We start from the raw sequence: 57,671 nt of genomic DNA, 5'->3' as shown, positions 1-57,671 counted from the left end.
CTTTATTTCGTTTGGTATTCCTTGAGGATGAGTTATTAATCAAGATGAAAAAACTTGACCTAATTTTCAATGATTAAATGGATTTATGAGTGCTAATATTTATAGTTTTTATAATGATGCTTTTTGGTCTGAAAACTCAAAAGGTAAATGTTATTTACCTTTTGAAATATTTAGAGAACAAGGCAATGATAAAGTTGGTGCTATTTTTGGAGCAAATGCCACTAGCTTCGGGTTTACTACTTTATTAACTGATAAATTAGTAAGTACTGTTTTAACTAAGGATGGTAAACCAACAAACAATATAGTTTATTCAACATATAATCTAAAACAATTAAACGAAAAAACTAACCGAGTTTATTTAATTAATGAACTTACAACAGCAGTTGATGCTCAAACACCAGTTAGTGATGGTGAAGAAGATAATGATTGTGAATTCTTACAAACACCAGATGGGACAAATTGTAGTTATATAATTGATATGTTTTCAATACAAGCTTTATATAAAGGTAATTTTGAAATTATCTTTTATGCTGATAACCCATATACAAATAATGAAGAAGATTATTTAAGATTATCAGTATGGAGTTTTCGTGGAAAAACAAAAAGTGTATTAAATAATTATTTACGCGATATGACAACTAATTATAAAACTAGTTTCTTATTACCACATGACTATGAAATACCAACATTTAATTACCCACAATATGTCTTGCCACCAGTTCCATATAACTATAAAACTTATACCAAAGATATCTGAGGTGCTAATACAGCAAAACCATTAAAAACTAAAATTACAGCACCACCACAATGCAAAAAAATATGCAGTCGTTTAGTTAATTTATTTTCTGATGAATTTAATTATGGTTATTATGAAACTGAAATTGATTTAAAACAAATTGACCCAACTATTCAAAGTATAAGTAAATTCCAAGATGCTTATAAAACGATTGAAATAAGTAATCTTAATAGTTTACAAGTTGAATGTGGAAAACCAAAGATAGAGAATTTTATTCCTAATAGAAATGTTAATATATTTGGTGGTGCCAATGATTGTAGCAATAATTTATTTTCATTAGCAAATATAACCTTACAACAAGAGGGTTTATCACAAACAGATAAAGTTAATTTTGATAATACAATAACTTTATATACTAAAAATATAAAAATAAATGATACTGAAACAAAATATGCTACTGGTCTTGCTAATGGAATACCAAGTGAAAATTATCTTAATGTATATAATACATTGGATAACATTTTCGGTGTAAGATTTTTTTTACAAATAACAAAATTAGTTTTTACTGATAAAGATAAAATTAAAGAAACATATTTACAAGCATATTATACTAATAATGTAAAATTAAAAATTAGATTTACAAAAGTACTATTACCTATTTTGCAAAGTTTTTATGTTGATTTTTATGCAAAACCAAAATATTGGGGAAATATCAAAGATATAACAATATATATTTCTAACCCAAATTTCTTGGGAATTAAAAATAAAAGTATTAACCCAGTTAAAATTACAATTAAACCAAGATAAAAATAGAAAAAAAGATATTTATATCTCTTTTTTGTTATTAATCTTTAATTTTGTCGAAAACTCTTGATAAAGTCAAAAACCCTTATAAAATATAGATATTTGCAAGAAATACATTTTATCAAAAACCTAATAAAATCAGGGTTTTGTTAAAATATCAAGAGTTTTCGACAAAATTAAAGTTATTAATTAACTTTTACATTACCATTTTCATTTAAAATTAAATTAGGCTCTGTCGTATCTAAATTTCAACGATAAACTGATTTAAAATAATTATCATTTTTATTTTTTCAATAGTGAAAATAAGACTCTTTTCCTTCAAAATTATTTTTTTTACTATGTATTCCAAAATAACCATTAACTCTATACATTAAACTATAATCATCTTTATAACCTCTAATAATTATTGTATCGTATGTATTATTATTAAATTTAGTTAAATACCAACTATCATTTTTATCGCCACGCCATACTACATAATAATATTTGTTATCAACCGTATTAAATGGTTTTTCTTGTGGTGTTATTCATTCTAAATTGTTTTTAATATTTTCATCTTTTGTATCTATTTTATTTTCTTCTTTTAACTTTGCTAATTCATCTTCGCTATATTGTGGTGTATTACAAGCAAATAAACTTGTTGTACTTGTTCCAATTAAAGTGATTGATCATAAAATATTTAGTATTTTTTTCATATAATATCTTTTCTATTTTTTATAAAGTTTGTTATTTAATTAAAAATGGAAATAAAATTTGTTTGCACAGTTTCAGATAACTGAGAATTTTAATTAAAAAATGCTTTCATTTCATATTGAAGTGGTGGCATTTTTAAATTTAAAATTTTTCTTTTTTCATTATAATGAATTATATAATTATCTACAATATTTTTTACTTCTAAAATATTTTTACAGTGTGATAATTCTGAGTTCTCGGTTTTAAGAATTGAAAATCAATTTTCAATCGGTGAATTATCTAAACAATTGCCTCTTCTTGACATACTTATATTTATACCGTGTTTTTTTAATAATTTTTCATAAGCTTTTGAAGTGAAATGAATACCTTGATCAGAATTAATAGTTAATTCACCTTTGATTAGTTTTCTTTTAATAATTGCTTCTTTGATACAATTATTTACTCAATTTACTGTTGGAGTTGTTGTTAAAGAATAATTTACTATTAAATTACTAAATAAATCCTTGATTGCAAATAAATATACTCATTCTGTGATTGTTTTAACATACGTAATATCAATTGATCACTTTTGATTAGTTTTTTCAGCTTTAAAATTACGTTTTAATAGATATTTATGTCGAATATGTTCATTTGTCATTTTTAAGAAATGATTAATTTTTTTTCTTGTTTTAATTCTTACACTAGAAATTCTATTAGCTAATTTCATATAACGATAAACTGTTGAATTCGACACATTAATTTTTTGCTCTTCCAAAGATAATTTAATTTGTCTGTGTCCTTTAATACTATTTTCTCTATGAATTGCTTTAATTATTTCATATATTGAATAATCAATATTTGGTTGATATTCATCACAATTTTTTGAATATTTATTTCAAGTATCATATGAAATTCTTAATTCTTTTAAATATCATGATAAAGTAATTTTTGAAACTTGCAATTCTGATTTAATAAAAGCAATTTGTTTTATAATGTTTGTTTTTGTTTTTATCTTTGGAAGAGCTTCAAGCTTTTTTAAAACTTCATTCTCAGCTTTTATTCTTTCATTTTCTTTTTTTAATAAATAGTTTTCACGTTCTAAGGGGTTTTTAAACTTATTTAATTCAAAATCTTTTCGCTTTTTTCGTTCTTTTAGAATTTCTTTATTTTGTTGAAATTGATTTACTCATTTTGAAATAGTTGCTAAACTAATATGATATTCTTTTGCTATTTCACTATAAGATTTATTGTTAATTGAGTATTCATTAACAATTTTTTCTTTAAATTCAAAAGAATGATCTTTAGACCCTTTTATTTTACCTTTAGCCATATAAAAATGTTTCTCCTAACTTTATATATTAATAATAATCTAGAAAAATTTTTATTTATATATCTCAGTTAAAAGAAACATTGCAAAATAAAATTTGTTTATTTTCATTTATTTATAGTTTAATAAATTTTTTTAATTTACTTATTACTATTAAATTAATTATTTCTAATATCAATATTAATTTTTGATACATACAAATTTTGTGTTTTTTCAATATTTTTTATTGTTCTATCCATATTTTTTAAAAATTGATCCTGATCTAATGAAACATACTTCATAGAAATTTTTTTAAATTCATTTTTATAATTTTCTAATTCCGTTTTAAGTTTAGTGATTTCATTTTGTTTTTCATTTAAATCTTTTTTTAAATTATTTATGTTTTCATTATAAAAATCAAAATATTCATATATTTTCCCATCTACTGTACCAAAATATAACTTATTATTAAGTTCAATACCATTAGATATAAAACCAACATTTTCATTGTTCATAATAATTTTTTGATATCCTGATATAGGATCATACTCATAAACGTTGCCACCAGTTGAAGCGAAGTATACTTTATTATTAAATGTTAATCCTCTTAAATGAGATTCACCTTTCATATTTATAACTGTTTTTTTAGAATTTGCTATTGGATCTATTTCGTGAACTTTACTATCAGATACAAAATATAATTTATTATTTAATACAGCACCATCAGATCATATACTATTCGTATTTCCTATTTTAACAACAAGTCTATTATGTTCTGTTTGTGGATTATATTCATATATAGTGCCTTCATTATTTGAACAAAAATATATTTTATTATTTAACACCAGTCCAGAAGTGCGGATTTTATCTAAATTTTGAATTATTTTTTGTTGTTGTGTAGTGGGATTATATTCATATACTTTACTATCATGAGATACAAAATAAAGTTTATTATTTAAAGTCACGCCAGAAGTACGAAAAGTACTATTTGCGTTTATAGTTATTTTTTGTTGTTCTGTAACAGGATCATATTCATAAACATTATGATCTCCTGAACCAAAATATAATTTATTGTTAAATAAAAGTCCTTGTGAATGAGAAATATTAGTCATATTTATAACTGCTTTTTTATAATTTTTTGATGGATCTACTTCATAAACTTTTTGATTATTTAATGATTTTGCTCCTGATGCAATATATATCTTATTATTAAAAATGATACCAGTAGACCAATGTTCTACACCACCCATGTCTACAACAAATCTATTTTTTTCTGTTTGGGGGTCATATTCATACATTTTTCCATTTATTGTAGTAAAGTATATCTTATTATTTAATACAAGAAGGGACCTAATTTGAGATTTATCATCTATATCATTTAAATCAACAATTATTTTTTTATAATTAATTTTTTCTCTTTTACTTCTTTTTAAATTTTCTAAATTATTTGCAAGTAAATGGTTAATAATATTTAATTTTTCTTCTTTTTCGTAACTACTACAAGCAATTGTTGTTGGTAAAGCACTTCCTCCAATTGTTAACACACTTAATAAACTAAGTAATTTTTTCACACTTGTTTTTCTCCATTTCTTAATCTTGAAACTTTTTATCAAGATCTATCCTCATTGTATATATATATATATATATATAATCAAAATTAGTAATTATTTTAAAAACTTTTATCTTGTTAAAAAGCTATTATTAAGCGTTTTAAGGGGTAAATTAGCAATTAAATATATTAAGTTTATTTTATTTACATAAAGTGTTGTATTAGTAAAATAATAGTATATAATGAAGGCATAGGTTTAATCTTTTTCCGTAAAAAAGAGTTATGCTGACTTGTTAATCGGACAAGGATAAAAAAAGAGGAGTTTATAAAATGGCACTTACAAAAGAACAATTAATCGAACAAGGTTTAAGTGAAGAAATTGCAGAAAATATCTTAAATCAGTTTAATAATGAAGCAAAACAAATTAGAGAAAGTGTGCAAAAACGCGAAGATGTTATATCAAAAGAAGACTTTATTAAATTATCTAATGAATTAGATGAATTAAAAGCCTTTAAAGATGTTCCATCTACTAAAATTGAAGATATTAAAACTAATTTAGATAAAGTTAGTGGTACTTCTTTGACTGAAAAAATGCAAACTTTAAAAGAATTAAAACCTGATTTGTTTATACAATAACAACCATCAGTTTCACCAGCTAATTTAATTAAAGATATGATTGAAAATTCGGTTGAAAATAAAAATGATGAAATTGAAACTATTAAAGAAAAAGGAGCATATACTCCAGAAGAAATTAAGAAATTAACTGATTATACACTTAAAAAACTTAGATAATAAGGGAGTGAATATTATGGCAACAATTAATTTGCCACAAGTACCTTTTACATTACAAGGTAATACAACAGGTCAAAAAGCCTATGTTGATATGGTTAACGCTATGTTAAGAGGACCATTAATGAATGAGCATGCAAGTATTATGCAATATGCAACTGCAACTGCTGAACAAGTTGCTTGATTACCTAATTCAGGACAAGCATTATATAATTTAACTCATCGTGTGGTATGACAAGATGATTATTCATTACCAAATGGTGGGGCAACTCAAACAATGGGATTAACAAGAATTCCGGTGCCTATTAATAAAAGATTTAATTTAAAATTAATGAATGAAGCATTTGACTTAGCAATGATAGAACAAAATATTAAAAATGGTGTTATTGCTGATGCTATTGCTAGTGTTGTACAGAATAAATTTGTTAATTTAGAATGTGAATTAATTCAGGCTATTTATGATTATTGTTTAGCAGATGGTCAATATTAAGTAATTCCATTTCGTAGTTATACAGCCGATAGTGCCGATGAAGCAAATAAAGCATTCTTTACATTAAATGAAACTTTGATTGAATTAACAAATCAAATTAGTAGTTTATATTTTGGATTGCCAACCGATAAAATGTTTATGGTTTTAGGACGAAGATCCTATTTAGGATTAACACCGGCTTATTTAAAAGTAATTGGTTCACAAGCTCAATTAAAAGCAATGGTTAACGGTGAATTATATGAAAATACCGCAATGGGTATTCCGGTATCAAAAAGTTTTCATTTAGAAAAAACATATACAAAAGGACAAGTTAACCGAGATAATGGTTATAATTTTACTAATGTAAATGGTTTACTTATTAATAAACAAGTATGAGCATATCCAATTAATATGGATACTATTCAACAAGTTTTAGATAATGATACTGCTAACCCTAAATGAATTGGTAAAGTGCAATATGCAACACCAACTATTTTATATCCAAAAACATGTAAGATTATTTTAGAAGTTGCACCAACTCAACAAGAAATTGATCAAGCAACTGCTAATTTAAATAAATCATTCCGTGTTCCTGTTGATTATGTTATTGGAAAACCTGCTTTATCAACAATTATTACTACACCCAATTTAGGAGCAATTACTATGGCTGGAACAGAACCAAATACTACTGAATTAGAAACAGCAATTAAAGCAAAAAATAATAAATATGTAAATGGAAATGCAACATTTAGTTCTATTACAGCTACTGGTGCATTAGCAACCGCTAACCCTAATAAATATAGTGAAACCGTTAATTTAACTTATTCAAAATAAGTAATATGTAATTATGAATTTACTAATATTACGAGTTTTAACTTTATTAGCAGAAAACTTAGGTAATGAACACATAATAAGTAAGTTTGTTAATTTAATTAATAAAGTTAATAAATTTGCGTCATATTATGCTAATCCTTTTCAAAAGATTACAAATAAAATTGAAGATATTTATCAGTGATTAAATACTTATACTTATTTAAATTTAATTAAAAAAGGTCATAAAAAAGAAATTCAACAAATATTAATTAAATTAGAAAAAGATAACAATATTAAAAATAGAGAACAATTTAAAAAAGAAAATTATCTAAACACTAATTGACAACCTTTAAATAGTAGTTGGCTTAATAGTGGTATGTTTAATATAACAAATAAGTTAACTTTAACAGGTAATTTAACTATTTTAATATATGCCAAATTGTAAAGTTAAGTGCAACTAAATTATTTTTCTAACCAAATATTCGATTGGCGAAAGATAATTTAGTATTTTTCTTGGTCTTTGGTTTAAAGACAATATAAATTTATGAACTGCATTTTTAGTAGTATTTGAAAAATTAAATTTTTTAGGAAATTTTTCTCTAATTAAACCATTAGTATTTTCATTAGTACCTCTTTGTCAGGGTGAATATGCATTAGCAAAATAAATTTTCACATTTAAATTTTTTTCAAGTTGTTGTCAATTAGCAAATTCTTTACCACGATCAAATGTTATAGTCTTAACAAGATTATTTGGAAGAATTGATAAATAATGGCTAATATTTTCGTTAATAACTTTAGTAGTTCTATTTTCAACTAATATTGCTAAAGTAAATCTTGATGTTCTTTCAACTAAAGTTATTAAACATGATTTACTTTTACCTCGTGATGATACTACGGTATCACCTTCTCAATGACCAAGAGTTACGCGATTATTAACATTAGCATTTCGTTCTTTAATTGATTTACCATTAAATTTACCCCGATTTTCTTGATATTTTCGTTTCTTACCTTTTCTTCTTAAATTTTTATTAGTAACTTTTTCAAGTAATCCAGAATAAATTCAATTGTAAATTGTTTTAAAACTAATAATTCATTCTTTATGAAAATTTTTAATTCTGCCATAAATTTGTTCGGGTGATCAACCTAATAATAATTTTTGTTGTACATATTTTACTAATTCTCTATTTTTAAACTTATGAAAATAAATATGTGATTGTTTTCTATTTTCTGCTTTATTTTGTGCAATTAATGAAAAATAATGATTATTATCTTTATTTCTATTAACTTCTCGAATAATAGTACTAATACTTCGATTAAGATTTTTAGCTATTTCACTAATTTTTATTTTAAACTTCAATTGATTCTCAATATAAATTCTTTCATCTATGCCAAGATGTTTATATCCCATATAAAAACTCCTTGCTTTATTTTTTCTAAAATAAACTTAGCATCATAAAATTTTTATATGATATTTTTTGCAATTTTATTTACTTGCACTTACAAGTATAATTCAGCATATACAAAAACATCAAAACACCCGAAGTTTTATGGTCCATATGTTTATCCTAGTGTTCCATTTGAAATTTGAAAATTATTAAGTAATGCTGTATCTAATGCTGGAATTTTATTTTGGCGTTATTGATTAAGAAAATGATTACCTAGTCATTTAAGAGATTATATTAAAAAACGATTACCAAAAGAATTAAAAGAAAAATACCCAAAAGGAAATATTAAATTAACATTACCACATATTCAAAAATTACAACAAATTAAAACGTTTATTAATAATTTAAAGATTGGTCATTTTAATTTTAATTTTGCTGGTGAAATTAATAACAAAAAATGATATCGAGAGCGAAAAAGTGATGTTAAAAATATTAAGAATTTATATAAAACACCAGTTAAAAGTATGTTTTATAAAACTAATCAAACTATTAAAACAATTAATAAAACACAAAGAAATGTTAATAGTTATAAACCATCTAATTTAAGAAATAAATATCGTAATCAATTAAGGGGTGTATTATATGGAAAGTAATTTAAATAATTTATTATTTATAACAGTTGAAGATGTTAAAGAAAGTAAACTTTGACAACCTATTAATGACCGTAAGCAATCTGCTTATAATGATAATTTAATTTATAATGCTATTTTAAAAACTAGTTTATGAATGGATAGATTATCAGGTGGCACAATTTCAGATAAAATAAATAAAAAAGATTTATTTCCATGAGTTAAAAAAGATAATACTGGTTTAATTGAATATGATAAATGATTAAGTTATATTCAATCTGCTTGTTTATTAGCAGTTATGAATTGATATTTACCAAAAGGAGTTAATGATTTAACTGGTAGTGCTTCATTTTCACAAGGTGGTGTGGCATATTCACAAACAAATGACCCCGAAGCAAATGAAAATATTACTCGTGATGTTAAAAATGCTTTAAAATTAGCTGGTGAAATAATTGATATTATATCTAGTAAAACGGTTGATAGACCATATAATTATCATTTAGGGAATTATGCTCATCCTTGAGAAGAAGAATATAAATATATTACGAAAAAAACATTTTATGACAGTTTATTATTTTATTTAAAAGAACGCGTTCAAACTGATAACACTATTAATATTACTCATCCAACAATTATCGATTATAGTAAAATTGATTATAATGAATATATTAAACTTGTTGTTCCGTTTGATAATGATACGATTTATTATGATAATGGGGTTTGAAAAACAAATATTTCAGATTGAGAAATTGTTGACACTAGTGATTTAGATAATACAAGGTTTGATTATGAAATACAAAATTGAGATAAAGAAAATTATAAATACAATATTTGAATTAAAACAAGTAATCAAAATCATTATTATTTATCAACATACAAAAATTTTAAGGGAAAAATAACTGTTGGATCATTTGATTTAGAAAATAAATTTTCTCATCGTGTAGAATTAGAAGATGATGGAATTATTGCTATACGTACTGGTGGGACAGATGGAACAATTACTGATTTACACATTGAAAAAAAAGTAAGTTAGAAAGGGGTTTAATTAATGAAGCAAGATAAAACAACTTGATTAAAGGGTGCATTACCTTGAAATTGATTTAAAAAAGACCCTATTCCAACTTATAATTGAACCCATAAAGATATTATAGAATGAGAAAGAAAATATAAAATTAGGAGTTGAGTAGTTAGTTTTTATACTTTAATGTTTTTAGCATTAAATTTTTGATTGGAATACGGGATGATTAATAGTATTAAGGATCAAATTAATTGATACAATTATGGTCAATATTGAGGCAATGGTATTGCCATTTTATTAACACCTTTATTTACACATGGAATTCAGGGTATATTTGTTGCTAGTAGTAAACCAAAAGTAGATATGAAAATTGATATTCCACGATTAAAAGTTTCTAAAATGGGATTAGTATTTACAATTTTACCTTTAATTACTTTAATAATTTCTTTAATTATTATTTTAATTGATAAATTAAAATGAAAAAAAAGACCATTTAAGACATTGTTTAGATTGTCGGATTAATTCTCGTGTTATTCAACCAAGAATAGCAAAACAATGAAATAATTTAGATGGTATAACAGAAGAAATATTTAAAAATATACAAAACGAAAATATTAAAAAACAAAAACAAGAAGAAAATAACAAAAAATTAAATATAAATAATAATTATGAAACTAATAATTAAATTTTATTAAAATAGACTATATATAGGGGTGGTAGATATTTTGGGTGGTTATATAGCTTAATTTATAAATTATTTTGTTCTGAAAGAATGGATGGCTACTGTTTGAGTAAGGATAAGAAAGGAAACAAAAACATGAATGAAACATTAATGATTGCTTTACTTGTGTTAGCTGGTGCTGGTGGAATGGGTAGTCTTGGTATTCTTGGATTATCTGATAAAAAAATTAAAAAATATAAAGCATAACTTAGAGAATTAAGAACGGCTGTTATTGCCCACGAAAAACATTTACGAGGACCTTTGATTATGCAACAGAATTAGCCCTTAAAACAGGTCAAATTAAAAATGTTAAAAAACAAGTTAAAGTAAACGACAAAAAACAAGCACAAAAAGATGCTATTAGAAAACTAACAAATAGTATTTAAAAAAATAACCAATTAAGGTTTGCGCAGTTTCAGATAACTGAGAATTTTAATTAAAAAATGCTTTCATTTCATATTGAAGTGGTGGCATTTTTAAATTTAAAATTTTTCTTTTTTCATTATAATGAATTATATAATTATCTACAATATTTTTTACTTCTAAAATATTTTTACAGTGTGATAATTCTGAGTTCTCGGTTTTAAGAATTGAAAATCAATTTTCAATCGGTGAATTATCTAAACAATTGCCTCTTCTTGACATACTTATATTTATACCGTGTTTTTTTAATAATTTTTCATAAGCTTTTGAAGTGAAATGAATACCTTGATCAGAATTAATAGTTAATTCACCTTTGATTATTTTTCTTTTAATAATTGCTTCTTTGATACAATTATTTACTCAATTTACTGTTGGAGTTGTTGTTAAAGAATAATTTACTATTAAATTACTAAATAAATCCTTGATTGCAAATAAATATACTCATTCTGTGATTGTTTTAACATACGTAATATCAATTGATCACTTTTGATTAGTTTTTTCAGCTTTAAAATTACGTTTTAATAGATATTTATGTCTAATATGTTCATTTGTCATTTTTAAGAAATGATTAATTTTTTTTCTTGTTTTAATTCTTACACTAGAAATTCTATTAGCTAATTTCATATAACGATAAACTGTTGAATTCGACACATTAATTTTTTGCTCTTCCAAAGATAATTTAATTTGTCTGTGTCCTTTAATACTATTTTCTCTATGAATTGCTTTAATTATTTCATATATTGAATAATCAATATTTGGTTGATATTCATCACAATTTTTTGAATATTTATTTCAAGTATCATATGAAATTCTTAATTCTTTTAAATATCATGATAAAGTAATTTTTGAAACTTGCAATTCTGATTTAATAAAAGCAATTTGTTTTCTAATGTTTGTTTTTGTTTTTATCTTTGGAAGAGCTTCAAACTTTTTTAAAACTTCATTCTCAGCTTTTATTCTTTCATTTTCTTTTTTTAATAAATAGTTTTCACGTTCTAAGGGGTTTTTAAACTTATTTAATTCAAAATCTTTTCGCTTTTTTCGTTCTTTTAGAATTTCTTTATTTTGTTGAAATTGATTTACTCATTTTGAAATAGTTGCTAAACTAATATGATATTCTTTTGCTATTTCACTATAAGATTTATTGTTAATTGAGTATTCATTAACAATTTTTTCTTTAAATTCAAAAGAATGATCTTTAGACCCTTTTATTTTACCTTTAGCCATATAAAAATGTTTCTCCTAACTTTATATATTAATAATAATCTAGAAAAATTTTTATTTATATATCTCAGTTAAAAGAAACATTGCAATAATATCGCAATATGTAAATTAAATTTATATAACGAATATATTAAAAAATATCAAAAAGTTAAAGTATGTGTTCAAGTTTTAGCAAATGAGCCAAATTTATTAACAGTAAATATTATTAATTATGCACTTATCTTAAAATTAAAGGAGCAAAATAACCATGAATAATACTTTCCCTAGTTTACCAAACTTAAGTGATATTAATAGTGTTTTAAAATTTTATAATTATGATTGAACAATTAATTTAGCAAATATTATTGCTCGTCATCAAATGCGATTAATAAATGGTAAAGATATTTTATTTAAGTCTCATCGTAAAGATATTTTAGAAAAATTAAATTGATGATATGAAACTTATAAAATAAAAGAAAAATTAGATAAAAATGAATTAACAGCAAGTTTAATGGGTAAAACTATTTTTGGTTTATTAGAAACTAGTGATGGTAATATTGATTTATGAATTAACCCTTTTAACTTTACATCACGTGTAAGTAAAATAAATGAAATTGAACAAGGGGCCGACATTTGATTAAATTATCATCAATCAGATAGTGGTTTTATTTTAAATTTAATTTGTACCAAAGATAAAATAGTTATTAAAGGTTGACCAAAAAATAATGAGGTAGTTGTTGGACAAAGTAAAACACAAATTAAAGATGATGTTAGACCTTTTTTGGTGCAAGAATTTAAAAATAAATTAGGAATAGTACCTTTTTGAGAAATGATAAATGAGCCTAATCCGTTGTTCTTATCAACTTAAACTACATTAAATCCATGACCTACGATGGCAAATTGTTATAAATTACAATTTGATTTAGAAGATAGTTTTAATATTAAATCAAAAGAACGATGAGCTAATCGTACGCACTGATATGGGGTATTAGATGATGGTTTAATGAATGCTTACAATATGGGAAATAAAAAAGCATTACAAGATGTATTTGATGATATTTTTATTCAATCAGGTCAAACGGCAGCAGATGGGACATCATCACAATCTTTACAAGTAGTACAAGGTGCACCAACATTATAAACATATACCGAAGATCAAAAATCAATTATTGAACAAGTATATTTAGCATGTCATTTTTCTAGTCCTTTTGGTGATAAATCAGATAATGACCAGAATAAAACACAGTCATTATTAACTAAAACAAAAGACTTAGAAAAACAAGCATATTTACAAGCATATCGTAAGCAATATTATACTAAAATGTTTGATACTGTTTTAAAATATTATGGTTTATGAGATGGTATTGGTGAACGGCCTTATGGTTTTGATTTTATTAGTGCTAGTTTAGTTGACCAAATGCGACAAAATGAATTAATTACTGCTAGATTAGATAATGGCACAATGGAACCAGTAAGAGCCATAACTGAATATGATAATATTGATGAATTAGAAGCAACAAAATATTTTGAAAAAGTAGAAGCATGACAAGATAAAATGAAAACCAAAGAAATAGAACATAATAATAAATTACTAGAATATGATGAAACTGGTAATAATCAAAATGCCCTACAAGGTAGAACAGAAATAAAGGAGAATTAAAAAATGAGTAGAATTAACCCTGGGGTTATCGAAGAATTAATAAGACAAGCCCACGATACTTTAATAGATATCAGAGAAAATATAAAAGATAATAGACATTGAATGGTATTTCCTTTTAATGTTTATAGTTCATATATTCCTGATACTGAAACAGGTTGAAAACCCAATAACGCAAAGCCTAGTGATTATGGTAGTTATTCAAGAATATTTGATAATATGGAAAGTACGATTGCTCAATGACAATATAGTTTAAAAATAGTCCAAAAATATAAAGGTGAAGAAACTAAGATATTAACGATTGATGATTTTAATAACCAATCAATTAATTCAACTATATGAGCAAATAATGAAACACCTTTCGCTATAAAATTAAAAGATGAAAATAATAATGTTTATTGAAAATTAATTGATGGGGAAAATATTTATGATATTAATAGAATGTTAGAATACTTAAAGCAATATAAATTAAGTTATTTTACTAATAATGATAATGAAGCAGATAACTTTTATACAAAAGAAGTTAAAGTTGGTAAATATTGAGATGCTTATATGATTGATGATAGAAGTTCAATTCAATTTGGAGAAGCTAAATTTGAACAAGTATTTACCCAACAATCAACTGAAAGACAATATACTTTATTAATTTTAGATGAAGATGCAGATAAATTAAATATTAATGATTATTATAATTTTTATACGGTTTTTAATGACCATGGATTAAATATTGGTGGAGGTAATATAAATATCGCTCCCCAAGATAGACAATGATTATATCCATCAAATGTTATTAATTATTATTCACCATATGATGGTAGTTTTTTATGACAAGAAATTACCTTTTCAAGTATTAATGACAAAATTAGTAATAGTGGTTTATCAGTACGACAATTTATTCAAACATCAGCACCAGGCGAGGGTTATTGTTTTCCTAAAATAACTTATAATGAGAAAATAAATACATCAACTATTGAATTAGATTATATGTTATTAAAAGACCCCGGTGTTAGAGCAATGGCAGTTAAATTTTATGGTAATCCGATCTTTTTTGATATGCCTGTTATTGGTCGACCAATTATTAAAGGTCAGTTTAATAAAAAAGTAATGAATTCACGAGATTTATTAATGTATAACATGTATCCGTGTTCACCTGACAAAGTTAATACTTATGCATCACCTGAAGTAAGTTGATATAACATTCAAGGGATTCAACCAACAATGATAACTGGTTATGAAAACTGAAAAAAAGATATGGAAAGTAGATATGATTTTTGAAAACAAAAAAATAGTGAAGGTATTGTTATAACTGACCAAGAAAAGTCGACAGCAACTAATCCTACGGTTGGCACAACCATTAATGAAGAAAATAAGGACTCTAAATTTTATTGATCAAAAGATTGAAAAATAACACCACCAAGTAAAATAGAGGTAAAAGGTGGTATAGTTAATAATATTATTAGTACTCAAGCATCATCTTATTTTAGAAGAAAAGATGAATTTGGCAATACTGTAGGGCAAGTTCAAATTGAATATAATAAAATGGGTGCATGTAATGTTTGAGATATTTTAAATATGAATAATTTTATTAACCGTCAAATAACAGTATTACCTTTAAACTATACACAAAAATTAGTGTTTAATCCTTTTACAATACCGGGTGGTGTTGGTAAATTCTTAAACTTTATTTCATTTGGTATTCCATGAGGCTGAGTTATTAATCAAGATGAAAAAACTTGACCTAATTTTCAATGACTTAATGGCTTTATGAGTGCTAATATTTATAGTTTTTATAATGATGCTTTTTGGTCTGAAAACTCAAAAGGTAAATGTTATTTACCTTTTGAAATATTTAGAGAACAAGGCAATGATAAAGTTGGTGCTATTTTTGGAGCAAATGCCACTAGTTTCGGGTTTACTACTTTATTAACTGATAAATTAGTAGGTACTGTTTTAACTAAGGGTGGTAAACCAACAAATAATATAGTTTATTCAACATATAATCTAAAACAATTAAATCAAAAAACTAACCGAATTTATTTAATTAATGAACTTACAACAGCAGTAGATGCTCAAACACCAGTTAGTGACGGTGAAGAAGATAATGATTGTGAATTCTTACAAACACCAGATGGGACAAATTGTAGTTATATTATTGATATGTTTTCAATACAAGCATTATATAAAGGTAATTTTGAAATTATCTTTTATGCTGATAACCCATATACCAATAATGAAGAAGATTATTTACGTTTATCAGTATGGAGTTTCAGAGGTAAAACAAAAAGTACCTTAAATAATTATTTACGCGATATGACAACTAATTATAAAACTAGTTTCTTATTACCACATGATTATGAAATACCAACATTTAATTACCCCGAATATGTATTACCATCAGTACCATATAATTATAAAGTTTATACAAAAGATATTATTCCTGCCAATGCAAAATTACCTATTAATTTTAATTTTAAAGTACATCCTCAGTGCAAGAGTACTTTAAATACTGTGGTTAATTTATTTGATGACTTAAATGAATATAAAGGATATTATGAAATAGAAATTGACTTAAAACAAATTGACCCAACAATTCAAAGTATAAATAAGTTTATAGATACTTATGAAACTATTGAAATAAATAATATAGGTAATTTTTCTATTACTAATATTGCAACTAAAATTGAAAATTATGATTATAGTAATACAGAATTATTTGCAGGAGGAGAAATTTGCAGTATCAGTTTAGACAAATTATCTGAACTTATTGTTAAAGAAGATGGAAAACAACAAATATCAAATGCTAATTTTCCTCAAAATAAAATTATTAAAACAAATGAAATTTCAACAGAAATTAAACAATTTATTACAAGTTATGCAGATGATTTAATAGAAGAAAATTATCGTACACGATATAGTGTCAAAGGCAAAAGCCAATTATCAATATTATTTTTAATGCAAATATCATCAATTAATAATATAAAACCTAATAATGTTAAAAATGTATATTTAGAATTATATTATACTAATAATGTAAAATTAAAAATTAGATTTTCAAAAGTTATATGACCAAAAATTATAGGTACTTATTATCCTTACTATAAAAAATTTGGAAATAATAATAATTTAAATTTTTCAAATAATTCTAATAATTTAAATTTTAGCAATAATAGTAATAATCCTGTAAAAATTACAATTAAACCAAGATAAAAAAACAAAAAAGAGATATTAATCTCTTTTTCTATTCTCCATCAACTTTTACAGTACCTTTATCATCAATAATTAAACAAGGTAGATTATTATCTTCTAAGTTTCAACGATAAACTGATTTAAAGTAAGTTCCATTATTTTTTTTTCATGTGGAACCTAAATTGTTATTAATAAATAAAACAATATATGAATAACCCACGCCAGTATAAACACTAATAAAAAGTTCATTATTATTTTGCTTATTTAGTATTCTTGTATTTTCTTTATCAATTTTTTTATAATTTTTAAATTTAATAATTTTTCAATCTTTTTTTGTACTTCCACGCCATACAACAAAATATCATTTATTATCCACTTTATTAAATGGTTTTTCTTGTGGTGCTATTCATTCTAAATTATTTTTAATATTTTCATCATTTGTATCTATTTTGTTTTTTTCTTTTAATTGTGTTAATTCTTCTTCTGTATATTGTGTATTACAAGCAAACAAACTTGTTGTACTTGTTCCAATTAAAATGATTGATCATAAAATAGTTAGTATTTTTTTCATTTTAAAATATTTCTATATTCTTATATAATTTTGTTTGTTAATTTAATTTAAAATGAAAATAACCTAGGTTATTTTCATTTTAAAATATTTTAAAAACTATTTATATCAATTTAATTATACTGATGATTTTATAAATTTTCCTAATTCAATCAATGAAAAACCAAAAGCTTTTGTAGATTTATAACCTTGTTCTATTATTAAAGAAACATTTTTTATTTCTTCACCTAAATCTTCAATATTTTGTCCTAAATCTTCAATATTTTGATTAGATATTTGATTATTATATTTTTGAATATTTTCTACTTTAGCGCCTATTTTTTTTAATTTATTACCTAAAACATATCCATTCAATTCATTTGTTAATCATGGTTTTAAAATATTTCTATAATCTGGTAATCCCGGTAATACGTCTGGATAATATTTAAGTTTCTCATCTATTGTTAATTTTATACCTATAGTATTAATGTTTTGACCAATAATATTAATATTTTCTTTTATTTTAGATATATTAACACCATCAGTAGTTAAATTTTCATTTTGATATAAATAAATAATTTCACCTAATTTTTCTAAAATTTCTCCTTGAGAAATAGAACCATTACCTAAATCTTCTACATTTATTAAACTTTTAATTAAACCATTAGTTATTTGTTTTACTAATTCTCCAACTGCTTTCATTTTTATTCCAAAAGTTTTTACATTTTGTCCTAAATTTTGAATACTTTGTTTTATATTATTTTTATTTATAGTAATACTTTTAATATTTTTTGATAAATCTTCTTTAAGATAATTTCCTAATTCTTGTAATTTTAGCGTTAAATCACGTTCAAGTAATATCATTAATTGACATTCTTCAATAACTTTTTCACCCATATCTTTTACTTTTTCAGATAGGTTATTTTTGATATCTATTAAATTATTTAATTTTTGTGAATTAATACCTCTTTTTATAATATTTAATTTATTGTTCCCTTTTTGATAAGGATTAGCGGCAATTGTTGTTGGTATAGCAGTTCCACTAATTGTTAATAAGCTTAATAAACTAAGTAATTTTTTCATACTTGTTTTTCTCCTTTTCTTAATCTTGAAACTTTTTATTGAAACTTTTTATCAAGATCTACTCCCAGTATATATATATATATATATATATACAAGCAAAATTAGTAATTATTTTAAAAACTTTTATCTTGTTAAAAAGCTATTAATACACGTTTTAAGGGGTAAATTAGCAATGAAATATATTAAGTTTAGTATTTTTATGTATAAAAAGTATTGTAATTATAAACTATTAGTATATAATTAATCTGTAGGTTTAATCTTTTTCCGTAAAAAAGAGTTACGCTGACTTGTTAATCGGACAAGGATAAAAAAAGAGGAGTTTATAAAATGGCACTTATAAAAGAACAATTAATCGAACAAGGTTTAAGTGAAGAAATTGCAGAAAATATCTTAAATCAGTTTAATAATGAAGCAAAACAAATTAGAGAAAGTGTGCAAAAACGCGAAGATGTTATATCAAAAGAAGACTTTATTAAATTATCTAATGAATTAGATGAATTAAAAGCCTTTAAAGATGTTCCATCTACTAAAATTGAAGATATTAAAACTAATTTAGAAAAAGTTAGTGGTAGTTATTTATTTGAAAAAATGCAAACTTTAAAAGAATCAAAACCTGATTTGTTTATACAAGAACAACCATCAGTTTCACCAGCTAATTTAATTAAAGATATGATTGAAAATTCGGTTGAAAATAAAAATGATGAAATTGAAACTATTAAAGAAAAAGGAGCATATACTCCAGAAGAAATTAAGAAATTAACTGATTATACACTTAAAAACCTTAGATAATAAGGGAGTGAATATTATGGCAACAATTAATTTGCCGCAAGTACATTTTACATTACAAGGTAATACAACAGGTCAAAAAGCCTATGTTGATATGGTTAACGCTATGCTAAGAGGACCATTAATGAATGAGCATGCAAGTATTATGCAATATGCAACTGCAACTGCTGAACAAGTTGCTTGATTACCTAATGCAGGACAAGCGTTATATAATTTAACTCATCGTGTGGTATGACAAGATGATTATGCATTACCAAATGGTGGGGCAACTCAAACTATGGGATTAACAAGAATTCCGGTGCCTATTAATAAAAGATTTAATTTAAAATTAATGAATGAAGCATTTGATTTAGCAATGATAGAACAAAATATTAAAAATGGTGTTATTGCTAACGCTATTGCTAGTATTGTACAGAATAAATTTGTTAACTTAGAATGTGAATTAATTCAGGGGATTTATGATTATTGTTTAGCAGATGGTCAATATGAAGTAATTCCATTTCGTAGTTATACAGCCGATAGTGCCGATGAAGCAAATAAAGCATTCTTTACATTAAATGAAACTTTGATTGAATTAACTAATCAAATTAGTAATTTATATTTTGGTTTACCAACCGATAAAATGTTTATGGTTTTAGGTCGAAGATCCTATTTAGGATTAACACCTGCTTATTTAAAAGTAATTGGTTCACAAGCTCAATTAAAAGCAATGGTTAATGTTGAATTATATGAAAATACCGCAATGGGTATTCCGGTATCGAAAAGTTTTCATTTAGAAAAAACATATACAAAAGGACAAGTTAACCGAGATAAGGTTTATAATTTTACTAATGTAAATGGTTTACTTATTAATAAACAAGTATGAGCATATCCAATTAATATGGATACTATTCAACAAGTTTTAGATAATGATACTGCTAACCCTAAATGAATTGGTAAAGTACAATATGCAACACCAACAATTTTATATCCAAAAACATGTAAGATTATTTTAGAAAAACAACCAACACAAGAAGAAATAAATACTGCTAAAAGTAATTTAAATAAAACATTTAGAGTGCCGGTTGATTATGAAATTTCTACACCAATAAATACAACAAAATCTAATGTAATTTTAACACCAGATGTTGCTAAAATAGATATTAGTAAAATAAATAAATTAGATAAACCAATCATTAATTTACCAGATCCCAAAGATTTTAGTGATGGATTATTAAAACCACAATTTAAAGATGTTGTTTTAAAAGCAGTTAAAACTGTAGATAGTTCTTTAACTGAAAATGATTTTGATTATTCTATTAATCCTAAAGGTGAAGACTGACCAATTGATATTACAAATGATAAAATTGTTCAAGTTTTAATTGAAGGTAAAAACAAAGCAACTGGTAAAACAAAGTCAATTGAAGTAGTAATTAAAAATTCTTAATAAACAATGAATTTATTAGCTGAATTATACTTGTAAGTGCAAGTAAATAAAATTGCAAAAAATCTCATATAAAAATTTTATGATGCTAAGTTTATTTTAGAAAAAATAAAGCAAGGAGTTTTTATATGGGATATAAACATCTTGGCATAGATGAAAGAATTTATATTGAGAATCAATTGAAGTTTAAAATAAAAATTAGTGAAATAGCTAAAAATATTAATCGAAGTATTAGTACTATTATTCGAGAAGTTAATAGAAATAAAGATAATAATCATTATTTTTCATTAATTGCACAAAATAAAGCAGAAAATAGAAAACAATCACATATTTATTTTCATAAGTTTAAAAATAGAGAATTAGTAAAATATGTACAACAAAAATTATTATTAGGTTGATCACCCGAACAAATTTATGGCAAAATTAAAAATTTTCATAAAGAATGAATTATTAGTTTTAAAACAATTTACAATTGAATTTATTCTGGATTACTTGAAAAAGTTACTAATAAAAATTTAAGAAGAAAAGGTAAGAAACGAAAATATCAAGAAAATCGGGGTAAATTTAATGGTAAATCAATTAAAGAACGAAATGCTAATGTTAATAATCGCGTAACTCTTGGTCATTGAGAAGGTGATACCGTAGTATCATCACGAGGTAAAAGTAAATCATGTTTAATAACTTTAGTTGAAAGAACATCAAGATTTACTTTAGCAATATTAGTTGAAAATAGAACTACTAAAGTTATTAACGAAAATATTAGCCATTATTTATCAATTCTTCCAAATAATCTTGTTAAGACTATAACATTTGATCGTGGTAAAGAATTTGCTAATTGACAACAACTTGAAAAAAATTTAAATGTGAAAATTTATTTTGCTAATGCATATTCACCCTGACAAAGAGGTACTAATGAAAATACTAATGGTTTAATTAGAGAAAAATTTCCTAAAAAATTTAATTTTTCAAATACTACTAAAAATGCAGTTCATAAATTTATATTGTCTTTAAACCAAAGACCAAGAAAAATACTAAATTATCTTTCGCCAATCGAATATTTGGTTAGAAAAATAATTTAGTTGCACTTAACTTTACAATTTGGCATTAATATTACGAATTTTAACTTTATTAACAGAAAATTTAGGAAATAAAACTTTAATAAATAAGTTTGTTAATTTAATTAATAAGGTTAATAAGTTTGCTTCATATTATGCTAATCCTTTTCAAAAGATTACAAATAAAATTGAAGATATTTATCAGTGATTAGATCCTTATACTTATTTAAATTTAATTAAAAAAGGTCATAAAAAAGAAATTCAACAAATATTAAGTAAATTAGAAAAAGATAACAATATTAAAAATAGAGAACAATTTAAAAAAGAAAATTATCTAAACACTAATTGACAACCTTTAAATAGTAGTTGGCTTAATAGTGGTATGTTTAATATAACAAATAAGTTAACTTTAACAGGTAATTTAACTATTTTAATATATACAAAAACAGCAAAACACCCGAAGTTTTATGGTCCATATGTTTATCCTAGTGTTCCAGTTGAAATTTGAAAATTATTAAGTAATGCTGTGTCTAATGCAGGAACTTTATTTTGACGTTATTGATTAAGAAAATGATTACCTAGTCATTTAAGAGATTATATTAAAAAAAGATTACCAAAAGAATTAAAAGAAAAATACCCAAAAGGAAATATTAAATTAACATTACCACATATTCAAAAATTACAACAAATTAAAACGTTTATTAATAATTTAAAGATTAGACACTTTAATTTCAATTTTGATGGTGAAATTAATAATAAAAAATGGTATCGAGAGCGAAAAAGTGATGTTAAAAATATTAAGAATTTATATAAAACACCAGTTAAAAGTATGTTTTATAAAACTAATCAAACTATTTGAAAAATTAAAAAAGTACAAAGAAAAGTTAATAGTTATAAACCATCTAATTTAAGAAATAAATATCGTAATCAATTAAGGGGTGTATTATATGGAAAATAATTTAAATAATTTGTTATTTATAACAGTTGAAGATGTTAAAAAAAGTAAACTTTGACAACCTATTAATGATCGTAAGCAATCTGCTTATAATGATAATTTAATTTATAATGCTATCTTAAAAACTAGTTTATGAATGGATAGATTATCAGGTGGGACAATTTCAGATAAGATTAATAAAAAAGATTTATTTCCATGAGTAAAAAAAGATAATACAGGTTTAATTGAATATGATAAATGATTAAGTTATATTCAATCTGCTTGTTTATTAGCAGTTATGAATTGATATTTGCCAAAAGGAGTTAATGATTTAACTGGTAGTGCTTCATTTTCACAAGGTGGTGTGGCATATTCACAAACAAATGACCCCGAAGCAAATGAAAATATTACTAGAGATGTTAAAAATGCTTTAAAATTAGCTGGTGAAATAATTGATATTATATCTAGTAAAACAGTTACGAGACCATATAATTATCATTTAGGAAATTATGATCATCCTTGAGAAGAAGAATATAAATATATTACTAAAAAAACATTTTATGAAACTTTATTATTTTATTTAAAAGAACGAGTACAAACTGATAATTCAATAAGTATAACTTATCCAACTATTAATGATTTTTCTAAAATTGATTATAACGAATATATTAAAATTAATATAAATGATTGAGAAATTGTTGACACTAGTGATTTAGATAATACAAGGTTTGATTATGAAATACAAAATTGAGATAAAGAAAATTATAAATACAATATTTGAATTAAAACAAGTAATCAAAATCATTATTATTTATCAACATACAAAAATTTTAGGGGAAAAATAACTGTTGGATCATTTGAATTAGAAAACGTTTTTTCTCATCGTGTAGAATTGGAAGATGACGGAATTATTGCTATATATACCGGACAAAAAGATGGAACACTTTCTGATTTACACATTGAAAGAAAAAAAGTAAGTTAGAAAGGAATTTAATTAGTGAAACAAGATAAAACAACTTGGTTAAAGGGTGCCTTACCTTGAAATTGATTTAAAAAAGACCCTATTCCGACTTATAATTGAAATCATAAAGATATTAGAGAATGAGAAAGAAAATATAAAATTCGTAGTTTAGTAGTTAGTTTTTATACATTAATATTTTTAGCATTAAATTGTTGGTTAGAATATGGAATGATTGATGCAATTAAAGTAAAAATTGATTGATATAATTATGGTCAATATTGAGGTAATGGCATCGCTATTTTATTAACACCTTTATTTACCCATGGAATTCAGGGTATATTTGTTGCTAGTAGTAAACCAAAAGTAGATATGAAAATTGATATTCCACGATTAAAAGTTTCTAAAATGGGATTAGTATTTACAATTTTACCTTTAATTACTTTAATAATTTCTTTAATTATTATTTTAATTGATAAATCAAAATGAAAAAAAGACCATTTAAGACATTGTTTAGATTGTCGGATTAATTCTCGTGTTATTCAACCAAGAATAGCAAAACAATGAAATAATTTAGATGGTATAACAGAAGAAATATTTAAAAATATACAAAACGAAAATATTAAAAAACAAAAACAAGAAGAAAATAACAAAAAATTAAATATAAATAATAATTATGAAACTAATAAGTAAATTTTATTAAAATAGACTATATATAGGGGTGGTAGATATTTTGGGTGGTTATATAGCTTAATTTATAAATTATTTTGTTCTGAAAGAATGGATGGCCACTGTTTGAGTAAGGATAAGAAAGGAAGCAAAAATATGAATGAAACATTAATGATTGCTTTACTTGTGTTAGCTGGTGCTGGTGGAATGGGTAGTCTTGGTATTCTTGGATTATCTGATAAAAAAGTTAAAAAATATAAAGCAGAAATTAGAGAATTAAGAACGGCTGTTATTGCCCATGAAAAACATTTACGAGGGCCTGATTATGCAACAGAATTAGCCCTTAAAAAAGGTCAAATTAAAAATGTTAAAAAACAAGTTAAAGTAAACGATAAAAAACAAGCACAAAAAGATGCTATTAGAAAACTAACAAATAGTATTTAAAAAAATAACCAATTAAGGTTGCAATGTTTCTCCTAACTTTATATATTAATAATAATCTAGAAAAATTTTTATTTATATATCTCAGTTAAAAGAAACATTGCACTAAAGAATTGTTTTTTGCCGCTTCATCGTACAGGACGCCTTATTATAGTTATATCGCGTTTAACATTAATATTCAATCATTTTAATTTTGTCGAAAACTCTTGATACTTTAATAAAACCTTTATTTTATTAGGTTTTTGATAAAATGTATTTTTTTCAAATATCCATATTTTATAATGGTTTTTGACTTTATCAAGAATTTTCGACAAAATTAAAATTCAATCAGGGTTTTAATTGGATATGAAACTAAACCTTTTTTTCCATTTAAATATGTTAAATCAATCACAAACGCTAATCCAACGACGATTGCTTTTTCTTGCGTTACAAGTTGGTACATTGCACGAGCTGTTCCTCCTGATGCTAAAACATCATCGACAATTAACACGCGGTCATTGGGTTGTAAATCACCCGCATGAATTTCTAATTGATTAGCCGAATATTCATAACTATATTTCACATTAATAACTTGTCGTGGTAACTTCCCGGCCTTTCGAACAGGAATAAAACGCAAGTTAATAGCATAGCTAACAGCGGGACCAAAGAGAAAGCCACGCGCCTCAGGGGCAATAATAACAGTTGCTTTTTGAGCCAACGCATAGGCTGCTAATTGATCAATCACTGTTTTAAAAGCAGCCGCATTATTTAACAACGGCGTAATATCACGAAAAATGACACCTGGTTCGGGATAATTAGGAATATCAACAATAAATTTTTTTAGGTCCATTTTTAAAAATTCCTTTCTTGGTTAATTAATCATTAATGCCAATGACAATTTGTTCATCAACTTCAACACGTTGTGAATCTAAGTAATTTTTAACACGGATTTTATTTAAAGCACGATATTTTTCTAATGCTAGTCAAATTGGAATTGCAACAAATAATGTTGCGAACATTCCCATAATTAAGCCAATTAAAACAACAACATTAAAGCCAAATCATGTTCCTGAAAAAGCCGCTAAGATAATTAATAAGACTGCAAACATAATTCCTAAAGTTAGACAATGTTGTAACATTTGTTTAATTGTAACATTGGCAACTTTTTGTAAAAAGTTATGTTCATAATTATAAATTCGAAACTCTTTGCGAATTTCTCGAATTATTTTATTATTTTTACTTTTAATATCTTTTGCTATCATTTGAATACGGTGCAATTGATCATGATATTTTTTTTTCAATTCTTTTAATTTTAAATCAGGATGTTTTAATGCTAATTTTTTTAATTTCTCTTGATAATAAACTTTATGCGCACGACGTAATCGCTTCATTTGGGCACGATGTTCTGACATATAGGCAAAAAATGTTTCATACTCTCGAATATTAATTGCTTTTTTATTTTGTTTCGCACGGACCATCACCATTGTCCCAAAGGCAATGGCAAAACCAAATATTGTTAAAAAAGCAATTGACATTTCAAAGGTAATTAAAATATGCGTAATAATGGCAATAGCAATTGTAACAATTAAGGTAAAGACAGCAGCTAACACCATCCCAACAAATTGAGCTCAATCTAAACGGAATAAAGTATAAACAAAAATACATGCTAAGCCAATTGCTAAACTAATGGCCGCCACTTTTAAAATATAACCCTCCATAACTGGATTCGTTTGTTGTAAGGACAACGTCGTGTCCTCCGGGCTTGCGCTATAGAATGTTGCAATAATTGCTTTTAATTCTCGTTCATAAGTTCCTTTGGTAATATTTGTACTAACAACTAAAATACGACTACTTGCACCACTTTCTTGTTTCTTAATAATATAAATATTAAAACTAAAACTATAATTTTTGGTTTGACGGAAATTATCTATATGAGTTTTTAACTTTTCAATAGCTATTTCATCGGGAACTCGTTCAGATTCATTAGTTCCTCATAATTCCTCACTAATCATAATATTAATCCCTGGTTTAATTGAATTAGCAATATTAGCTTTTTCTGCAAAACCAATTGCCAAGGCAACGATTAATAAAATAATTCCAATAATTGAGGTTCATTTTGTAATATTATAAAATGTTCATTTACCATGCTTTACCTTTTTATTTTTTTTACCTTCTGTTATTAAGATTGGTTCTATTGTTTCAACAGTTGGTGTCGGCTCTCCTTCTGAACTAGGAGCCATTGTTTCATTTAAAGCCGTTATTTTCGATGGCAAGGCGGCTGCTGGGGTTGCACGTTTTTTCAATAGGAATGTTCATAATGAAAAGCGTGAAACATCTAATCAATGATATTTCTCTTGTCAATGTAACTTAATTACAATTCAGTACATTAAACGGGCAACAGCAAAGACCATAATAATAGCAATAATTAAGCCCACTAATAAAATTGTGGCAAAAGATTTAATATTATTAGTTCCTGTTCAAAATAGAGATAATCCTAAAATCATTAAAACAACTAAAGCATCAACAAACACCGCGATTGTTTGTTTATTGGCAATTTTCATCGCCGGTTCAAACGGAATATTATTCTCATAACGTTCCCGTTTATAACGAGAGAAGAAGAGTAAGTTTCCTTCTAATGATAAACCAAAGGCAATAATTAAGGCCGCAATACTTTCTGGGGAAATTTCGACCTTTAATAACGATGAGAAATACAAGGTTGCAATAATTGTAAATAATAACGTTAAAACAGCAATTAAACCAAATAAACGATAATAAATTAATAAAACAGTAAAGATAGCTAAGACTAATACGCCTAAAATAATCATTGAAATTTTAAAAATATTGCCTGACACAGCAGGTGGAACAAAACGGTATCCATGAATAACAAATTCTAAACCACTTAATCCACCATTAATTAAATTACTAATTTGGCGGGCTTCTGTTTCAGTTGATGTTAAAATTTGGTTTGAATTTTCAGCTGCCCCTGTGCCACTTTTAATTGAAGTTCAATTAATAATGTGTTGTTTATATGTTTCAGTTAAAGTCTTATCATACCCAATAATTGTTTGTAATTGTAGGCGTAACGGGTCAATGTACTCATTTGTTGTTGCCGCTTTATCATTTGGGTCAATTAATAATTGACTTTGGAGTACTGTGGTAAAGCGAAAACGAGCATCTTCCATTCATTCTCTAATTTGTAAAATTGGTACACCAAACTTATCTAATAAGTTTCCTGATTGCATTTGAGCAGAACTTTGATCATAATATTCCATATCAAAAATTTTATTAATTTTTGTTCAATCACTTGAAGAAACACTACTTTTAATCTCACTATTAAATAAGGTTTGAATTGATGACATATTATCAATATCATGGCGTAAATCATCAATCATTTGGTCAATATCAGTTCAAATATATAATGGCTGTGATTGACCCCCTCGTTCTGACGGTTTTAAACCATTAATAATACTATCTCATTTTTGTTGATCTTTAATTTGTAAAGTAATAATTGGTCGACGGGTTTGGTCAACTCCTGTTGTTGAACTAGAAATAACATCACTTAATGGTGTTCGTTCTTTTGTACCATTATTATCACTAACTAATAAGTCATTTCCTTTACTATCAGCAAAATAAATTGCTCCTAAGCGTTGAATTGCTTTGCTCAAGTCATTGTAAGATTTAAACATATCTTTTCCAACAACAACTTCGACTGAATTGCGGCCTAATGTTTGCAAATACAAGTTTTGGTTTGATAATGGATCTAATTTATTTCGTAATAATTCTAATCCCTTCTTACTGTCACCATTGGGCATATCAGGATCAGGAACATAATTAGAAGCTCTTTTATCAAAAACATTAACTTGAACTTGATAACCTCCTGAATAAGCAATCCCTGCTCGATATGAATAATGAAAACCATCCGCTGAAAAAAGAACCCCAACAATCATTGCCACAACTAAAACAATTAATATTCCAATCCGAATAATTAATCGAGAAATTGCTTTTCTATCTTTTGGTTCTCTAATTTTTTTAACTTGTTCTTTTTTTCCCACTTTTGACACCACTATTCTACTTTTCAACGTTCCTTCATATATTGTACACTATTTAATATCTAATATAATATTATTATTCCTTTAATTTTGTATAAAAATCTTGATAAAGCTTTAATAAAGCTTTAATTTTGTCGAAAACTCTTGATAAAGTCAAAAAAATCATCAATATGACAATTTGAAAACGAATTTGGTGGAAGATTATTATTGTTCTTTAACTTTTTTAGATGTTAAAATATAATACCGTTGCTTGTTGGTTTGGTGTTAAACCTTTGTGTTGGTATTTTCAATTTTCAGAGATTTAAATAATTTTGAATGTTAGTAAAACCTAAAACATGTAGAAACCACATACATTTTGTTACATTTTTAAAAATTTTATTTTATTAATATTTTAAATAAGGAGTTGAAATTATGCAAACGGAGCAATATTTAATTTTGCGGTCGTTAGTTAAAAGTAGGGTAAAGATATTGTTATTAATACTGTCAATAAGATTGCAAATGATATTGAAATTAAAAAGTAAAAGAATAAATTATTTCGCGTAATTTATTAGCGGATAATTTATTCAATAGATTTCTTGCGATACCTGATTATTTATGCTTAAAAAGCAATTAAAATTTTTAAAAATGCTTATTTTAAAGTTTAATTGCTTTTTAAGCATAAATAATCAGGTATCGCAAGAAGTCTAATAAAGTATCCCAAATATATTTACAATTCAGGTTTTTTAAACTTGACCTAATCCTTCTTCTTTTCAAATTTTTATCACAGCGTCTTTGCCTTTAGTATCTAAAATATCTTTATATTTTAAATAACGGTCTTGACATTCTTTAATTTCTTTTAAAGCTTGGTCTAAGCCACTTCAACCGTTAATTTTAATTTCTTTTTTTTGTAAAGCTTTATATTGTAAAAAGAAGTTTTCAATTTCATCGCGAATAGCTTGTGGTACATCTTCTAAAGTTTGAATATGATTAAAACGAGGGTCATCGGCAACAACAGCCATTAATTTTGTGTCAATTTCCCCATTATCAATCATATTAATTGTTCCTAAAATTCGAACATTAATTTGACAACCTGGTACAGTTGGATAAGTGATTAATGAAATCACATCAAGCGGATCCCCATCTCAATCTAATGTATTTTCAATAAAACCATATTCGCCAGGATAAAAGTTAGCACCATATAACACTCGATCTAATATGATTCGTTCCGTTTTAAAATCATATTCGTATTTATTACTAGATCCTTTTGGGATTTCAACAACAATTGGTAAAACATTATTTTTCCTCATTATTTTTTCTTCCTTTCATTAATTCTCTAATTATTAATATAGCATAGAAAATAAGATAATGTTATGCCTTTTGCCGCCTTTTCTAATAAAAATAATTTTTAATTTAAATTTTATTATACCTGAATTGTAAATTATTTGGGATACTTTATTGAATATTTTGTATTAAATCCAATGGATTTTTATAATTGGCGTTGTGTAGATACAAACGGCAAATTTATATCTTGTTAAATTAATAATAAAATATTTTTAATAAATTGCAACTTTAATTTTGTCAAAAACTCTTGATAAAATAGAAAAAATCATCAATATGACAATTTGAAAACGAATTTGGTGGAAGATTATTATTGTTCTTTAACTTTTTTAGATGTTAAAATATAATACCGTTGCTTGTTGGTTTGGTGTTAAATCTTTGTGTTGGTATTTTCATTTTCAGAGATTTAAATAATTTTGAATGTTAGTAAAACCTAAAACATGATAATGAATTAAGGCTTCTTTAAGACTTGCTTGTAATTTACTAATTTTATTTAATTTTCGATAACTGGCATCAGGATTTATCCTAGTTTTAGTGGCATATAAAGTAGAACTTGTTTGTTTTGCTACTAATAAATATAATAGACTTATTGCGATACCGGCTTTTCTTATTAAGAATATTTCTATAAAATATAATTAAAAATAAAAAATATAAATTAGGCGGGTATAAAACTATTAAAAATGATAACTTTAAACTTCTTAATGATAAAGAATTATTACGATTAACAGGAATAAAACAAAATACTTTTAATAAAATGTTAGATATTTTAAAAGAAGCCGAGTTAAAAAAATTTAAAAAAGGCGGAAAAGCTAATAAATTATCATTAGAAAATCGTTTATTAATGACTTTATCATATTGAAGAGAATACCGCACTTATTTTCATCTTGGCAAAAGTTTTGGCATTAGTGAGAGTAATTATTATCGTAATATCAAATGAATTGAAAACACTTTAATTAAACACCCTGACTTTAAACAACTTGATGAGCAAAAAACATTAATAAATAAATATTTTAATGATAAAACAATTATTATTGATACAACCGAAACAGCCATCCAACGCCCAAAAAAAGACAAAAAAAATACTATTCCGGAAAAAAGAAAAAGCATACTATCAAAACACAAATAATCCTCGAAAAAGAAAGCAAAACTATTATTGCAACAAATTTTGCTTGTGGTAAAACCGATGATTTTCGTTTATTTAAAGAAGCAAAAATACCGCTTTTAAAAGCTAGCAAAGTAATATTTGATACAGGTTATCAAGGCTTGCGAAAAATGCATCGGAATGTTTTGATTCCGCATAAAAAAACAAAGCAAAAAACTTTAAACAACGAACAAAAACAGCATAATAAACTAATTTCACAAATGAGAATCGTTATTTAAATGTTTTTGCTATCCTTAAAAAATTTAAAATTATTACTGAAAAATATCGCAATCGTAGAAAAATATTTGCTTTAAGATTTAATTTAATTGCTTCAATCTATAATTTTCAATTGTTATTATAAATAAGACAAGAAGTTGAATGAAAATTAACTTTAAATAATAAAATCATTTTTTGTTGTGCCAAAATAACGCATCGCTTATAAAGACTATAAGAATTAAATTAATAAGAGGTATAAATTCCTATTTGTATTTTTTCTTTATGAATTAATCTGCAATGATTATCATAGTATCGCAAGAAGTATAATAAAGTTGTCCTAAATATATTTACAATTTAGGAAATATTAAATTTATATTTTATTTATTTAGAACTAAATTAAAATGAAGAGGAAAGAAAATGAAAAAGTTATTAGCTTTTTTAGGATCTGTTTCAATAATTGGGGTTAAGCGCTATATCTACGACAGCATGTGCTGCTAAACAAAACGATGCATCGCTTGAAACTATTAAACGAGAATTAGAACAATATGCTGAAGTACCATTTTTGGCTTCATCATCAATTATAACAAACGAACAATTATCTGAAGAGTTAGGAAATCGCCTTACTTTAGCAAATTATAAATTAGTGATTAAAAATAATGAAACATTTGTTCAACCAAAAATTGTCGGTGGTAATGAACAATCTAATACATTAGCTATTGCAGAACAGCAAGAAGCCAAAGGCGATTTGAAAATTGTTAATGGGACTGCTAGCGTTAGTGTTTTAGACTGCACCCTGTTTAGTAAGTATTAATAAAAAGGTTTACAAACTTTCATTTATTATATCTTTTTCTTTTTGGTTTGAATATCATTTATTTCATTTTTTAACATCATTAATATATTCATTATTAGATTTATAATTTTTATTATGGATTGTTCCTTTTTTAAGTAATGAATGAAAACTTTCAATAATAATGTTGTCTGCACAATGATAATTTTTACCCATTGAAATTATAATTTTGTTATCTAAACATTTACTATAATAATCTTTAGATGTATATTGATATCCGTGATCTGAATGAATTATTGTTTTATTTAGCTCTTTTTTTATTTTTTTAATTTTATTAATTGCAGCATTTAAATTATCAATTACAAGTTTGTTATTATTAAATTTTGATCATTTTACATCAATAATTTCTTTAGTATATCCATCAATTATTGTTGATTGATAATGTTTTTTACCATTTCAAATTAAATAAGTTACATCAGTAAATAAAATTGAAAATCTTTCTTTAATATCATTAAAATTACGATTTACTAAATCAGGATATTTAATTATATTTTTATTTCTATTTTGTTTTGCCAAATTGTAAAAGTCATGAAGATTTTTTAGTAATTCATACATAACTTTGTAATAGTTTAAATCTCTTTTTTCAAATGATTCTTTTGGACCTTTATTGGTGTTTAAAATTCCTTTCTTAAAATTTTCATACCATGAAGCAATAGTAGACTGCACCCAAAAAAGTAAGTAAAGAAAAAAAGTCTTTGCTAAACTTTTAAAGGAGGTGCATTTTTATATGGCAAGAAAAGGACAAAAATTTAATAAATATACAGCAGATTTTCGAAAAAGGATAGGACAAGAGGTTAAAAATAATAGTATAAGTTTTATTGCAAAAAAATATGCAATTAATAAAAAAACTGTTGCTTCATGGTATGAAAATTTTAAGAAAGGAATTTTAAACACCAATAAAGGTCCAAAAGAATCATTTGAAAAAAGAGATTTAAACTATTACAAAGTTAGGTATGAATTACTAAAAAATCTTCATGACTTTTACAATTTGGCAAAACAAAATAGAAATAAAAATATAATTAAATATCCTGATTTAGTAAATCGTAATTTTAATGATATTAAAGAAAGATTTTCAATTTTATTTACTGATGTAACTTATTTAATTTGAAATGGTAAAAAACATTATCAATCAACAATAATTGATGGATATACTAAAGAAATTATTGATGTAAAATGATCAAAATTTAATAATAACAAACTTGTAATTGATAATTTAAATGCTGCAATTAATAAAATTAAAAAAATAAAAAAAGAGCTAAATAAAACAATAATTCATTCAGATCACGGATATCAATATACATCTAAAGATTATAATAGTAAATGTTTAGATAACAAAATTATAATTTCAATGGGTAAAAATTATCATTGTGCAGACAACATTATTATTGAAAGTTTTCATTCATTACTTAAAAAAGGAACAATCCATAATAAAAATTATAAATCTAATAATGAATATATTAATGATGTTAAAAAATGAAATAAATGATATTCAAACCAAAAAGAAAAAGATATAATAAATGAAAGTTTGTAAACCTTTTTATTAATACTTACTAAACGGGGTGCAGTCTACTTTTTTTAGCTCAATACTTACGAGTTTATCAAACTTTAAGTCATGCTTTACGGGGATTATTTGGTTTAGCATGAATCATTTTCTTTTTTCAAAAAGTTTTGAAAAACAGACCTTAATTATAATAGACTTCTTGCGATACTAACAAAAATAAAAAAATTACAAATTAAAAAAATTAAATTAAACTTTAAAATAATCATTTTTAAAAATTTTAATTGCTTTTTAAGCATAAATAATAAGATGCCGCAAGAAGTATATTTTTTTATTATACAGCAATGGAGACAATGGCTGTTGATGAGGCTATTTTTGATGTTATTATTGCAGAAAATTTATTAAATTTAAATTAAGTTTTTAACAAGCGATATTTTGAAAGGAACCAAATATAATGATTATTGGTGTTTATGGTTATATTGGCGCTGGAAAAACAAGCGCATGTGAATATTTGCAAAATAAATATCATTTTACTTATTTAAATGCGGATAAAATTGCCAAAGAAATTGTTCAAGAACCAGCAGTTTTGACTTTTTTAGAAGAAACTTTTCCCGGGATAGTTCATAATGAGATTCTTGACCGTGACTTGTTACGAACAATTATTTTTACTGATGCAGTTGCTAATAATAAATTAAATAATTATTTGTGGCCAAAGATTAATCAAAAAATTACGACAATTATTGATAATCATCCAGACCAAAATTTTTTAGTTGAATCAATTGGGTTGAACACATTAGACCTTGCTTTTAAAGCAAAAATATTTATTACAACTAGCGAAGAAATAATTATTGATCGGATTAACACTCGTGATCAGCAAACAGCGGCGCAAACAAAACAATTGTTAAAAATTCAAGCAACTTTTTTTGAACAAATGAAACTAGATTATAAAATAATAACTAACAAATCATTGATAGAACTATATCAGAGATTAGATGAAATAATGAATGAAATATTAGGAGATGAACAATAATGCATCGTTTTGTAGCCAAGAATTTAGAAGATAATTATTTTAGTTTAGCTGAAGATGATGTTAAACAAATTAAACAAGTTTTGCGTTTAAGAAATTTAAGAAATCAAGAACAAATTATTTGTATTTATAATGGTGAACATTATTTAACAACCTTAAAAGTGCAATCACCCCAAAAGTATTTATTTAAATTAATTACAAAATTAAATCAGAATCATGAGAGCCCCATTAAAGTTCGTTTAATTGCTGGATTAATTCGAAATACAAAATGAGATTATTTGTTACAAAAAGCAACAGAATTAGGGGTTAATGAAATAATTCCCTTTCAGTTTAGCCGTTGTGTGGTAAAATTAAAAGGTGAAAATAATGTTAAGAAGATAGAACGTTGGACAAAAATTTGTAAAGAAGCGACAGAGCAATCTTATCGGAATCAAGTGCCATTGGTTCATAATGTTGAAAGTGACTTAAAAGTTTTGCAAAAATATCAAAGTGATATTAATCTTGTTTGTTATGAAAAAATTGCCAAAACTGTTTCGGCAAAAGAATTTTTACAACAAGATTTTAAAACAATTACAATTGTAATTGGACCAGAAGGGGGCTTTACCCCATCGGAAATTGCCGTTTTATCTTCATATCGTTATCATCCCGTTTCATTAGGAGAACGGATTCTACGAGCAGAAACAGCACCAGTTGCTCTTTTGGCAATGATTATGTATGAAAAGGAATTATAGGAGAAGGCAAAGATGACAAAAGTAGTATCGATTAAAGCACTAGTTAGTGTTGCAAATATAATTTTATATACCGCACTAGTATTAATTTTTCTAATTTTAGGCTTACAAAAATGACATATCCCAGCCGTGACAGGTTATAAAATTGGTTATGTTTTAATCGGATTTGCCGTTATTATTTTTATTATTTATTATTTAATTCGTATTCATGAGTTAAAAAAGACCCCATTTCAATTATTACGAAAACATATTATTTTTATGCAATTTTTTTATATTGGCCAATACTTAATTTTTGCCATTAGTTTATTTTTTTTAATTTTAGCTAATACAAAAGTTTTAAATCCATCGCAAATTTGTGTTTTCTGATATGTTTGATTTCCAACAGTCTTTATTGGGACAATTTCTTGCTCAGTATCAGAATCAATTGTTCGTGTTGAAGAACGGATTTTTATTGTTAAGAAAAATTGACAATATTCAGAACAATGAGAAAAAGAGGAAGCAGCAGCGAAAAATGGTCTGAAAGAGGGAAATGAAGGCCAAGCAAAAAAAGGCGAAAATCCTTTCTTTGATGATGATAAAAATCCTAATTAGTTTATAATTAATAAAAAGGATAAGTAATAACGAAAGATTGAAAAATGAAAAAAATATTAAGTTTATTGGGAGCATTTACCCTAACGGGAACTATTGTGCCAAGTGTCGTGGCTTGTATACCTCCACGAAATAGCGGTGGCAGCAATATTATTGGCTATAAATTAGATTTAAATTTATTTGCTTTTGATAAAATTGGAAGTAAATTTAAGTTAAGAAAAGATAATGTGATTGTTAATGATGAAATTAGTTTAGAAGCCATAATTACAAAGGGAGTTCAAAATTTATCATCAGTATTTTTACCTTGAAATGAAGTTTATGCTACGCTTCAATTGCCAACAGAAAACATGACTTTTAAACAAGTATATATGAAAATGGTTGCAAAAGCTGATGCAAAATCAATGAAAGGATCAGTAATGTGAGGGGATTTAGAAGCAAAACCAACAACAACCTATGTTGATTTGCGCCCAACTTTAAAAGAATGATTATCATTATCATCGCAAACATTAAAAGTTAAAAACTATTATGAATTAGATACCGCAGCCACTGCTGCTTTAGGAGGAGCTGCGTTTAAACAAACTGATTTAGCCGGCCTTAAATTAAAAGGAGAATATAATGCAGAAACAAAAGAATATACAGTTTCAGTTCTACCTGGAGAGAGTAACCTTTTTCAAACAAGTGATATTTCTTTTAAGATTGATATGCAATAAATAATTTACCAACTATTTAACAAAAATGAAAGGTACTTTTAATTTTATCGAAAAATCTTGATGAAATAAAAAAAATCATCAATATGACAATTTGAAAACGAATTTGGTGGAAGATTATTATTGTTCTTTAACTTTTTTAGATGTTAAAATATAATACCGTTGCTTGTTGGTTTGGTGTTAAACCTTTGTGTTGGTATTTTCAATTTTCAGAGATTTAAATAATTTTGAATGTTAGTAAAACCTAAACCATGATAATGAATTAAGGCTTCTTTAAGACTTGTTTGTAATTTACTAATTTTATTTAATTTTCGATAACTGGCATCAGGATTTGTCCTAGTTTTAGTGGCATATAAAGTAGAACTTGTTTGTTTTGCTACTAATAAATATAATGGTTGCATATCAGAAATAATAATGGAATTTTTGTTAATTAATTTTGTATTCATATTTTCAATAATTCACTGTTTTTGTAATCGTTTGGTATTAGTGGATTGAACAAAAATATTATTATTAGTATCAACTGCCATTTGAATACAATATTTACTGTTAGTGGAAAATGGATCAAGATGAGTTTTTCGTTTATCAAAATTATCTTTAAAATTACCTTTATGGATTTCTTTAATAAATGTTTCATTGATTTGTATTTGGCCATTTAATTTTTTAAATTTTAATTGATTATTTTCTAATTGTTTTGATTGCATTAATTTTTGACGATTATATCAAGATGTTTTGGGTGTTGTTTTAATAAAACGGGAAATTACTTTACTAGATTGTCCTAGCAATGAAATTTGAATTAATAAATTTCATTGTTCATAATTTAAATGACTTCAATAAGTAAAATGATGACGAAAAGCATCAAAACTATCCCGACATTTTTTGTATAAATATTTTTGTTTTCCTTCGGGATTATGGCCATTTTTAACACAATGATAAGATTTGCAATTAGGGTATTTAATACCTTTATCTCTAAATTTTTGATTAATTTCATTTAAGCGTTTTTGTTTTTGCCAAATTGTAAAGTTAAGTGCAACTAAATTATTTTTCTAACCAAATATTCGATTGGCGAAAGATAATTTAGTATTTTTCTTGGTCTTTGGTTTAAAGACAATATAAATTTATGAACTGCATTTTTAGTAGTATTTGAAAAATTAAATTTTTTAGGAAATTTTTCTCTAATTAAACCATTAGTATTTTCATTAGTACCTCTTTGTCAGGGTGAATATGCATTAGCAAAATAAATTTTCACATTTAAATTTTTTTCAAGTTGTTGTCAATTAGCAAATTCTTTACCACGATCAAATGTTATAGTCTTAACAAGATTATTTGGAAGAATTGATAAATAATGGCTAATATTTTCGTTAATAACTTTAGTAGTTCTATTTTCAACTAATATTGCTAAAGTAAATATTGATGTTCTTTCAACTAAAGTTATTAAACATGATTTACTTTTACCTCGTGATGATACTACGGTATCACCTTCTCAATGACCAAGAGTTACGCGATTATTAACATTAGCATTTCGTTCTTTAATTGATTTACCATTAAATTTACCCCGATTTTCTTGATATTTTCGTTTCTTACCTTTTCTTCTTAAATTTTTATTAGTAACTTTTTCAAGTAATCCAGAATAAATTCAATTGTAAATTGTTTTAAAACTAATAATTCATTCTTTATGAAAATTTTTAATTCTGCCATAAATTTGTTTGGGTGATCAACCTAATAATAATTTTTGTTGTACATATTTTACTAATTCTCTATTTTTAAACTTATGAAAATAAATATGTGATTGTTTTCTATTTTCTGCTTTATTTTGTGCAATTAATGAAAAATAATGATTATTATCTTTATTTCTATTAACTTCTCGAATAATAGTACTAATACTTCGATTAAGATTTTTAGCTATTTCACTAATTTTTATTTTAAACTTCAATTGATTCTCAATATAAATTCTTTCATCTATGCCAAGATGTTTATATCCCATATAAAAACTCCTTGCTTTATTTTTTCTAAAATAAACTTAGCATCATAAAATTTTTATATGAGATTTTTTGCAATTTTATTTACTTGCACTTACAAGTATAATTCAGATTTTTAATTAATTCTGCTTCTTTTTTAACTTTTTCATAAAATTCTAAAAATTGATCATTTGTTAAACTATTTATTAATTCTGCAAGTATTTTTTCCATCAATTATTTACCTCTCTTTATATTAAAAATATACCTAATTTTAGATATATTTTATAAATATCAAGATTTTTCGACAAAATTAAAGGATTAATATCTATTTTTATTAACAAAGTTACAACATCATAACCCACGTTCTGTTTTTATTTTCTTAAAATAAAATACTAGTTATTTATCTATCAATCATTAAATTGATCCTCTTGTTTCTTCTGCTTAAAAAAAAGAATTTCCCTTACCAAAATTTAGGTTTCTCGCTTGTGGGGTTTACCCGTTCCATTTTTTAAATTTCTTTAAAAACTCGTTTCTGTGGCACTTTTATAGAAAAAACTCCATATTATTTAATAATAACGTAGGATTTTTTTCAGCCGTCATAAGTTACCCTTATGCCTAATTTTATGAATTAAATTAGCACAAACACTACAATCATCACAGACTGTGCGAGCGTGGAGTTTCCTCTATTAACAAAATGTTAATAGCAACTAGCTCTGTTATAACTCATAATTATTATACTATATCTTCGCTGTAGAAACCACACACTGGCATGATATAACTCCTTTCATAAATTAAAAAATTGAAATTTGCAAACTCGCTCCGCTCGTTGTCTCTTTGCTCCATTAAAAACATTATTGAATAAATTATCCGCTAATAAATTACGCGAAATAATTTATTCTTTTACTTTTTAATTTCAATATCATTTGCAATTTTATTGACAGTATTAATAACAATATCTTTACCGTACTCTTTAACTAACGACCGTGAATTCGAATATTGCTTTTTTTGCATAATTTAAACTCCTTATTTAAAATATTAATAAAATCAATTTTTTAAAAATGTAAATACCAAAAGTACAAAATGTATATGGTTTTTACAATATTTTATAAACATCAAGAGTTTTCGACAAAATTAAAGATTAAAAATAAAAAAATTCATAATTAGTTATGAATTTTTTTATTTTTAATACACTTATTGTCTTTGTTGAAAAGGATTTAAAATTAGTGTGCTTTAAGCATTAATTTACTTTTAACACGAGCGGCTTTATTAGCATGATAAATTCTTTTAGTAACTGCTTTGTCAACTAAACTAATTGCAGTATTAACTAATTCTGGTGTGTTTGTTTCTTGAGCGTTAATTGCAATTTCAGCTTTTTTAATTGCTGTTTTTACTGATGATTTAAAAGATTTATTTGCTAAATTAGCTTTTGCATTAGTTTTAACTCTTTTAATTTGTGATTTAATATTAGCCATTTTTTATCTCCTTTCGTCTTTTAAGACACAAAGGAATTATAGCAAATAGATAAAATAGTGTAAAGAAGAATGCACCCCGTTTGTCCTTATCTTGTGATAATTTCGTAATAGTTATCTAGCAAAAATTTCGCAACCATTTAAAATTAAAAATGGTGATAACAATGGAAAGAAAAATAACAATGAAAGAACAACATAAATACAAAACAATTGAAAAAATTATTAACAATAAAATATCAAAGCAAAGAGCTGCAAATATTTTACACTTATCAATTCGTCGCATTGAACAACTTATAAAACTTTATGATCCACAAAATAGTCAATCATTTGCTCACCATTCTCGTGGAAGGATAGCTCACAATAAAACAAATCCACAAATTTGTGAAAAGATTATAAATTTATATAAAACTAAATATATTGGCTTTAATTTTACTCATTTCAAAGAAAAATTAATCGAAAATGAAGGAATAAATATTTCATATTCAGTTTTATACAAATTAATGTCCTTAAATCAAATTAAAACACCTCGAAAGCAAAAAATAAAGAAAAAAGATAAAACCCACCCTTTAAGAGAACGTCGAAAATGTTTCGGCGAACTATTACAAGCTGATGCCAGTGAATATCATTGATTAGGACCAAATGGTCCAAAATGATTTTTACATGGCGCAATTGATGATACAACAAATACGGTTGTTGGATTATATTTTGCTTATCAAGAAACATTACAAGGTTATTATAATGTTTTACATAAAATTTTACGAAATTATGGAATTCCCATGAAATTTTATACCGATAAACGAACAATCTTTACATACCAAAAAAGTAGTGATAAAACCGAAGAAAAAGACACCTTTACTCAATTCAGCCGATGCTGTGATGAATTAAGTGTCGAAATCATAACTACTTCAATTCCCCAAGCAAAGGGACGAATTAAACGTTTATGAGGCGCTCTACAAGATCGCTTGAAAAATGAATTAATTCTCGCAGGAGTAACCACTATTGAAGAAGCAAATACATTCTTAAAAGAATTTATAACCAAATTCAATAAATAATTTGCCATTCCTATTGATTATAATAATTCTGTCTTTGTTGACGCTCCTAATAATGACAAAATTTTTAGACTGCACCCTGTTTAGTAAGTATTAATAAAAAGGTTTACAAACTTTCATTTATTATATCTTTTTCTTTTTGGTTTGAATATCATTTATTTCATTTTTTAACATCATTAATATATTCATTATGAGATTTATAATTTTTATTATGGATTGTTCCTTTTTTAAGTAATGAATGAAAACTTTCAATAATAATGTTGTCTGCACAATGATAATTTTTACCCATTGAAATTATAATTTTGTTATCTAAACATTTACTATTATAATCTTTAGATGTATATTGATATCCGTGATCTGAATGAATTATTGTTTTATTTAGCTCTTTTTTTATTTTTTTAATTTTATTAATTGCAGCATTTAAATTATCAATTACAAGTTTGTTATTATTAAATTTTGATCATTTTACATCAATAATTTCTTTAGTATATCCATCAATTATTGTTGATTGATAATTTTTTTTACCATTTCAAATTAAATAAGTTACATCAGTAAATAAAATTGAAAATCTTTCTTTAATATCATTAAAATTACGATTTACTAAATCAGGATATTTAATGATATTTTTATTTCTATTTTGTTTTATTAATATTTTTCTACGCATACGCTTTACATATTCAGCTTGAATATTATTTTCTTTCATAATTCGTAATACTTTCTTAGCATTATAAACAATGCCATAATCTTCTTTTAAATATTTGGTAATTCGACGATAACCAAATTGTTTTAAATTTTCTTCATAGACTTTTACAATATTTTTTAATGATTCGCTATCCTTACCATTACTTGAATAATTTTTATATTTATCTCAATAACTACGCTTTAAATCTGTTATATCAAGTAATAAATTTAGTGGATATTTATTAAGGTTTTCTTTGATAAAAAATACAATTTTTCTTTTATTTAATTGTAAAAGTCATGAAGCTTTTTTAGTAATTCATACCTAACTTTGTAATAGTTTAAATCTCTTTTTTTAAATGATTCTTTTGGACCTTTATTGGTGTTTAAAATTCCTTTCTTAAAATTTTCATACCATGAAGCAAAAGTTTTTTTATTAATTGCATATTTTTTTGCAATAAAACTTATACTATTATTTTTAACCTCTTGTCCTATCCTTTTTCGAAAATCTGCTGTATATTTATTAAATTTTTGTTCTTTTCTTGCCATATAAAAATGCACCTCCTTTAAAAGTTTAGCAAAGACTTTTTTTCTTTACTTACTTTTTTGGGTGCAGTCTATTTGTAAAGATTTATAAGATATTTAATAAATGTGTAAACAACTTTAAGTTAACGAAAAAGTTGTAATAAAAAGTTTCTATTTTAAGAATTTAAGATGCTGTCCTTTCTCTGAATCAATAAATAATTTGGTTTTGGAAATAAAAAAACAACCCTTTTTATTTAACAAGAGTTGTTTTTTGCCGCTTCATCGTACATGATACATTTATAGAAATATTCTTAATAAGAAAAACCGGTATCGCAAGAAGTCTATTGATGATTTTTTTGACTTTATCAAGAGTTTTCGATAAAATTAAAGAAATATTGCATTTAATTTTCTAACCCTTTCAGATAAAATTATTCATATAAAAGTATTTTAGCATAGAAAAGAGTGAAAATTTGATGGATAAAGCAAAAATAATTGATGGAAAAATGGTTAGTGAATTAATTAAAACAAAAGTTACGGCACAAGTTTCAAAAATAAAAGCAGCAGAACAAAGAATTCCTGTCTTAACTATTATTCAAATTGGTAATCATAAAGCAAGTAGTACTTACATTAAAAATAAAAAAATTGCTTGTGAAAAAGTTGGCATTAATTGTAATGTTTTAAATTATCTCGATACTATCTCTGAAGCAGAATTAATTAAAATTATTGATGAATTGAACAATAATGCAGAGATTGACGCTATTCTTGTTCAACTTCCTTTATCAGAGCATATTAATAGTGAAAAGATTATTAATACAATTGCAACAAAAAAAGATGTTGATGGTTTCACACCCAAAATATTGGGAAATTTAATGCTTGGTCATTATAATCTATTACCAGGAACACCCAAAGGAATTATGGCTCTGTTCAAACACTATCAAATTCAATTATTTGGGCAACATGCTGTCATTATTGGCCGTAGTAATATTGTTGGAAAACCTCTTGCTAATCTCTTAATAAATGCCTCAGCAACAGTAACAGTTTGTCATTCACAAACAAAGAATTTAACTACTTTAACAAAGCAAGCTGATATTTTAATTTCTGCAGTTGGAAAAGCAAAATTTGTAACAGCATCAATGATTAAAGAAAATGCTATTGTTATTGATGTTGGTATTAATTGGGATGAACATAATAATTTATGTGGCGATGTTGATTTTGAAAATGTTTTACCAAAAGTAAAAATGATTACCCCCGTCCCTGGTGGGGTTGGGCCAATGACAATTGCCTCATTATTAGAAAATATCTTATATCTTTACCATATAAATCAAACTTAAAGTTAAAATAAAAAAACTGGTAAGACTGCACCCTGCAATGTTTCTTTTAACTGAGATATATAAATAAAAATTTTTCTAGATTATTATTAATATATAAAGTTATGAGAAACATTTTTATATGGCTAAAGGTAAAATAAAAGGGTCTAAAGATCATTCTTTTGAATTTAAAGAAAAAATTGTTAATGAATATTCAATTAACAATAAATCTTATGGTGAAATAGCAAAAGAATATCATATTAGTTTAGCAACTATTTCAAAATGAGTAAATCAATTTCAACAAAATAAAGAAATTCTAAAAGAACGAAAAAAGCGAAAAGATTTTGAATTAAATAAGTTTAAAAAACCCTTAGAACGTGAAAACTATTTATTAAAAAAAGAAAATGAAAGAATAAAAGCTGAGAATGAGGTTTTAAAAAAACTTGAAGCTCTTCCAAAGATAAAAACAAAAACAAACATTAGAAAACAAATTGCTTTTATTAAATCAGAATTGCAAGTTTCAAAAATTACTTTATCATGATATTTAAAAGAATTAAGAATTTCATATGATACTTGAAATAAATATTCAAAAAATTGTGATGAATATCAACCAAATATTGATTATTCAATATATGAAATAATTAAAGCAATTCATAGAGAAAATAGTATTAAAGGACACAGACAAATTAAATTATCTTTGGAAGAGCAAAAAATTAATGTGTCGAATTCAACAGTTTATCGTTATATGAAATTAGCTAATAGAATTTCTAGTGTAAGAATTAAAACAAGAAAAAAAATTAATCATTTCTTAAAAATGACAAATGAACATATTCGACATAAATATCTATTAAAACGTAATTTTAAAGCTGAAAAAACTAATCAAAAGTGATCAATTGATATTACGTATGTTAAAACAATCACAGAATGAGTAATATAGACTGCACCCAAAAAAGTAAGTAAAGAAAAAAAAGTCTTTGCTAAACTTTTAAAGGAGGTGCATTTTTATATGGCAAGAAAAGGACAAAAATTTAATAAATATACAGCAGATTTTCGAAAAAGGATAGGACAAGAGGTTAAAAATAATAGTATAAGTTTTATTGCAAAAAAATATGCAATTAATAAAAAAACTGTTGCTTCATGGTATGAAAATTTTAAGAAAGGGATTTTAAACACCAATAAAGGTCCAAAAGAATCATTTAAAAAAAGAGATTTAAACTATTACAAAGTTAGGTATGAATTACTAAAAAAGCTTCATGACTTTTACAATTAAATAAAAGAAAAATTGTATTTTTTATAAAAGAAAACCTTAATAAATATCCACTAAATTTATTACTTGATGTAACAGATTTAAAGCGTAGTTATTGAGATAAATATAAAAATTATTCAAGTACTGGTAAGGATAGCGAATCATTAAAGAATATTGTAAAAGTCTATGAAGAAAATTTAAAACAATTTGGTTATCGTCGAATTACCAAATATTTAAAAGAAGATTATGGCATTGTTTATAATGCTAAGAAAGTATTACGAATTATGAAAGAAAATAATATTCAAGCTGAATATGTAAAGCGTATGCGTAGAAAAATATTAATAAAACAAAATAGAAATAAAAATATAATTAAATATCCTGATTTAGTAAATCGTAATTTTAATGATATTAAAGAAAGATTTTCAATTTTATTTACTGATGTAACTTATTTAATTTGAAATGGTAAAAAACATTATCAATCAACAATAATTGATGGATATACTAAAGAAATTATTGATGTAAAATGATCAAAATTTAATAATAACAAACTTGTAATTGATAATTTAAATGCTGCAATTAATAAAATTAAAAAAATAAAAAAAGATCTAAATAAAACAATAATTCATTCAGATCACGGATATCAATATACATCTAAAGATTATAATAGTAAATGTTTAGATAACAAAATTATAATTTCAATGGGTAAAAATTATCATTGTGCAGACAACATTATTATTGAAAGTTTTCATTCATTACTTAAAAAAGGAACAATCCATAATAAAAATTATAAATCTCATAATGAATATATTAATGATGTTAAAAAATGAAATAAATGATATTCAAACCAAAAAGAAAAAGATATAATAAATAAAAGTTTGTAAACCTTTTTATTAATACTTACTAAACGGGGTGCAGTCTAGTAACTTCACCATTACGAAAAACCAAAGTTCGTTGATAAAATCCTTTTGGAATATAACGTGCTTTGCGTCAGTCCTTATTAAAAATATAGTTATCAATATATTCAAAAATATTTTTAAATAGTATTCAAGCTTCAGAACTAATTTCATTGTTTAAATAGGATAATAGTGCTGTAATAGGGATATTGGGGCTAATTTCATTAATTAAATCAATAAAAGAGTTATTATTTTCGTTTAAAAACTCTTGGATTCTAGTTATAATATTCATAGGATAGTTTTCAATCAAATTTTTTTCAAACTTAATTATACTGAAAACTTTATTTTTTATTTTCCCCAACTTTGGCAACGCAATCATTTTGTTGATTTTAGTTGCAAATAATGCACTTTTATAGAATAATTAATAAAGAATAATTTGGTTTGTTAATTTGGAAATTTAAGGAAGTGAAGATTAGTGTTATTTTTGAAAAAATTGGAAGCATTTGGATTTAAGTCATTTGCTGATCCACTGATAGTTAATTTTGATCATGAAATGATTGGAATTGTTGGACCAAATGGAAGTGGAAAATCAAATATTAATGATGCTCTTCGTTGATGTTTAGGTGAACAATCAATTAAATCGCTTCGCGGAAGTAACAGCGAAGATGTTATTTTTAATGGTTCGAAAACAAAACCACCATTAAATATGGCGGAGGTTAAATTGATTTTTGATAATACCCAACGGATTTTTGCCATAGATTATGATGAAATTGAAATTATACGTCGTGTTTTTCGAGGAACTGGTGAAAATGAATATTTTATTAATAAGCAACGTGTTCGTTTAAAAGATATTCAGGATTTTGCCATGGATAGTGGTTTAACAAAATCATCACTTGCAATTATTTCCCAAGGAAATATTAATGCTTTTGCGGAGGCAAAGCCATTAGATCGTCGTGCCTTATTTGAAGAAGCAGCGGGCGTAGCAAAGTATAAACTGCGTAAACTAGAAGCTTTGAAAAAGTTAGAACGTTCAAATGAAAATTTATCACGTTTAAAAGATATTTTAAATGAAATTGAACGAAAATTACCAAGTTTAAAACGACAAAGTGAGAAAGCATTAAAATATACCACCTTAAAAGATAAATTAAATCAAATTGAATTAGCTGTATTAGTGAAAGATATTACTTTTTTTAATGACAAATTATTAGAATTACGTTCACAACAGAAAAAAATTGTTAGTACAAAACAAGAAGCTGATCGAAAATTAAAGGATCGAGAAATTGAGTATAATGAATTAAACAAAGAAAACTTCAATTTGGATAACAAAATTAATGTTTTGAGTAAAGAGTTTCAAACTTTAATTTTAGCAATTAGTGATTTAAAAGTTCACAAAATTGAATTAGATAATAAAGAGGCCGCGTTAAAAATGTCGAATAATGACATTACCATTACTAATATGGTTAATGACTATAATGAATTGACAGTTAATTTGCAAAATGAACAAGAGAAATTAACAAGTTTAGAAACCCAACAACAAGAGTATCGTATGCAACGCGAAGCTTTTAATGCCAAACAGGCCGGATTGAATGAACAATTAGGGGCAATTAATAAAACAGTTATTCGCTTAGAAAGTGAATTAGAACGTGTTCAACATAATTTTGAGAACCAAGATAATTTACATGAAGGGGTTAAAAATATTGTTAATAATAAAAACGTTTTACCTGGAATTATGGAATTAGTTCAAGATATTATTAATGTTGATGAAAAATATGAACAAGCAATTGTAACTGCTTTAAGTGGTCGTTTACAAGATATTTTAGTTAAAAATGTTGATAGTGCGAAACGAGCAATTTCATATTTAAAAAAAAATCGGGCTGGCCGGGCAACTTTTATTCCCTTGGATGTAATTACTCCGCGTTATCTTAGCAGTAATGAAGAATTTGTTATTAAATCAGTGCGGGGATATTTAGGATTAGGAAATAATTTAGTTAAAGCGAAGAAAGAGTTTCGGGTTGCCATTGATTATCTTTTAAGTCGTTATTTGATTTGTGTTGATTTTGATAGTGCCCAAGAAATTGGAAAATTAACAAAGTATCGTTATAATATTGTAACGTTAGATGGTGAAATAGTGCGTTCGCAAGGATCTGTTACGGGGGGATCACGCCGAACAAGAATGACAATTATTAATCCAGAAAAAGAACTTAACATTTTTAATGAAAAAATAGCACTGAGAACAGAAGAACAACATCATGTTATAAAACAATTAAGCCTTCTTCACCGTCAATTAGATGAGATTAACGAAGTTATTGCCGAAAATCAAGCTTCAATTGGGGCTGGTAAACGCCAAATTGAAATTATCATGCATGATCAAATGAAATTACAGAATGAATATCAATTGTTAACATCAAAAAATATTGATGAAACAAAAATTGAAGAAAATGAAGCAGTCCTTAATATTGTGGATCAAATCAAACAAAAAGATCTTATAAAAACTAAAATTGAACAACAATTAAATGTTGCTCGCAGTTTAAAAGATAAACAATCGTTGGTGATTAATGATCTTAATAATCAGATTGGAGAGAAACGTTATTATATCTCTGCTTTACAAGACCAAATTAGTAAAATTAATACTGATTTATCAATTATTAATGTTAAAATTCAACAAAATTTAACAAGGCTAACAGAAGAATATCAAATGACATATGACCATGCTAAAACATTAGAACTGAAGGTTATTGATAATGAAGATTTAATTCGGGATGAAATTAAACAGTTACGCAGTGACTTAGCACAAATTGGGAATGTTAATTTAGAGGCAATTGCTGAATATAAAGAAGAAAATGATCGTTTTCAATTTATGAATAATGAATATAATGATGCCAATGATGCCGTTAAAAATTTATTAAAATCAATTGATGAAATGGACCGCATTATGGAAGAGCAATTTGATAAGACAATTAAAGATATTAATGAAAACTTGCCATCAACTTTTGAAGTATTATTTGGTGGTGGAACAGCAAAAATCATTTATACTGAACCAGATAATTTATTAGAAACCGGCGTTGATATTAAAGTATCCCCACCCGGGAAGAACATTACTAATTTAAATTTATTATCTGGAGGGGAAAAATCATTAGTTGCCTTATCAGTTTTATTTGCAATTTTAAAAGTTCGACCAATTCCATTAGTAATTTTAGATGAAGCTGAAGCGCCCTTAGATCCAGCGAATGTTGAACGTTTTGCTAAATATATTCGAACTTTTGTTGAAACAACACAATTTATTGTTATTACGCATCGAGTGGGAACAATGGAACATTGTGATGTATTATATGGAGTAATAATGCAACAGAAAGGTGTTACAAAAATTGTTGGAATTAAATTACAACAGGCAACGGAAATGATTCAAGAGTTTGAAAATAAACTTGAAGATAAAAAATCATAAGAAACTAGACTGCACCCTGTTTAGTAAGTATTAATAAAAAGGTTTACAAACTTTCATTTATTATATCTTTTTCTTTTTGGTTTGAATATCATTTATTTCATTTTTTAACATCATTAATATATTCATTATGAGATTTATAATTTTTATTATGGATTGTTCCTTTTTTAAGTAATGAATGAAAACTTTCAATAATAATGTTGTCTGCACAATGATAATTTTTACCCATTGAAATTATAATTTTGTTATCTAAACATTTACTATTATAATCTTTAGATGTATATTGATATCCGTGATCTGAATGAATTATTGTTTTATTTAGATCTTTTTTTATTTTTTTAATTTTATTAATTGCAGCATTTAAATTATCAATTACAAGTTTGTTATTATTAAATTTTGATCATTTTACATCAATAATTTCTTTAGTATATCCATCAATTATTGTTGATTGATAATGTTTTTTACCATTTCAAATTAAATAAGTTACATCAGTAAATAAAATTGAAAATCTTTCTTTAATATCATTAAAATTACGATTTACTAAATCAGGATATTTAATGATATTTTTATTTCTATTTTGTTTTATTAATATTTTTCTACGCATACGCTTTACATATTCAGCTTGAATATTATTTTCTTTCATAATTCGTAATACTTTCTTAGCATTATAAACAATGCCATAATCTTCTTTTAAATATTTGGTAATTCGACGATAACCAAATTGTTTTAAATTTTCTTCATAGACTTTTACAATATTTTTTAATGATTCGCTATCCTTACCAGTACTTGAATAATTTTTATATTTATCTCAATAACTACGCTTTAAATTTGTTATATCAAGTAATAAATTTAGTGGATATTTATTAAGGTTTTCTTTGATAAAAAATACAATTTTTCTTTTATTTAATTGTAAAAGTCATGAAGCTTTTTTAGTAATTCATACCTAACTTTGTAATAGTTTAAATCTCTTTTTTCAAATGATTCTTTTGGACCTTTATTGGTGTTTAAAATTCCTTTCTTAAAATTTTCATACCATGAAGCAACAGTTTTTTTATTAATTGCATATTTTTTTGCAATAAAACTTATACTATTATTTTTAACCTCTTGTCCTATCATTTTTCGAAAATCTGCTGTATATTTATTAAATTTTTGTCCTTTTCTTGCCATATAAAAATGCACCTCCTTTAAAATTTTAGCAAAGACTTTTTTTCTTTACTTACTTTTTTGGGTGCAGTCTACTAAATACACCAAATTAAAATATCGTAATCATAAGTCAATGGTTAATAACGACGAAATTAGTAACATTTTAAACCGTGAATTTAATAATAAACAACCAAATGAAGTTGTTGTTAGTGATTTAACATATGTTCAAGTTGGTGCTAAATGACATTATATTTGTTTATTAATTTACTTGTTTAATCGTGAAATAATTAGCTATAGTACCGGGACAAACAAAACAGCCCAATTAGGACAAAAAGCCTTTTATTCAATTACAAGACCATTAAATCAAATTACGTTATTTCATACTGACCGGGGTAATGAATTTAAAAATAAAATCATTGATAATATCTTAAATACTTTTAACATCAAACGATCATTAAGCAATAAAGGCTCATACGATAATGCTGTGGCTGAAACAACTTACAAAAGTTTTAAAACGGAATTTATCAAGGGGCAAAAATTTATAAATTTAACCCAATTAAAATACAAATTATTTGACTTTGTGCATTGATATAACAATATTCGAATTCACGGTAGTTTAAATTATTTAACACCTGTTGAATTTAGAAAACAACAGTCCATATAAAAAGTGTCCTAAAAAGGGTTGCCAATCCAAAGAAATTTAAAGTTATCATTTTTAATATTTTTATACCATCCTAATTTATATTTTTTATTTTTAATTATATTCTATAGAAATATTATTAATAAGAAAAACCGGTATCGCAAGAAGTCTAATATTGTTTCGGAAAAACGATTCTTTTTTTATTTTTTGTGATTAGTAAAAGAAATTAAATGATATTTACGTTTGCCACGACGAATAATTAAATATTTATCAAATAAAAACTTATCTTTTGTTACATTTCAAGTCTCTGTTTTAATAACTTCACCATTAACAGTAATTGCCCCTTGTTCTAAAAAATCACGACCTTCTCGTTTCGAAGTAACAATTTCTGTTTGCACTAATAAATCAAGAATTGGTAAATCAAGGTCTAATAATTGAAAATTAGGTAAACTATTTTTCAATTGATCTAACTGTTGTTCTGATAATTCATGTAAACTACCTTTAAATAAAGCCTCACTAACAATTTGGGCTGCTTTTAATCCTGTTGTTTGATGAACAAATAAGGTTACTTCTTCTGCTAATTTTTTTTGAGCAATTCGTTGCGCTAGTGCTTTTTTGTGGTCTGCTTCAAGCGCGATAATTTCTGTTTCTGATAGCATTGTTAAATAACGTAATAATTTCCCTGTTTCTTGATCATCTTGATTAAAAAAGAACTGATAAAATTCATAAGGTGAAGTTTTTGCGGCGTCTAACCAAACTGCTCCTGATTCTGTCTTGCCAAATTTTGAACCATCCGCTTTTGTTAATAAATTCATTGTTAAACCACAAGCTAAATTATTTTCCCCAACTTGTTTATAAATATAATCGGTCCCTGAAATAATATTTCCTCATTGATCACTACCACCAATTTGAACAGCACAATCATAATTAAGATATAATTGATAAAAATCATAAGTTTGCAATAGCGTGTAAGCAAACTCCGTATATGATAAACCAACTTCAATTCTAGTTGCAATATTTTCTTTCGCTAACAAATAACTAATATTAAAATATTTTCCAACATTCCGCAAAAAATCAATCAAGGTCATTTTTTGTAATCATTCGGCATTATTCACCATTTTAATCTTTGTTCCAATTAATTGCTTCATTTGTTGACTGATGGCTTCAACATTATGCTTAATAGTCTTATTATCTAATAATACTCGTTCTGCTTTTTTCCCACTAGGATCACCAATCATTCCGGTTCCACCACCAATAATCGCAATAGGTTGAAAGCCAAACATTTCAAAACGTTTCAATAACATAATTTGAATCAAATGACCAACATGCAATGAATCACCAGTTGGGTCAAAACCACAATAAACTCCTTTTTTTAATTCTTGTGCTTTCACTAATTTTGTTTCATTAGTTACTTGTTTTAATAAACCTCTTCATTTTAATTCTTCTAAAATATTTTTTGCCATCATTTATCTCCTTTGTTATTTAAAAAACTCTAAATTATTAGAGTTATTTCTTATCAACTTTTTCATCTTTTTTAGTTGGGGTTGATTTTGCTTCTTCAATAATTTTTTCAGAAATTGAAGCTGATGTTTTTTTCAAATCTTCTGTTACCTTAATCCCGTCATCAATTGCCGAAACCGTTATTTTTGCTAATTCTTTTGCTTATTGCACAAACATTTGGATATTTTGCCGCTGCTTTGATTAGTTTTACAATTCCAGCATCAATTTTATTTAATGTTTTATAAGCCATTTCTTTTGTTGAAGCAGAATCTAAAATTTCAACTACTCCTTTGACATTTTTAATCCGCAGTTCAATATAAGCAGCAACTTCGTCTGATTCAATACCTTGTGATTTCTCTCAAATAATTTCAATTTTATTAACCATTTTTTAATTTGGGGATTGTATTTTTTAACTAAATTAATGAAATATTGTCGTAATTCTGATCCTTTTTTCGGAATAATCAGCATACCTACAACAACCACTGCCAACGCTTTAACAAATTTAAATGCCATAATTATTCCTTCTCATCCGAATTTAGCAAAGTCTTTTAATTTATCAACAATTCGATAGGCAATGTCTTTATTACGGGCAATAATTTTTACTCATTCTTTAACATTTCTTTTAGCAAAAGCTTCAAAAACATCAACATAATTTGAAACTTTTACCACAGTATCAACATTAGAATTTAACATTTCTGATTTATAAGTTAAGTCCTCAACAAAATAATCAAATTTTTTCAGCAATGGCAACTTTTCGAGCAGCAATAATACCATAACAGCAAAAAAACAATTGCTAAACACAGTAAAACAATGATCAAAATTGTTTGTGAAATTAATAAATTATCATTTGTTGCTAACATATATATCATTCTTTTCCACCCTTTTTCTAATCTTATTAAATATTACTTTTACATTGTAACTTATTTTATAATTTATTTCTTTAATTTTGTCTTTAATTTTGATTTAATTTTATAGAAAACTTGGATAGGTTACAATAAGTTGGACCATATTTATGTGGACTTTCAAATAAAATATAATTATAAAAAAAGTAGGAATATAAAAATGGGAAGAAATTCATACACCGATGAATTTAAAAAACAAATTGTTTTACTTTATCAAAATGGTAAAAAACTAGACTGCACCCTGTTTAGTAAGTATTAATAAAAAGGGTGCAGTCTAAAAGAGGGAACAGATATGAAAAAAATACTTAGTATTTTAGGAACAATCGGATTAACAGCAACAAGTACAACATCATTAATTAGTTGTGAAAAACCAAATAATATTGAAAACAAGGGTAATAAACCAGAACCTAAACCCAAACCACAACAACCACCAAAAAATAATAATTGAAAACTTTAATTTTGTCGAAAACTCTTGATAAAGTCAAAAACCTTTATAAAATATAGAGATTTGCAAGAAATACATTTTATAAAAAACCCAATAAAATCCTGATTTTATTAAAGTATCAAGATTTTTCGACAAAATTAAAACTTCAACCACCTCAAATTGATACAAATACAGGTAAAATTATAAATTGAAGTGTTGAAAATAAAAATAAAATTAAGAATTTTTTAAATCATTACTTAGATGTTATTATTCAAGAAAATATTAGAGTGCAACAAGATGGTAATCCTAATTATGAGAGTCCTATTGTTGGAACACAAAGAATAATTTTTGATTTTGAAATTATTAATAATTTAGATAAATCTAATATTGGTACGATTTTAACTATAAAATCAATTTACCGAATGATTTTAACAATTGATAAAAGTAATAATATTATTGCAGGTAATTTAGAATTAACACATTTTAAACAATATTGGAATGGATATGATTATAATAGACTTTTTGCGATACTAACAAAAATAAAAAAAATTACAAATAAAAAAATTAAATTAAACTTTAAAATAATCATTTTTAAAAATTTTAATTGCTTTTTAAGCATAAATAATCAGGTATCGCAAGAAGTCTAATAGTTATCGGTATACTGATGATTTAGGTTTTTTGTTTTCTTTTATGAAAGATAAAGAAGATATCTTTAATTTTAATGCTGAAACTTATAACTATTATGGTGGCAATACTCCCAATACTGGTAAAGAGGTTTTTGAACAAATGAAAGGTCAAATTGAGATTAATAAATTTTTAAAAGCTTTTTTTGCTTATGCTTTGGTATCTGATTTTCAAAATCGGAGTAATTTTATTGAAAGTGGTTATATTGATAATTTACAATATGATACTGTTTTAATTAACTTTTTTGGTTTAAAATTAGACAATTTTAAAGATGTTATTTTAGATGAAAATGGAAAGTCAATAAAATATTTTGATGATTATAATAACTATACTTATAAATTTGAAAATAATAAAAAAGTTTTAAAAACCGAAGCAGAGAAAAAAGAATTTGAAGAACAAAAGAAAAAGTTTTTAGTTTCTTACTTTAATTTTGGAGAAAACTCTTGATATTTTAACAAAATCCTGATTTTATTAAAATATCAAGAGTTTTCTCCAAAATTAAAAATAAAGTGTCCCAAATATATTTACAATTCAGGTATAATAAAGATATTAATAATTGTGCCATAAAGGGGAAACATAATGAAAAATTGATTAAAAATTATTTTATCAATGATTTTTTTATTTGGAATGGCGATTATGGGATTAATCGTTGTCGTTTTTATTTTTAATGTTAAGTTTTTATATATTTTTTTAGGAATTGTTATTCTTGATTTAGTTTTCTCATTCTTTTTCTTTTTTTCAAAACGGCGTTATGAAGTTAAATTTTCATGAATTATTTTTATTAACTTTGTTCCGTTTATTGGGTTATGTTCATATGTTTTTTTTGGACGAAAATACCATTATTCAAATAAAAAATCATTATTATACAACCATTTAAATAAATTAGAATATGATACTTATTTGAAAAAAAATAAGGCCGCTTTAGGCAAATATACTGCACCAACGCAAAAATTTGGGAATGTTATTGAGTTACTAATGCGGCATGCTAATAAACCATTATATCAAAATAATCAAATTAAAATTATTACCAATGGAACGAATGTTTTCAAATCATTATTAACCGATTTACAGCAAGCGCAAGAATATATTTTATTAACTTATTTTATTGTTGCGGATGGAGAGTTATTTGAGTCTTTTTTAGCAGTTTTAAAAGAACGAATTGCCATTGGGGTTCGTGTTTACATGATTTATGACCATGTTGGAAGTTATTTTAAAATTAGTAAAAAAAGCATTAAAAAACTAATTAAAGTTGGGGTCCAAGTTCATAAGTATTTACCAATTATTACACCTTTTATTAGTGGAAATGCAAACTATCGTAATCACCGCAAGGATGTTATTATTGATGGTTTGATCGGTTATACCGGGGGAGTTAATTTAGCAGATTTATATGCTGATCGTTCATGAAAGTTTGGGATTTTTAATGATACGCAAGTGCGAATTGAAGGCGAAGCAGTTCGCGGGTTAGAAGTTATTTTTGTTGATGATTGATATTTTGCCACAAAACGGCATGAAAAAATTACTGACTTAGAACCGACGGTGTTAGAACCAAAGCAATATAATGTTACGGGTAAATCACATTTACAAATTGTTAATCATAGTCCTAGTATTGATCATTCAATTACAAAGGATTTATATATTTTATTAATTAGTAAAGCACGAAAACGGGTTTGATTATCAACACCATACTTTATTCCACCAGATGACCTTATTCAAACCTTAATTCTGGCTGCTCGGGCTGGCGTTGATGTTCGGTTAACAATTCCCGGTTTAACGGATAAAATTTTTGTGTTAGATATTACCAAAAGCTATTGTAAAGATTTAATTGCTAGTGGTGTTAAAATTTATGAAATGAATAATACCTTTAGTCATAATAAAATTGCTATTTTCGATGATGATGTTGCCGTTATTGGAACTTGTAATTTAGATTATCGTAGTTTCTTTTCTGATCATCAAACAACAGCTGTGATATACGATACAGCAGTAGTGGAAAGTTTTCTTCCGCGGTGAGAATGAGATTATGAACATGCCATTTTATGATGTGAGTGACCGATTAAATATAAACCATTAAGTTATCGTTTATTATTAACATGTTTAAAATTGGTCGCCCCAATTTTATAAGTTAATAACAACATCAAGAATAATTTTTTGTATAATTATTATGAGAAAAGGAGAGTTAATAATGTTATTTAATAAATTAAAAGAGCAGGATGACCAGACAAAAGATAATAAAAAAGAGAAAAAGAGGAACTTATTACAAGAATCATCATCAGATAATTTAGAAAGTAGTTTGTTTGAGGGTGATAATGATAATAGTAAGATTAAGACTGGTTTTAGTTTTAAACGCCGTAAAACGCATAAAATTATTAAGGAATTTAATCGACAACGAATTAAATCGTTATTATTTTATACTGACATTAGTAATGTCTTACGCCAATTAGAATTTGGTTTACAACCAATTAAAAAT

59 protein-coding genes, 1 other RNA gene and 6 pseudogenes (2 of these 66 only partly in view) are annotated in these 57,671 nt (G+C 25.2%); 40 read left to right on the top strand and 26 right to left on the bottom strand.

Annotated elements, in window-relative coordinates:
• Positions 1-1,543: the 3' portion of a hypothetical protein gene (locus ACQH23_RS07860; RefSeq protein WP_425377895.1), read on the top strand. 695 nt of this gene lie to the left of the window's left edge; 1,543 of the gene's 2,238 nt are visible here — the last part of the coding sequence; the start codon falls outside the window, past its left edge; it ends in the stop codon at positions 1,541-1,543.
• 182 nt (positions 1,544-1,725) lie between these two features.
• Here the strand turns inward: ACQH23_RS07860 and ACQH23_RS07855 are convergent, their stop codons facing one another.
• From ACQH23_RS07855 to ACQH23_RS07845, 3 genes are all read right to left on the bottom strand, one after another.
• On the bottom strand, positions 1,726-2,235 hold the full coding sequence (locus ACQH23_RS07855; RefSeq protein ID WP_425377894.1) for a lipoprotein: 510 nt from the start codon (positions 2,233-2,235) through the stop codon (positions 1,726-1,728).
• Positions 2,236-2,324: 89 nt separating this feature from the next.
• Positions 2,325-3,542, bottom strand: a complete 1,218-nt coding sequence (locus tag ACQH23_RS07850) for an IS3 family transposase (RefSeq protein ID WP_425377893.1) — start codon at positions 3,540-3,542, stop codon at positions 2,325-2,327.
• Between the two features lie 155 nt (positions 3,543-3,697).
• On the bottom strand, positions 3,698-5,089 hold the full coding sequence (locus tag ACQH23_RS07845; RefSeq protein ID WP_425377892.1) for a hypothetical protein: 1,392 nt from the start codon (positions 5,087-5,089) through the stop codon (positions 3,698-3,700).
• Between the two features lie 308 nt (positions 5,090-5,397).
• On the opposite strand from ACQH23_RS07845, the gene ACQH23_RS07840 reads away from it, so the two are divergent.
• The 4 genes from ACQH23_RS07840 (at position 5,398) to ACQH23_RS07825 (ending at position 7,583) form a co-directional block, all read left to right on the top strand.
• On the top strand, positions 5,398-5,703 hold the full coding sequence (locus tag ACQH23_RS07840; RefSeq protein WP_425377891.1) for a hypothetical protein: 306 nt from the start codon (positions 5,398-5,400) through the stop codon (positions 5,701-5,703).
• Positions 5,704-5,875: 172 nt separating this feature from the next.
• Positions 5,876-6,346 carry a hypothetical protein gene (locus ACQH23_RS07835; RefSeq protein WP_425377890.1) on the top strand — a complete coding sequence of 157 codons (471 nt, stop codon included), beginning with the start codon at positions 5,876-5,878 and terminating at the stop codon, positions 6,344-6,346.
• Positions 6,347-6,421: 75 nt separating this feature from the next.
• Positions 6,422-7,159, top strand: a complete 738-nt coding sequence (locus ACQH23_RS07830) for a hypothetical protein (protein ID WP_425377889.1) — start codon at positions 6,422-6,424, stop codon at positions 7,157-7,159.
• Positions 7,160-7,172: 13 nt separating this feature from the next.
• Positions 7,173-7,583, top strand: coding sequence for a hypothetical protein (locus tag ACQH23_RS07825; RefSeq protein ID WP_425377888.1), 411 nt, complete (start codon positions 7,173-7,175; stop codon positions 7,581-7,583).
• A 12-nt stretch (positions 7,584-7,595) separates the two neighbouring features.
• Here the strand turns inward: ACQH23_RS07825 and ACQH23_RS07820 are convergent, their stop codons facing one another.
• Positions 7,596-8,546, bottom strand: coding sequence for an IS30 family transposase (locus ACQH23_RS07820; RefSeq protein ID WP_425377887.1), 951 nt, complete (start codon positions 8,544-8,546; stop codon positions 7,596-7,598).
• A gap of 57 nt (positions 8,547-8,603) precedes the next feature.
• Here ACQH23_RS07820 and ACQH23_RS07815 point away from each other — a divergent pair, with 57 nt between their 5' ends.
• From ACQH23_RS07815 to ACQH23_RS07800, 4 genes are all read left to right on the top strand, one after another.
• A complete protein-coding gene (locus tag ACQH23_RS07815; RefSeq protein ID WP_425377886.1) occupies positions 8,604-9,176 on the top strand; it encodes a hypothetical protein in 573 nt (190 codons plus the stop codon).
• On the top strand, positions 9,166-10,185 hold the full coding sequence (locus ACQH23_RS07810; protein ID WP_425377885.1) for a hypothetical protein: 1,020 nt from the start codon (positions 9,166-9,168) through the stop codon (positions 10,183-10,185). The genes ACQH23_RS07815 and ACQH23_RS07810 overlap by 11 nt, the downstream gene beginning before the upstream one ends.
• Positions 10,186-10,200: 15 nt before the next feature.
• Positions 10,201-10,692, top strand: a complete 492-nt coding sequence (locus tag ACQH23_RS07805) for a hypothetical protein (RefSeq protein ID WP_425377884.1) — start codon at positions 10,201-10,203, stop codon at positions 10,690-10,692.
• 250 nt (positions 10,693-10,942) lie between these two features.
• The gene (locus ACQH23_RS07800; protein WP_425377883.1) at positions 10,943-11,098 is read left to right on the top strand and encodes a hypothetical protein; all 156 of its coding nucleotides are present in this window, start codon (positions 10,943-10,945) and stop codon (positions 11,096-11,098) included.
• A gap of 225 nt (positions 11,099-11,323) precedes the next feature.
• On the opposite strand, the gene ACQH23_RS07795 is transcribed toward ACQH23_RS07800, so the two are convergent.
• The gene (locus ACQH23_RS07795; RefSeq protein WP_425377882.1) at positions 11,324-12,541 is read right to left on the bottom strand and encodes an IS3 family transposase; all 1,218 of its coding nucleotides are present in this window, start codon (positions 12,539-12,541) and stop codon (positions 11,324-11,326) included.
• 244 nt (positions 12,542-12,785) lie between these two features.
• On the opposite strand from ACQH23_RS07795, the gene ACQH23_RS07790 reads away from it, so the two are divergent.
• The 4 genes from ACQH23_RS07790 to ACQH23_RS07775 all read left to right on the top strand — a co-directional run bounded on the left by ACQH23_RS07790 (position 12,786) and on the right by ACQH23_RS07775 (position 17,381).
• Positions 12,786-13,385 carry a hypothetical protein gene (locus ACQH23_RS07790; RefSeq protein ID WP_425377881.1) on the top strand — a complete coding sequence of 200 codons (600 nt, stop codon included), beginning with the start codon at positions 12,786-12,788 and terminating at the stop codon, positions 13,383-13,385.
• 24 nt (positions 13,386-13,409) lie between these two features.
• The gene (locus tag ACQH23_RS07785; RefSeq protein ID WP_425377880.1) at positions 13,410-13,658 is read left to right on the top strand and encodes a hypothetical protein; all 249 of its coding nucleotides are present in this window, start codon (positions 13,410-13,412) and stop codon (positions 13,656-13,658) included.
• Positions 13,659-13,838: 180 nt separating this feature from the next.
• Complete coding sequence (locus tag ACQH23_RS07780; RefSeq protein ID WP_425377879.1) at positions 13,839-14,177, top strand: hypothetical protein; 339 nt, start codon at positions 13,839-13,841, stop codon at positions 14,175-14,177.
• A gap of 3 nt (positions 14,178-14,180) precedes the next feature.
• Positions 14,181-17,381: a hypothetical protein gene (locus ACQH23_RS07775; protein WP_425377878.1), complete on the top strand. Its 3,201-nt coding sequence runs from the start codon at positions 14,181-14,183 to the stop codon at positions 17,379-17,381.
• Positions 17,382-17,412: 31 nt separating this feature from the next.
• On the opposite strand, the gene ACQH23_RS07770 is transcribed toward ACQH23_RS07775, so the two are convergent.
• Together ACQH23_RS07770 and ACQH23_RS07765 are read right to left on the bottom strand one after the other, a co-directional pair.
• A complete protein-coding gene (locus ACQH23_RS07770) occupies positions 17,413-17,931 on the bottom strand; it encodes a hypothetical protein (protein ID WP_425377877.1) in 519 nt (172 codons plus the stop codon).
• 114 nt (positions 17,932-18,045) lie between these two features.
• Positions 18,046-18,990: a hypothetical protein gene (locus tag ACQH23_RS07765; RefSeq protein ID WP_425377822.1), complete on the bottom strand. Its 945-nt coding sequence runs from the start codon at positions 18,988-18,990 to the stop codon at positions 18,046-18,048.
• Between the two features lie 327 nt (positions 18,991-19,317).
• On the opposite strand from ACQH23_RS07765, the gene ACQH23_RS07760 reads away from it, so the two are divergent.
• The 7 genes from ACQH23_RS07760 to ACQH23_RS07730 all read left to right on the top strand — a co-directional run bounded on the left by ACQH23_RS07760 (position 19,318) and on the right by ACQH23_RS07730 (position 25,259).
• Positions 19,318-19,779: a hypothetical protein gene (locus ACQH23_RS07760; protein WP_425377876.1), complete on the top strand. Its 462-nt coding sequence runs from the start codon at positions 19,318-19,320 to the stop codon at positions 19,777-19,779.
• Between the two features lie 16 nt (positions 19,780-19,795).
• On the top strand, positions 19,796-21,202 hold the full coding sequence (locus ACQH23_RS07755) for a hypothetical protein (RefSeq protein ID WP_425377875.1): 1,407 nt from the start codon (positions 19,796-19,798) through the stop codon (positions 21,200-21,202).
• 125 nt (positions 21,203-21,327) lie between these two features.
• Entirely contained in the window at positions 21,328-22,278 is a 951-nt protein-coding gene (locus ACQH23_RS07750) for an IS30 family transposase (RefSeq protein WP_425377874.1), read from the top strand.
• 19 nt (positions 22,279-22,297) lie between these two features.
• Positions 22,298-23,212 carry a hypothetical protein gene (locus ACQH23_RS07745; protein WP_425377873.1) on the top strand — a complete coding sequence of 305 codons (915 nt, stop codon included), beginning with the start codon at positions 22,298-22,300 and terminating at the stop codon, positions 23,210-23,212.
• Entirely contained in the window at positions 23,202-24,170 is a 969-nt protein-coding gene (locus tag ACQH23_RS07740; RefSeq protein WP_425377872.1) for a hypothetical protein, read from the top strand. Before ACQH23_RS07745 ends, ACQH23_RS07740 begins: the two co-directional genes overlap by 11 nt.
• 15 nt (positions 24,171-24,185) lie before the next feature.
• Positions 24,186-24,839 (top strand): hypothetical protein, encoded by a 654-nt coding sequence (locus ACQH23_RS07735; protein WP_425377871.1) that lies wholly within the window; start codon positions 24,186-24,188, stop codon positions 24,837-24,839.
• Positions 24,840-24,926: 87 nt separating this feature from the next.
• Positions 24,927-25,259 carry a hypothetical protein gene (locus tag ACQH23_RS07730; RefSeq protein WP_425377870.1) on the top strand — a complete coding sequence of 111 codons (333 nt, stop codon included), beginning with the start codon at positions 24,927-24,929 and terminating at the stop codon, positions 25,257-25,259.
• A gap of 313 nt (positions 25,260-25,572) precedes the next feature.
• On the opposite strand, the gene ACQH23_RS07725 is transcribed toward ACQH23_RS07730, so the two are convergent.
• The 3 genes from ACQH23_RS07725 to ACQH23_RS07715 form a co-directional block, all read right to left on the bottom strand.
• Entirely contained in the window at positions 25,573-26,085 is a 513-nt protein-coding gene (locus ACQH23_RS07725) for an adenine phosphoribosyltransferase (RefSeq protein WP_425377869.1), read from the bottom strand.
• Between the two features lie 25 nt (positions 26,086-26,110).
• The gene (locus tag ACQH23_RS07720; RefSeq protein ID WP_425377868.1) at positions 26,111-29,296 is read right to left on the bottom strand and encodes a protein translocase SecDF, variant type; all 3,186 of its coding nucleotides are present in this window, start codon (positions 29,294-29,296) and stop codon (positions 26,111-26,113) included.
• A 710-nt stretch (positions 29,297-30,006) separates the two neighbouring features.
• Positions 30,007-30,570, bottom strand: coding sequence for an inorganic diphosphatase (locus tag ACQH23_RS07715; protein ID WP_425377867.1), 564 nt, complete (start codon positions 30,568-30,570; stop codon positions 30,007-30,009).
• 704 nt (positions 30,571-31,274) lie between these two features.
• On the opposite strand from ACQH23_RS07715, the pseudogene ACQH23_RS07710 reads away from it, so the two are divergent.
• Both ACQH23_RS07710 and ACQH23_RS07705 read left to right on the top strand, forming a co-directional pair.
• A pseudogene (locus ACQH23_RS07710) lies at positions 31,275-32,103 on the top strand (IS5 family transposase).
• Positions 32,104-32,520: 417 nt separating this feature from the next.
• Positions 32,521-32,769 carry a hypothetical protein gene (locus ACQH23_RS07705; protein ID WP_425377866.1) on the top strand — a complete coding sequence of 83 codons (249 nt, stop codon included), beginning with the start codon at positions 32,521-32,523 and terminating at the stop codon, positions 32,767-32,769.
• A gap of 9 nt (positions 32,770-32,778) precedes the next feature.
• Here ACQH23_RS07705 and ACQH23_RS07700 read toward each other — a convergent pair whose 3' ends face one another.
• Complete coding sequence (locus ACQH23_RS07700) at positions 32,779-33,471, bottom strand: DDE-type integrase/transposase/recombinase (protein ID WP_425377865.1); 693 nt, start codon at positions 33,469-33,471, stop codon at positions 32,779-32,781.
• A gap of 61 nt (positions 33,472-33,532) precedes the next feature.
• Here ACQH23_RS07700 and ACQH23_RS07695 point away from each other — a divergent pair, with 61 nt between their 5' ends.
• The 5 genes from ACQH23_RS07695 to ACQH23_RS07675 all read left to right on the top strand — a co-directional run bounded on the left by ACQH23_RS07695 (position 33,533) and on the right by ACQH23_RS07675 (position 37,356).
• Positions 33,533-34,336 (top strand): DDE-type integrase/transposase/recombinase, encoded by an 804-nt coding sequence (locus ACQH23_RS07695; RefSeq protein ID WP_425377864.1) that lies wholly within the window; start codon positions 33,533-33,535, stop codon positions 34,334-34,336.
• A 421-nt stretch (positions 34,337-34,757) separates the two neighbouring features.
• Positions 34,758-35,333 (top strand): dephospho-CoA kinase, encoded by a 576-nt coding sequence (coaE, locus tag ACQH23_RS07690; protein ID WP_425377863.1) that lies wholly within the window; start codon positions 34,758-34,760, stop codon positions 35,331-35,333.
• The gene (locus tag ACQH23_RS07685; RefSeq protein ID WP_425377862.1) at positions 35,333-36,061 is read left to right on the top strand and encodes an RsmE family RNA methyltransferase; all 729 of its coding nucleotides are present in this window, start codon (positions 35,333-35,335) and stop codon (positions 36,059-36,061) included. Before coaE ends, ACQH23_RS07685 begins: the two co-directional genes overlap by 1 nt.
• A 12-nt stretch (positions 36,062-36,073) precedes the next feature.
• Complete coding sequence (locus ACQH23_RS07680) at positions 36,074-36,649, top strand: hypothetical protein (protein ID WP_425377861.1); 576 nt, start codon at positions 36,074-36,076, stop codon at positions 36,647-36,649.
• Between the two features lie 44 nt (positions 36,650-36,693).
• Positions 36,694-37,356 carry a lipoprotein gene (locus ACQH23_RS07675; RefSeq protein WP_425377860.1) on the top strand — a complete coding sequence of 221 codons (663 nt, stop codon included), beginning with the start codon at positions 36,694-36,696 and terminating at the stop codon, positions 37,354-37,356.
• A gap of 143 nt (positions 37,357-37,499) precedes the next feature.
• On the opposite strand, the gene ACQH23_RS07670 is transcribed toward ACQH23_RS07675, so the two are convergent.
• From ACQH23_RS07670 to rpsT, 5 genes are all read right to left on the bottom strand, one after another.
• Positions 37,500-38,135 (bottom strand): transposase, encoded by a 636-nt coding sequence (locus ACQH23_RS07670; protein WP_425377859.1) that lies wholly within the window; start codon positions 38,133-38,135, stop codon positions 37,500-37,502.
• 248 nt (positions 38,136-38,383) lie between these two features.
• On the bottom strand, positions 38,384-39,334 hold the full coding sequence (locus ACQH23_RS07665) for an IS30 family transposase (RefSeq protein WP_425377858.1): 951 nt from the start codon (positions 39,332-39,334) through the stop codon (positions 38,384-38,386).
• 79 nt (positions 39,335-39,413) lie between these two features.
• Positions 39,414-39,539: a hypothetical protein gene (locus ACQH23_RS07660; protein WP_425377857.1), complete on the bottom strand. Its 126-nt coding sequence runs from the start codon at positions 39,537-39,539 to the stop codon at positions 39,414-39,416.
• Positions 39,540-39,657: 118 nt separating this feature from the next.
• An RNA gene (gene rnpB / locus ACQH23_RS07655) (RNase P RNA component class B) lies at positions 39,658-40,027 on the bottom strand.
• Positions 40,028-40,528: 501 nt separating this feature from the next.
• Positions 40,529-40,780, bottom strand: a complete 252-nt coding sequence (rpsT, locus tag ACQH23_RS07650) for a 30S ribosomal protein S20 (protein WP_425377856.1) — start codon at positions 40,778-40,780, stop codon at positions 40,529-40,531.
• A 179-nt stretch (positions 40,781-40,959) separates the two neighbouring features.
• Between rpsT and ACQH23_RS07645 the strand changes: the two genes are divergently transcribed.
• Complete coding sequence (locus tag ACQH23_RS07645; protein WP_425377855.1) at positions 40,960-41,829, top strand: ISNCY family transposase; 870 nt, start codon at positions 40,960-40,962, stop codon at positions 41,827-41,829.
• Positions 41,830-41,932: 103 nt separating this feature from the next.
• Here the strand turns inward: ACQH23_RS07645 and ACQH23_RS07640 are convergent, their stop codons facing one another.
• From ACQH23_RS07640 to ACQH23_RS07630, 3 genes and pseudogenes are all read right to left on the bottom strand, one after another.
• Positions 41,933-42,529 carry a DDE-type integrase/transposase/recombinase gene (locus tag ACQH23_RS07640; RefSeq protein ID WP_425377854.1) on the bottom strand — a complete coding sequence of 199 codons (597 nt, stop codon included), beginning with the start codon at positions 42,527-42,529 and terminating at the stop codon, positions 41,933-41,935.
• Between the two features lie 21 nt (positions 42,530-42,550).
• Positions 42,551-42,616 (bottom strand): annotated as a pseudogene (locus ACQH23_RS07635) (hypothetical protein); the annotation flags it as partial.
• A gap of 173 nt (positions 42,617-42,789) precedes the next feature.
• Entirely contained in the window at positions 42,790-43,053 is a 264-nt protein-coding gene (locus tag ACQH23_RS07630) for a hypothetical protein (protein ID WP_425377853.1), read from the bottom strand.
• A 449-nt stretch (positions 43,054-43,502) separates the two neighbouring features.
• On the opposite strand from ACQH23_RS07630, the gene ACQH23_RS07625 reads away from it, so the two are divergent.
• The 5 genes and pseudogenes from ACQH23_RS07625 (at position 43,503) to ACQH23_RS07605 (ending at position 46,463) form a co-directional block, all read left to right on the top strand.
• Positions 43,503-44,360: a bifunctional 5,10-methylenetetrahydrofolate dehydrogenase/5,10-methenyltetrahydrofolate cyclohydrolase gene (locus tag ACQH23_RS07625; protein WP_425377852.1), complete on the top strand. Its 858-nt coding sequence runs from the start codon at positions 43,503-43,505 to the stop codon at positions 44,358-44,360.
• 118 nt (positions 44,361-44,478) lie between these two features.
• Complete coding sequence (locus tag ACQH23_RS07620; RefSeq protein WP_425377851.1) at positions 44,479-45,273, top strand: helix-turn-helix domain-containing protein; 795 nt, start codon at positions 44,479-44,481, stop codon at positions 45,271-45,273.
• Positions 45,274-45,342: 69 nt separating this feature from the next.
• On the top strand, positions 45,343-45,606 hold the full coding sequence (locus tag ACQH23_RS07615; protein WP_425377850.1) for a hypothetical protein: 264 nt from the start codon (positions 45,343-45,345) through the stop codon (positions 45,604-45,606).
• Positions 45,573-45,845: pseudogene (locus ACQH23_RS07610) on the top strand (hypothetical protein); the annotation flags it as partial. The gene ACQH23_RS07615 and the pseudogene ACQH23_RS07610, both read left to right, overlap by 34 nt.
• Positions 45,846-45,866: 21 nt before the next feature.
• Complete coding sequence (locus ACQH23_RS07605; protein WP_425377849.1) at positions 45,867-46,463, top strand: DDE-type integrase/transposase/recombinase; 597 nt, start codon at positions 45,867-45,869, stop codon at positions 46,461-46,463.
• A 19-nt stretch (positions 46,464-46,482) separates the two neighbouring features.
• On the opposite strand, the gene ACQH23_RS07600 is transcribed toward ACQH23_RS07605, so the two are convergent.
• Positions 46,483-46,767 (bottom strand): hypothetical protein, encoded by a 285-nt coding sequence (locus tag ACQH23_RS07600; protein WP_425377848.1) that lies wholly within the window; start codon positions 46,765-46,767, stop codon positions 46,483-46,485.
• Between the two features lie 183 nt (positions 46,768-46,950).
• Here ACQH23_RS07600 and ACQH23_RS07595 point away from each other — a divergent pair, with 183 nt between their 5' ends.
• On the top strand, positions 46,951-49,917 hold the full coding sequence (locus ACQH23_RS07595; protein WP_425377847.1) for a chromosome segregation protein SMC: 2,967 nt from the start codon (positions 46,951-46,953) through the stop codon (positions 49,915-49,917).
• Positions 49,918-49,960: 43 nt separating this feature from the next.
• Here ACQH23_RS07595 and ACQH23_RS07590 read toward each other — a convergent pair whose 3' ends face one another.
• The 3 genes and pseudogenes from ACQH23_RS07590 to ACQH23_RS07580 all read right to left on the bottom strand — a co-directional run bounded on the left by ACQH23_RS07590 (position 49,961) and on the right by ACQH23_RS07580 (position 51,081).
• Positions 49,961-50,557 (bottom strand): DDE-type integrase/transposase/recombinase, encoded by a 597-nt coding sequence (locus tag ACQH23_RS07590; protein ID WP_425377606.1) that lies wholly within the window; start codon positions 50,555-50,557, stop codon positions 49,961-49,963.
• Positions 50,558-50,578: 21 nt separating this feature from the next.
• A pseudogene (locus ACQH23_RS07585) lies at positions 50,579-50,644 on the bottom strand (hypothetical protein); the annotation flags it as partial.
• A 173-nt stretch (positions 50,645-50,817) separates the two neighbouring features.
• A complete protein-coding gene (locus ACQH23_RS07580) occupies positions 50,818-51,081 on the bottom strand; it encodes a transposase family protein (protein ID WP_425377767.1) in 264 nt (87 codons plus the stop codon).
• 76 nt (positions 51,082-51,157) lie between these two features.
• On the opposite strand from ACQH23_RS07580, the pseudogene ACQH23_RS07575 reads away from it, so the two are divergent.
• Positions 51,158-51,721: pseudogene (locus ACQH23_RS07575) on the top strand (IS3 family transposase); the annotation flags it as partial.
• A gap of 176 nt (positions 51,722-51,897) precedes the next feature.
• Here the strand turns inward: ACQH23_RS07575 and tyrS are convergent.
• The 3 genes from tyrS to ACQH23_RS07560 all read right to left on the bottom strand — a co-directional run bounded on the left by tyrS (position 51,898) and on the right by ACQH23_RS07560 (position 53,962).
• Positions 51,898-53,160 (bottom strand): tyrosine--tRNA ligase, encoded by a 1,263-nt coding sequence (gene tyrS / locus ACQH23_RS07570; protein WP_425377846.1) that lies wholly within the window; start codon positions 53,158-53,160, stop codon positions 51,898-51,900.
• Between the two features lie 149 nt (positions 53,161-53,309).
• On the bottom strand, positions 53,310-53,447 hold the full coding sequence (locus tag ACQH23_RS07565) for a hypothetical protein (protein ID WP_425377845.1): 138 nt from the start codon (positions 53,445-53,447) through the stop codon (positions 53,310-53,312).
• A 32-nt stretch (positions 53,448-53,479) separates the two neighbouring features.
• On the bottom strand, positions 53,480-53,962 hold the full coding sequence (locus tag ACQH23_RS07560) for a hypothetical protein (protein WP_425377844.1): 483 nt from the start codon (positions 53,960-53,962) through the stop codon (positions 53,480-53,482).
• Between the two features lie 429 nt (positions 53,963-54,391).
• Between ACQH23_RS07560 and ACQH23_RS07555 the strand changes: the two genes are divergently transcribed.
• From ACQH23_RS07555 to ACQH23_RS07535, 5 genes and pseudogenes are all read left to right on the top strand, one after another.
• Positions 54,392-54,556, top strand: coding sequence for a lipoprotein (locus ACQH23_RS07555; RefSeq protein WP_425377843.1), 165 nt, complete (start codon positions 54,392-54,394; stop codon positions 54,554-54,556).
• A gap of 86 nt (positions 54,557-54,642) precedes the next feature.
• Complete coding sequence (locus tag ACQH23_RS07550; RefSeq protein ID WP_425379328.1) at positions 54,643-55,170, top strand: spiroplasma phage ORF1-like family protein; 528 nt, start codon at positions 54,643-54,645, stop codon at positions 55,168-55,170.
• A pseudogene (locus ACQH23_RS07545) lies at positions 55,169-55,502 on the top strand (spiroplasma phage ORF1-like family protein); the annotation flags it as partial. The gene ACQH23_RS07550 and the pseudogene ACQH23_RS07545, both read left to right, overlap by 2 nt.
• 284 nt (positions 55,503-55,786) lie before the next feature.
• Positions 55,787-57,325 (top strand): cardiolipin synthase, encoded by a 1,539-nt coding sequence (gene cls, locus ACQH23_RS07540; RefSeq protein WP_425377842.1) that lies wholly within the window; start codon positions 55,787-55,789, stop codon positions 57,323-57,325.
• 61 nt (positions 57,326-57,386) lie between these two features.
• A protein-coding gene (locus tag ACQH23_RS07535) for an acetyltransferase (RefSeq protein ID WP_425377841.1) crosses the window boundary here: on the top strand, positions 57,387-57,671 show its start. It continues 393 nt past the right edge of the window; the window shows 285 of its 678 coding nt (coding positions 1-285); its start codon is at positions 57,387-57,389; the stop codon falls past the right edge of the window.

The sequence above is a fragment of the Spiroplasma endosymbiont of Polydrusus pterygomalis genome, from assembly GCF_964030635.1.
Lineage (GTDB): Bacteria > Bacillota_I > Bacilli_A > Mycoplasmatales > Mycoplasmataceae > Spiroplasma.
This window is presented reverse-complemented; position numbering and strand designations above follow the sequence as displayed.